At 59.3% G+C, this 55510-nt stretch carries 60 protein-coding genes and 2 pseudogenes (2 of these 62 running past the window's edge); 59 read left to right on the forward strand and 3 right to left on the reverse strand.

Annotation, left to right across the window (positions count from 1 at the left end):
- From fabZ to ispD, 12 genes are all read left to right on the forward strand, one after another.
- Positions 1-178 carry the 3' end of a 3-hydroxyacyl-ACP dehydratase FabZ gene (gene fabZ, locus JFT91_RS25805; RefSeq protein ID WP_016771469.1) on the forward strand. It extends 263 nt beyond the left edge of the window, so the window shows 178 of its 441 coding nt (coding positions 264-441); its start codon lies off the left edge, out of view; the stop codon is at positions 176-178.
- Positions 175-951, forward strand: a complete 777-nt coding sequence (gene lpxA / locus JFT91_RS25810; RefSeq protein WP_201234259.1) for an acyl-ACP--UDP-N-acetylglucosamine O-acyltransferase — start codon at positions 175-177, stop codon at positions 949-951. The genes fabZ and lpxA overlap by 4 nt, the downstream gene beginning before the upstream one ends.
- A 2-nt stretch (positions 952-953) precedes the next feature.
- On the forward strand, positions 954-2084 hold the full coding sequence (gene lpxB, locus JFT91_RS25815) for a lipid-A-disaccharide synthase (RefSeq protein ID WP_201234260.1): 1131 nt from the start codon (positions 954-956) through the stop codon (positions 2082-2084).
- An 11-nt stretch (positions 2085-2095) separates the two neighbouring features.
- Positions 2096-2722, forward strand: coding sequence for a ribonuclease HII (rnhB, locus tag JFT91_RS25820; protein WP_007908845.1), 627 nt, complete (start codon positions 2096-2098; stop codon positions 2720-2722).
- 76 nt (positions 2723-2798) lie between these two features.
- Positions 2799-6320, forward strand: coding sequence for a DNA polymerase III subunit alpha (gene dnaE / locus JFT91_RS25825; protein WP_201227758.1), 3522 nt, complete (start codon positions 2799-2801; stop codon positions 6318-6320).
- A gap of 139 nt (positions 6321-6459) precedes the next feature.
- Positions 6460-7407, forward strand: a complete 948-nt coding sequence (locus JFT91_RS25830) for an acetyl-CoA carboxylase carboxyltransferase subunit alpha (protein ID WP_016985086.1) — start codon at positions 6460-6462, stop codon at positions 7405-7407.
- Positions 7408-7531: 124 nt separating this feature from the next.
- On the forward strand, positions 7532-8860 hold the full coding sequence (gene tilS / locus JFT91_RS25835) for a tRNA lysidine(34) synthetase TilS (RefSeq protein WP_201234261.1): 1329 nt from the start codon (positions 7532-7534) through the stop codon (positions 8858-8860).
- Between the two features lie 274 nt (positions 8861-9134).
- Complete coding sequence (pyrG, locus tag JFT91_RS25840) at positions 9135-10766, forward strand: CTP synthase (protein ID WP_187679145.1); 1632 nt, start codon at positions 9135-9137, stop codon at positions 10764-10766.
- 5 nt (positions 10767-10771) lie between these two features.
- Positions 10772-11617, forward strand: coding sequence for a 3-deoxy-8-phosphooctulonate synthase (kdsA, locus tag JFT91_RS25845; protein ID WP_201146715.1), 846 nt, complete (start codon positions 10772-10774; stop codon positions 11615-11617).
- Positions 11618-11773: 156 nt separating this feature from the next.
- Complete coding sequence (eno, locus tag JFT91_RS25850) at positions 11774-13063, forward strand: phosphopyruvate hydratase (protein WP_201227756.1); 1290 nt, start codon at positions 11774-11776, stop codon at positions 13061-13063.
- A 172-nt stretch (positions 13064-13235) separates the two neighbouring features.
- Positions 13236-13514 carry a cell division protein FtsB gene (ftsB, locus tag JFT91_RS25855; RefSeq protein WP_007908838.1) on the forward strand — a complete coding sequence of 93 codons (279 nt, stop codon included), beginning with the start codon at positions 13236-13238 and terminating at the stop codon, positions 13512-13514.
- A complete protein-coding gene (gene ispD / locus JFT91_RS25860; RefSeq protein ID WP_201227755.1) occupies positions 13511-14218 on the forward strand; it encodes a 2-C-methyl-D-erythritol 4-phosphate cytidylyltransferase in 708 nt (235 codons plus the stop codon). The genes ftsB and ispD overlap by 4 nt, the downstream gene beginning before the upstream one ends.
- Positions 14219-14296: 78 nt before the next feature.
- On the opposite strand, the gene JFT91_RS25865 is transcribed toward ispD, so the two are convergent.
- On the reverse strand, positions 14297-15193 hold the full coding sequence (locus JFT91_RS25865; RefSeq protein WP_201234262.1) for a LysR family transcriptional regulator: 897 nt from the start codon (positions 15191-15193) through the stop codon (positions 14297-14299).
- 116 nt (positions 15194-15309) lie between these two features.
- Between JFT91_RS25865 and JFT91_RS25870 the strand changes: the two genes are divergently transcribed.
- The 8 genes from JFT91_RS25870 (at position 15310) to rpoS (ending at position 22559) form a co-directional block, all read left to right on the forward strand.
- On the forward strand, positions 15310-16422 hold the full coding sequence (locus JFT91_RS25870) for an S-(hydroxymethyl)glutathione dehydrogenase/class III alcohol dehydrogenase (RefSeq protein WP_007908835.1): 1113 nt from the start codon (positions 15310-15312) through the stop codon (positions 16420-16422).
- 96 nt (positions 16423-16518) lie between these two features.
- Entirely contained in the window at positions 16519-17364 is an 846-nt protein-coding gene (gene fghA, locus JFT91_RS25875) for an S-formylglutathione hydrolase (RefSeq protein ID WP_201234263.1), read from the forward strand.
- Between the two features lie 44 nt (positions 17365-17408).
- Entirely contained in the window at positions 17409-17882 is a 474-nt protein-coding gene (ispF, locus tag JFT91_RS25880; RefSeq protein WP_201234264.1) for a 2-C-methyl-D-erythritol 2,4-cyclodiphosphate synthase, read from the forward strand.
- Entirely contained in the window at positions 17879-18937 is a 1059-nt protein-coding gene (truD, locus tag JFT91_RS25885; protein WP_201146721.1) for a tRNA pseudouridine(13) synthase TruD, read from the forward strand. The genes ispF and truD overlap by 4 nt, the downstream gene beginning before the upstream one ends.
- A complete protein-coding gene (gene surE / locus JFT91_RS25890) occupies positions 18925-19674 on the forward strand; it encodes a 5'/3'-nucleotidase SurE (RefSeq protein ID WP_201227752.1) in 750 nt (249 codons plus the stop codon). Before truD ends, surE begins: the two co-directional genes overlap by 13 nt.
- 41 nt (positions 19675-19715) lie before the next feature.
- Entirely contained in the window at positions 19716-20351 is a 636-nt protein-coding gene (locus JFT91_RS25895) for a protein-L-isoaspartate(D-aspartate) O-methyltransferase (protein ID WP_177323314.1), read from the forward strand.
- 212 nt (positions 20352-20563) lie between these two features.
- Positions 20564-21442 (forward strand): peptidoglycan DD-metalloendopeptidase family protein, encoded by an 879-nt coding sequence (locus JFT91_RS25900; protein WP_201234265.1) that lies wholly within the window; start codon positions 20564-20566, stop codon positions 21440-21442.
- A gap of 106 nt (positions 21443-21548) precedes the next feature.
- Positions 21549-22559: an RNA polymerase sigma factor RpoS gene (rpoS, locus tag JFT91_RS25905; RefSeq protein WP_047299921.1), complete on the forward strand. Its 1011-nt coding sequence runs from the start codon at positions 21549-21551 to the stop codon at positions 22557-22559.
- A 648-nt stretch (positions 22560-23207) separates the two neighbouring features.
- Here rpoS and fdxA read toward each other — a convergent pair.
- Positions 23208-23531, reverse strand: a complete 324-nt coding sequence (fdxA, locus tag JFT91_RS25910; protein ID WP_064393166.1) for a ferredoxin FdxA — start codon at positions 23529-23531, stop codon at positions 23208-23210.
- Between the two features lie 163 nt (positions 23532-23694).
- Entirely contained in the window at positions 23695-26277 is a 2583-nt protein-coding gene (mutS, locus tag JFT91_RS25915; RefSeq protein WP_201234266.1) for a DNA mismatch repair protein MutS, read from the reverse strand.
- Between the two features lie 208 nt (positions 26278-26485).
- Here mutS and JFT91_RS25920 point away from each other — a divergent pair, with 208 nt between their 5' ends.
- From JFT91_RS25920 to JFT91_RS26110, 39 genes and pseudogenes are all read left to right on the forward strand, one after another.
- Entirely contained in the window at positions 26486-27220 is a 735-nt protein-coding gene (locus JFT91_RS25920) for a LexA family transcriptional regulator (protein ID WP_201227749.1), read from the forward strand.
- A 146-nt stretch (positions 27221-27366) separates the two neighbouring features.
- Positions 27367-27555, forward strand: coding sequence for a hypothetical protein (locus tag JFT91_RS25925; RefSeq protein WP_201234267.1), 189 nt, complete (start codon positions 27367-27369; stop codon positions 27553-27555).
- A gap of 302 nt (positions 27556-27857) precedes the next feature.
- A complete protein-coding gene (locus JFT91_RS25930; RefSeq protein WP_201234268.1) occupies positions 27858-28211 on the forward strand; it encodes a tail fiber assembly protein in 354 nt (117 codons plus the stop codon).
- A gap of 97 nt (positions 28212-28308) precedes the next feature.
- The gene (locus JFT91_RS25935; protein WP_201234269.1) at positions 28309-28710 is read left to right on the forward strand and encodes a tail fiber assembly protein; all 402 of its coding nucleotides are present in this window, start codon (positions 28309-28311) and stop codon (positions 28708-28710) included.
- A 151-nt stretch (positions 28711-28861) separates the two neighbouring features.
- A complete protein-coding gene (locus JFT91_RS25940; protein WP_201234270.1) occupies positions 28862-29293 on the forward strand; it encodes a tail fiber assembly protein in 432 nt (143 codons plus the stop codon).
- A 195-nt stretch (positions 29294-29488) separates the two neighbouring features.
- A complete protein-coding gene (locus tag JFT91_RS25945; RefSeq protein WP_201234271.1) occupies positions 29489-29827 on the forward strand; it encodes a phage holin family protein in 339 nt (112 codons plus the stop codon).
- A gap of 70 nt (positions 29828-29897) precedes the next feature.
- Positions 29898-30410 (forward strand): hypothetical protein, encoded by a 513-nt coding sequence (locus tag JFT91_RS25950; protein WP_201201124.1) that lies wholly within the window; start codon positions 29898-29900, stop codon positions 30408-30410.
- 3 nt (positions 30411-30413) lie between these two features.
- Positions 30414-31022 carry a phage baseplate assembly protein V gene (locus tag JFT91_RS25955; protein WP_201201125.1) on the forward strand — a complete coding sequence of 203 codons (609 nt, stop codon included), beginning with the start codon at positions 30414-30416 and terminating at the stop codon, positions 31020-31022.
- A 14-nt stretch (positions 31023-31036) separates the two neighbouring features.
- On the forward strand, positions 31037-31369 hold the full coding sequence (locus tag JFT91_RS25960; protein ID WP_016985063.1) for a phage baseplate protein: 333 nt from the start codon (positions 31037-31039) through the stop codon (positions 31367-31369).
- Positions 31366-32361 carry a baseplate J/gp47 family protein gene (locus tag JFT91_RS25965; protein ID WP_201201126.1) on the forward strand — a complete coding sequence of 332 codons (996 nt, stop codon included), beginning with the start codon at positions 31366-31368 and terminating at the stop codon, positions 32359-32361. Before JFT91_RS25960 ends, JFT91_RS25965 begins: the two co-directional genes overlap by 4 nt.
- Positions 32358-32993 (forward strand): phage tail protein I, encoded by a 636-nt coding sequence (locus JFT91_RS25970; protein WP_201201127.1) that lies wholly within the window; start codon positions 32358-32360, stop codon positions 32991-32993. The genes JFT91_RS25965 and JFT91_RS25970 overlap by 4 nt, the downstream gene beginning before the upstream one ends.
- On the forward strand, positions 32994-34607 hold the full coding sequence (locus JFT91_RS29785; protein ID WP_242489363.1) for a phage tail protein: 1614 nt from the start codon (positions 32994-32996) through the stop codon (positions 34605-34607).
- Between the two features lie 9 nt (positions 34608-34616).
- Positions 34617-35195, forward strand: coding sequence for a phage tail protein (locus JFT91_RS25980; protein ID WP_242489364.1), 579 nt, complete (start codon positions 34617-34619; stop codon positions 35193-35195).
- Between the two features lie 234 nt (positions 35196-35429).
- Positions 35430-35615, forward strand: a complete 186-nt coding sequence (locus JFT91_RS25985) for a hypothetical protein (protein ID WP_201201129.1) — start codon at positions 35430-35432, stop codon at positions 35613-35615.
- A 2-nt stretch (positions 35616-35617) separates the two neighbouring features.
- On the forward strand, positions 35618-36784 hold the full coding sequence (locus JFT91_RS25990) for a phage tail sheath protein (RefSeq protein ID WP_150604687.1): 1167 nt from the start codon (positions 35618-35620) through the stop codon (positions 36782-36784).
- A complete protein-coding gene (locus JFT91_RS25995; RefSeq protein WP_085697357.1) occupies positions 36784-37290 on the forward strand; it encodes a phage major tail tube protein in 507 nt (168 codons plus the stop codon). Before JFT91_RS25990 ends, JFT91_RS25995 begins: the two co-directional genes overlap by 1 nt.
- Positions 37291-37503: 213 nt before the next feature.
- Complete coding sequence (locus JFT91_RS26000) at positions 37504-38085, forward strand: phage tail assembly protein (RefSeq protein WP_201201130.1); 582 nt, start codon at positions 37504-37506, stop codon at positions 38083-38085.
- Between the two features lie 128 nt (positions 38086-38213).
- Positions 38214-38963 carry a hypothetical protein gene (locus tag JFT91_RS26005; protein WP_201234272.1) on the forward strand — a complete coding sequence of 250 codons (750 nt, stop codon included), beginning with the start codon at positions 38214-38216 and terminating at the stop codon, positions 38961-38963.
- Positions 38875-39921 carry a phage tail tape measure protein gene (locus tag JFT91_RS26010; RefSeq protein ID WP_201234273.1) on the forward strand — a complete coding sequence of 349 codons (1047 nt, stop codon included), beginning with the start codon at positions 38875-38877 and terminating at the stop codon, positions 39919-39921. Before JFT91_RS26005 ends, JFT91_RS26010 begins: the two co-directional genes overlap by 89 nt.
- Positions 39922-40184: 263 nt before the next feature.
- Positions 40185-40568: a phage tail protein gene (locus JFT91_RS26015; RefSeq protein ID WP_201201134.1), complete on the forward strand. Its 384-nt coding sequence runs from the start codon at positions 40185-40187 to the stop codon at positions 40566-40568.
- Positions 40561-40773: a tail protein X gene (locus JFT91_RS26020; protein WP_201201136.1), complete on the forward strand. Its 213-nt coding sequence runs from the start codon at positions 40561-40563 to the stop codon at positions 40771-40773. The genes JFT91_RS26015 and JFT91_RS26020 overlap by 8 nt, the downstream gene beginning before the upstream one ends.
- Positions 40774-40782: 9 nt before the next feature.
- Complete coding sequence (locus JFT91_RS26025; protein ID WP_201234274.1) at positions 40783-41811, forward strand: phage late control D family tail protein; 1029 nt, start codon at positions 40783-40785, stop codon at positions 41809-41811.
- Positions 41812-41973: 162 nt separating this feature from the next.
- Positions 41974-42558, forward strand: coding sequence for a phage tail terminator protein (locus JFT91_RS26030; protein WP_201234275.1), 585 nt, complete (start codon positions 41974-41976; stop codon positions 42556-42558).
- Positions 42555-42737, forward strand: a complete 183-nt coding sequence (locus JFT91_RS26035) for a DUF2635 domain-containing protein (RefSeq protein ID WP_201234276.1) — start codon at positions 42555-42557, stop codon at positions 42735-42737. Before JFT91_RS26030 ends, JFT91_RS26035 begins: the two co-directional genes overlap by 4 nt.
- Positions 42737-44233 carry a phage tail sheath subtilisin-like domain-containing protein gene (locus tag JFT91_RS26040; protein ID WP_201227734.1) on the forward strand — a complete coding sequence of 499 codons (1497 nt, stop codon included), beginning with the start codon at positions 42737-42739 and terminating at the stop codon, positions 44231-44233. The genes JFT91_RS26035 and JFT91_RS26040 overlap by 1 nt, the downstream gene beginning before the upstream one ends.
- 67 nt (positions 44234-44300) lie before the next feature.
- Positions 44301-44648, forward strand: a complete 348-nt coding sequence (locus JFT91_RS26045; protein ID WP_007908779.1) for a phage tail tube protein — start codon at positions 44301-44303, stop codon at positions 44646-44648.
- On the forward strand, positions 44645-44941 hold the full coding sequence (locus JFT91_RS26050; protein ID WP_201234277.1) for a phage tail assembly protein: 297 nt from the start codon (positions 44645-44647) through the stop codon (positions 44939-44941). The genes JFT91_RS26045 and JFT91_RS26050 overlap by 4 nt, the downstream gene beginning before the upstream one ends.
- Positions 44942-45071: 130 nt before the next feature.
- The gene (locus JFT91_RS26055) at positions 45072-46847 is read left to right on the forward strand and encodes a phage tail tape measure protein (protein ID WP_201234278.1); all 1776 of its coding nucleotides are present in this window, start codon (positions 45072-45074) and stop codon (positions 46845-46847) included.
- A complete protein-coding gene (locus JFT91_RS26060; RefSeq protein ID WP_201234279.1) occupies positions 46834-48069 on the forward strand; it encodes a DNA circularization protein in 1236 nt (411 codons plus the stop codon). The genes JFT91_RS26055 and JFT91_RS26060 overlap by 14 nt, the downstream gene beginning before the upstream one ends.
- 3 nt (positions 48070-48072) lie before the next feature.
- Positions 48073-49122, forward strand: a complete 1050-nt coding sequence (locus JFT91_RS26065; protein WP_201201150.1) for a phage baseplate assembly protein — start codon at positions 48073-48075, stop codon at positions 49120-49122.
- A gap of 135 nt (positions 49123-49257) precedes the next feature.
- Positions 49258-49767: a phage baseplate assembly protein V gene (locus tag JFT91_RS26070; protein WP_201234280.1), complete on the forward strand. Its 510-nt coding sequence runs from the start codon at positions 49258-49260 to the stop codon at positions 49765-49767.
- The gene (locus JFT91_RS26075) at positions 49767-50165 is read left to right on the forward strand and encodes a phage GP46 family protein (RefSeq protein WP_201227729.1); all 399 of its coding nucleotides are present in this window, start codon (positions 49767-49769) and stop codon (positions 50163-50165) included. The genes JFT91_RS26070 and JFT91_RS26075 overlap by 1 nt, the downstream gene beginning before the upstream one ends.
- Positions 50155-51201, forward strand: a complete 1047-nt coding sequence (locus tag JFT91_RS26080; RefSeq protein WP_201234281.1) for a baseplate J/gp47 family protein — start codon at positions 50155-50157, stop codon at positions 51199-51201. Before JFT91_RS26075 ends, JFT91_RS26080 begins: the two co-directional genes overlap by 11 nt.
- The gene (locus JFT91_RS26085) at positions 51189-51788 is read left to right on the forward strand and encodes a YmfQ family protein (protein ID WP_201227727.1); all 600 of its coding nucleotides are present in this window, start codon (positions 51189-51191) and stop codon (positions 51786-51788) included. The genes JFT91_RS26080 and JFT91_RS26085 overlap by 13 nt, the downstream gene beginning before the upstream one ends.
- 14 nt (positions 51789-51802) lie before the next feature.
- Positions 51803-52000 (forward strand): annotated as a pseudogene (locus JFT91_RS29790) (hypothetical protein); the annotation flags it as partial.
- 535 nt (positions 52001-52535) lie between these two features.
- Entirely contained in the window at positions 52536-52961 is a 426-nt protein-coding gene (locus JFT91_RS26095) for a phage tail assembly chaperone (protein WP_201234283.1), read from the forward strand.
- A gap of 59 nt (positions 52962-53020) precedes the next feature.
- Complete coding sequence (locus JFT91_RS26100) at positions 53021-54112, forward strand: phage tail protein (RefSeq protein WP_201234284.1); 1092 nt, start codon at positions 53021-53023, stop codon at positions 54110-54112.
- A gap of 8 nt (positions 54113-54120) precedes the next feature.
- A pseudogene (locus tag JFT91_RS26105) lies at positions 54121-54686 on the forward strand (tail fiber assembly protein).
- A gap of 22 nt (positions 54687-54708) precedes the next feature.
- On the forward strand, positions 54709-55510 hold the 5' portion of the coding sequence (locus tag JFT91_RS26110; protein ID WP_201234285.1) for a glycine-rich domain-containing protein. The gene runs 125 nt beyond the window's last position; the window shows 802 of its 927 coding nt (coding positions 1-802); its start codon is at positions 54709-54711; its stop codon lies beyond the right edge, outside the window.

The raw sequence follows: 55510 nt of genomic DNA on the forward strand, positions 1-55510 counted from the left end.
CTTCGTCGGTTCCGACAAGCTGCGCTTCCGCCAGCCAGTCAAACCGGGCGACCAGTTGATTCTTGAAGCTACGTTCATCAGTTGCAAGCGCAAGATCTGGAAGTTCGAGTGCCAGGCTTCGGTTGACGGCAAACCGGTCTGCTCCGCCGAAATCATCTGTGCGGAACAAAAAGTATGAGTTTGATTGACCCTCGCGCAATCATCGATCCGTCGGCCATTCTGGCTGACGGCGTCGAGGTCGGCCCATGGTCGATCATCGGCGCAGGTGTGGAAATCGGCGAGGGTACCGTGATCGGGCCGCATGTAATCCTCAAAGGCCCGACCCGCATCGGCAAGCACAATCGCATCTACCAGTTTTCCTCGGTAGGCGAAGACACGCCCGATCTGAAGTACAAAGGTGAAGAAACCCGCCTGGTCATCGGTGACCATAATGTCATCCGCGAAGGCGTCACCATTCACCGTGGCACCGTTCAGGATCGCTCGGAAACCACGCTGGGCGATCACAACCTGATCATGGCCTATGCCCACATCGGTCACGACAGCGTCATCGGCAACAACTGCATTCTGGTCAACAACACTGCGTTGGCCGGGCATGTGCACGTTGATGACTGGGCAATCCTCTCCGGTTTCACCCTGGTTCACCAGTACTGCCACATCGGCGCCCACAGCTTCTCCGGCATGGGCACCGCCATTGGCAAGGACGTTCCCGCATTCGTCACGGTGTTCGGCAATCCGGCGGAAGCGCGCAGCATGAACTTCGAAGGCATGCGCCGTCGCGGTTTCAGCGAAGACGCGATTCACACCCTGCGTCGCGCCTACAAAACCGTCTATCGCCAAGGACTGACGGTCGAGCAAGCACTGGCCGAACTGGCCGAACCTGCGGCTCAGTTCCCGGAAGTCGCGATATTCCGTGACTCCATTCAGTCGTCGACTCGCGGCATCACCCGCTGATCATGGCCAATCTGCGTATTGCGCTGGTGGCGGGTGAGGCTTCCGGTGACATTCTCGGCGCCGGTCTCATGCGCGCGCTCAAGACTCAGCATCCGGCGGTCGAGTTCATCGGTGTCGGCGGTCCGTTGATGCAGGCCGAGGGCCTGACTTCGTACTTTCCCATGGAGCGCTTGTCGGTCATGGGCCTGGTGGAAGTGCTCGGGCGCCTGCGCGAGCTGCTCAAGCGCCGCAAAGACCTGATCGCCACGCTGATCGCTGAAAAACCCGATGTATTCATCGGCATCGATGCCCCGGATTTCAACCTCAATATCGAACTCAAGCTGCGTCAGGCCGGGATCAAAACCGTGCATTACGTCAGTCCTTCGGTGTGGGCGTGGCGGCAGAAGCGCGTACTGAAGATCCGCGAAGGCTGCGATCTGATGCTTACGCTGTTGCCGTTTGAAGCCAAATTCTACGAAGAGAAAGGCGTTCCGGTGCGGTTTGTCGGCCACACGCTGGCCGATACCATCCCGCTGGAAGCTGATCGGGCTGCTGCGCGTGCTGAGTTGGGCTTACCCGATGGGCCGCTGGTGGCGTTGATGCCGGGCAGCCGTGGCGGCGAAGTCGGTCGGCTGGGGGCACTTTTTCTCGATACCGCCGAGCGCCTGCGTGCCATGCGTCCGGGTTTGCGCTTCGTCATTCCGTGCGCCAATGCCGAGCGTCGCGCTCAGCTTGAAGAGCTGCTTGTCGGTCGCGATCTGCCGGTGACCTTGCTCGACGGCAAGTCGCATCTGGCCCTGGCTGCCTGCAATGCCGTGCTGATCGCCTCCGGCACAGCCACCCTTGAGGCGCTGTTGTACAAGCGCCCGATGGTGGTGGCTTATCGTTTGGCGCCGCTGACGTTCTGGATCCTCAAGCGCATGGTCAAGAGCCCGTACGTGTCCTTGCCGAATCTGCTGGCCCAGCGTTTACTGGTCCCGGAATTGTTGCAGGATGATGCGACGGTTGAAGCCCTGGCGCAGACGCTGTTGCCCCTTATCGAAGGTGGTGAAGAACAGACGCGCGGCTTCGACGAAATCCATCGCACGCTGCGGCTGGACGCTTCCAATCAGGCGGCGGACGCCGTCCTTAACCTGATCGGTCAATCACGATGAGCAAGACAAGCATGCAAATGGGCCTGGATTTCACCTTGGTCGCCGAAGTCGAAGAGTTGGTGGCCGGCGTCGATGAAGTCGGTCGTGGCCCGTTGTGCGGTGCCGTGGTGACAGCGGCGGTTATCCTCGATCCGAATCGGCCGATTCTCGGTCTGAATGATTCCAAGAAACTCACCGAAGCCAAGCGCGAAAAGCTCTACGACGAGATTATCGAGAAATCCCTGAGTTGGTGCATCGCCCGCGCCGAAGTCGAAGAAATCGATGAGCTGAACATTTTGCACGCGACCATGCTCGCCATGCAGCGCGCGGTGGCCGGCCTGCACATCCAGCCGAAACTGGCGATGATCGACGGCAACCGCTGCCCGCAATTGCCGATGCGCGCCGAAGCGGTGGTGCAGGGCGACGGCAAGGTGCCGGCGATTGCTGCCGCGTCGATTCTGGCCAAAGTCAGCCGTGACCGTGAAATGGCCGCGTTTGAACTGATCTACCCGGGTTACGGCATCGGTGGTCACAAAGGCTACCCGACGCCCGTTCATCTGGAAGCGTTGGTGCGACTCGGCCCGACGCCGATTCACCGCCGCTCGTTTGCCCCGGTACGTCAGGCTTACGAGGCATTGGAAGGCCTGACGCAGGTTTAGTCGCAAGGCTGATGTTTTGTTCGAGGCCCGGTACAATCCGGGCCTTGTTGTCTCTATGTAACTGGACAGGATCACTATGCCGGCTTCATTCGTTCATCTACGCCTGCACACTGAATACTCGCTGGTCGACGGGCTGGTGCGGATCAAGCCGCTGGTTAAAGCGCTGACCGCCATGAACATGCCGGCGGTCGCGGTCACCGACCAGAACAACATGTGTTCGCTGGTCAAATTTTATAAAAACACCATGGGCGCAGGCATCAAGCCGATCTGCGGCGCCGACCTGTGGCTGTCGAACAAGGACCCGGACGCACCGCTGAGCCGGCTCAGCCTGCTGGTGATGAACGCCAAGGGTTATCGCAACCTGACTGAGTTGATCTCGCGCGGCTTCATCGAAGGCCAACGCAACGGCATGATCATTGTCGAGCGCCAGTGGGTCGCCGAAGCCAATGAAGGCCTGATCATGCTGTCCGCCGCCAAAGAAGGCGAGATCGGTATGGCCCTTATCGGTGGCAACCCGGCGGAAGCCGAAGCCTTGGCGCGCGAGTGGATGACGGTGTTCCCGGATCGTTTCTATCTGGAAATCCAGCGCACCAATCGGCCCAACGATGAAGAGCAACTGCACGGCGCCGTGGCACTGGCCGACAAACTCGGCGCGCCGCTGGTGGCGAGTAACGATGTGCGCTTCATCAAGCAGGAAGATTTTGCCGCCCACGAAACCCGCGTGTGCATCGGTGAGGGCCGCGCCCTCGACGATCCGCGGCGTTCGAAAAATTACAGCGATCAGCAATACCTGAAAAGCGCCGAGGAAATGATCGAGCTGTTCAGCGATATTCCCGACGCGATTGAAAACACCGTCGAGATCGCCAAACGCTGCAACATCGACGTGAAACTGGGCACGCACTTCCTGCCCAACTTCCCGATCCCCGATGGCATGACCATCGACGAATATTTCCGCAAAGTGTCGTTCGACGGTCTCGAAGAACGACTGGCGGTACTGCTGCCCAAAGACACCACCGAAGACTACGAAGCCAAGCGTCAGGTCTATGTCGACCGCTTGAATTTCGAGCTGGATATCATCATCCAGATGGGCTTCCCCGGTTACTTCCTCATCGTTATGGACTTTATCCAGTGGGCCAAGAGTAACGGCGTACCGGTAGGTCCGGGCCGTGGTTCGGGTGCCGGATCGCTGGTGGCCTACGTGCAGAAGATCACCGACCTCGACCCGCTGGAATACGACCTGCTGTTCGAACGTTTCCTTAACCCGGAACGGGTATCGATGCCCGACTTCGACGTCGACTTCTGCATGGACGGCCGTGACCGAGTCATCGATTACGTGGCCGAAAAGTACGGCCGCAACGCGGTAAGCCAGATCATCACGTTCGGTTCCATGGCCGCCAAGGCTGTGGTGCGGGACGTGGCGCGGGTGCAGGGCAAGTCCTACGGCTTGGCCGATCGTCTGTCGAAGATGATTCCGTTCGAAGTCGGCATGACCCTGGAAAAAGCCTACGAGCAGGAAGAAATTCTGCGTGACTTCATCAAGGTCGATGAAGAAGCGGCGGAAATCTGGGAGATGGCGCGCAAGCTTGAAGGCGTTGTGCGTAACGTCGGTAAACACGCCGGTGGCGTGGTGATCGCGCCGACCAAGCTGACCGACTTCTCGCCGATCTATTGCGACGAGGCCGGTGACGGCCTGGTAACCCAGTTCGACAAGGACGACGTTGAAGCCGCCGGTCTGGTGAAGTTCGACTTCCTCGGTCTGCGTACTCTGACGGTAATCGACTGGGCGCTGAAGACCATCAACCGCGACCGCGCCAAGGTCGACGAGCCGCCGCTGGACATCGCGTTCATCCCGCTCGACGACAAACCGACGTACACGCTGCTGCAAAAAGCAGAAACCACGGCGGTATTCCAGCTTGAGTCGCGAGGCATGAAAGAGCTGATCAAAAAGCTCAAGCCCGACTGCCTTGAAGACTTGATCGCACTCGTGGCCCTGTTCCGTCCGGGCCCGCTGCAATCGGGCATGGTTGATGACTTTATCAACCGTAAGCACGGTCGCGCCGAACTGGCGTACCCGCACTCCGACTATCAGTACGAAGGCCTCAAGCCAGTATTGGCGCCAACGTACGGCATCATCCTGTATCAGGAACAGGTGATGCAGATTGCCCAGGTCATGGCCGGTTACACCCTCGGCGGTGCGGACATGCTGCGGCGGGCGATGGGTAAGAAAAAACCCGAAGAGATGGCCAAGCAGCGCGGCGGTTTCATTGAGGGTTGCAAGACCAACAATATCGACGCCGACCTCGCCGGTAACATTTTCGACCTGGTGGAAAAATTCGCCGGTTACGGCTTCAACAAGTCTCACTCCGCCGCTTACGGTCTGGTGTCGTACCAGACTGCCTGGCTGAAAACCCATTACCCGGCGCCGTTCATGGCCGCGGTACTGTCGGCGGACATGCACAACACCGACAAGGTCGTGACCTTGATCGAAGAAATTCGCACGATGAAGCTGCGTCTCGACGCGCCGGATGTGAATACTTCGGAGTTCAAGTTCACGGTGAACGACGATGGCCGCATTGTTTACGGCCTCGGCGCGATCAAAGGCGTTGGTGAAGGCCCGGTCGAGGCGATCACCGAAGCGCGTCAGGCCGGTCCGTTCAAGGATCTGTTCGACTTCTGCGCGCGGGTCGACCTCAAACGCATCAACAAGCGCACCCTCGACGGTCTGATCCGCAGCGGTGCACTGGATCGTCTCGGCCCGTTCTTCCACGATGAGCAAAAGGCTTACCAGGCCAACATCGACCGTAACCGTGCTGTGTTGCTGGCGGCGATGGAAGAAGCGATCAAGTCGGCTGAACAGACCGCGCGCACTCACGACAGTGGTCACAGCGATCTGTTTGGCGGGTTGTTTGTCGAGGAAGACGCCGACGTTTACGCCGTCCATCGCAAGGCCAAGGAGATGACCCTCAAGGAGCGCCTCAAAGGTGAGAAAGACACCTTGGGCCTGTACCTGACCGGTCACCCGATCGATGAATACGAAGGCGAGATTCGCCGCTTCGCCCGTCAGCGCATCATCGACCTGAAGCCTGCGCGCGATACCCAGACCGTGGCGGGGATGATCATTGCCCTGCGCGTGATGAAGAACAAAAAGGGCGACAAGATGGGCTTCATCACCCTCGACGACCGCTCCGGGCGAATCGAGGCGTCGCTGTTTGCCGAAGCTTTCCATTCCGCGCAGTCGCTGTTACAGACCGACGCGATGGTGGTGGTCGAAGGCGAAGTCAGTAACGACGACTTCTCCGGTGGCCTGCGTCTGCGGGTCAAGCGCGTGATGAGCATGGAAGATGCGCGCACCAACCTCGCCGAAAGCCTGCGCCTGAAGTTGCAAACCCAGGACCTGAAAGGCGATCAGCTACGCTGGCTGGGGGATTTGCTCAAGCGCCATCGCGGCGCATGCCCGATCACCATGGAGTACACCAGCCCGGATGCGAAGACCTTGCTGCAGTTCGGCGAGACCTGGCGAATCGACCCGGCAGATGCCTTGATTCAGGCTCTGCGTGACCAGTTCGGGCGAGACAACGTCTTCCTCCAATACCGTTGACCGGCGAGCGCCATCATGGCGCCCGCCCGCAACCTGAATTTTTAATCTCGACCTCAGCGCGCCTCTCCCTTAAGGTAGGGCGCGAATAGACAACCGGCCGGCCCAAGCTCATTTGGGACACGACCCAAGACGGACGCCTATGAACCCGAATTTTCTAGATTTCGAACAGCCGATCGCCGACCTGCAAGCCAAGATCGAAGAGTTGCGCTTGGTCGGTAATGACAATTCGCTGAATATCGGCGATGAGATCTCCCGCCTGCAGGACAAGAGCAAAACGCTGACCGAAGACATCTTTGGCAAGCTGACCAGCTGGCAGATCGCTCGCCTGGCGCGTCACCCGAAACGCCCGTACACCCTGGACTACATCGAGCACATCTTCACCGAGTTCGACGAACTGCACGGCGACCGTCACTTCTCCGACGACGCTGCAATCGTTGGTGGTATCGCTCGTCTGGACGACCAGCCGGTGATGATCATCGGTCACCAGAAAGGCCGCGAAGTGCGCGAGAAGGTACGCCGCAACTTCGGTATGCCGCGTCCGGAAGGCTACCGCAAGGCCTGCCGCCTGATGGAAATGGCCGAGCGCTTCAAAATGCCGATCCTGACCTTCATCGACACTCCGGGTGCTTACCCAGGTATCGACGCTGAAGAGCGCAACCAGAGCGAAGCCATCGCCTGGAACCTGCGTGTGATGTCGCGTCTGAAGACCCCGATCATCGCCACCGTCATCGGTGAAGGTGGTTCCGGCGGTGCTCTGGCGATTGGCGTCTGCGATCAGCTGAACATGCTGCAGTACTCGACCTACGCGGTGATCTCGCCGGAAGGTTGCGCATCGATTCTGTGGAAAACCGCCGAAAAAGCGCCGGATGCTGCCGAAGCGATGGGCATCACCGCCGAGCGCCTGAAAGGCCTGGGTATCGTCGACAAGGTGATCGGCGAGCCTCTGGGCGGTGCGCACCGTGATCCGGCGACTGCTGCCGCATCGATCCGTGCGGAGCTGAGCTCGCAACTGGCAATGCTGAAGAAGTTCGATAACGAAGCACTCCTGAAGCGCCGTTATGATCGACTGATGAGCTACGGCCTCTAAGTCGAAGCGCGATACCCATGTGGGAGCTGCCGCAGGCTGCGATCTTTTGATCTTGAAAAAGCAAAATCAAAAGATCGCAGCCTGCGGCAGCTCCTACAGAGCTTTTGAGAAGCGATCAATCTCTATGAATCCTTCGAAGAGTGATTTGCCTTCACGGCTTTTGCGCAACCTGGAGCCTTGGCGCAACGCCGCGCATTGGCGCATCGCTTTCTCGGGTGGGCTCGATTCCACCGTCCTGCTGCATCTGCTTGCCTCTCTGGCAAAAACCGAATCTCTCCCTCCGTTAAGCGCTGTTCATATCCATCACGGCCTCCAGGCTGCGGCTGATGCGTGGCCGCAGCATTGTCAGTCCGTCTGTGCTGCGCTGGGTGTAGCGTTGCTGGTCGAGCGCGTGACGGTGCAGCCGGGTGCCAGTCTGGAACGGGCGGCGCGGGATGCGCGATATGCGGTGTTCAGTGCGTTGACGCAAGCTGATGATGTATTGCTGACCGGTCAGCATCGCGATGATCAAGCGGAAACGCTGTTGTTCCGGTTATTGCGTGGCGCCGGTGTGCGCGGGTTGTCAGGGATGCCGAAGCAACGACCGGTGGGGCAGGGCACGTTGATTCGTCCGTTGCTGGATGTCTCGCGGGCCGAGCTGGAAGCTTACGCGCAGGCTCAGCAATTGCACTGGATAGAAGACCCGTCGAATCAGGATCGGCAATTTTCGCGCAACTACCTGCGTCATCAAGTCATGCCGCTGCTGACCGGGCGCTGGCCGCAAGCGCAGGCGAGCATGGCCCGCAGCGCCGCGCATCTGCGTGAGGCGCAAGGCTTGCTTGATGAGTTGGCAAAAATCGATCTGGCGCAGGCCGCGACGGCTCATGATTTCCAATGGCTGGGATTGCCGTCGCTTGAGCTGGCGCCGCTCGCAGCGCTCTCCGCAGCCCGCCAGCGAAATGCTCTCGGTCATTGGCTCGAGCCGTTGACTCGACTGCCTGAGACTGACCATTGGTCGGGTTGGTCGAGTCTGTGCGAAGCCGCTGGCGATGCTTCACCCCTCTGGCGTCTGGCCGATGGCCAGTTGCATCGCAGCGCCGGTCGTGTGTGGTGGCTCAGTGGCGACTGGCTGCGCGCGCCAGTGATCGGCGCTGAGTGGCAGGCGCCATCTTCAGCGCTACGCTTGCCCGATAACGGGTGTGTCATGTTCAGCGGGCAGACTCCTTGCGGGCCATTGCACATCGCTTATCGTCAGGGCGGTGAAGTGCTGCATCTGGCTGATCGCGGCCACCGCGACCTCAAGCGCCTGCTCAACGAGCGTGCCGTGCCGAGCTTCCTGCGTGGCAGATTGCCGCTGCTGTTTCGCGGTGCAGAATTGCTCGCGGTGGCGAACCTGCCGGGTCTTGATGGCAATGTGCGGGAAGGCTGGAAATTGCATTGGCAGCCAACAGACGAAGATCAAGGTTTGAGATGAAAGGGGCATTCCGGTAGACTACGCTCCCTTCTTGATACAACTTCTGTGGATTCGCCTGAATTGCAGGAGTTGCCGATTACCAAGCAGTCTTTGCTGGGCGATTCCAAAAAATGTGTAGCGAGCAACGTACCGGTGTTTCCACTGCCGGTCTGTCCCAACGCGGCGGTTTTTTTGAAAGGTGCACTGTGATTAATGCAGGTGATCGGGGGCTTCGGCCTTCCTTCGCTTTCCCCGGCGGCTCGGACCGCTTTAACGCAGACTTCTAGGGTTTTTCATGACGCGCTACATATTCGTCACGGGCGGTGTTGTTTCTTCTTTGGGGAAAGGCATTGCATCGGCTTCATTGGCAGCCATCCTGGAGGCGCGGGGACTTAAGGTCACCATGCTGAAGCTGGATCCGTACATCAACGTTGACCCGGGCACCATGAGCCCGTTCCAGCACGGTGAAGTGTTCGTCACCCACGACGGCGCCGAGACCGACCTGGACCTGGGCCACTACGAGCGGTTCATCCGCACGACCATGACCCAGAACAACAACTTCACCACGGGCCGTGTCTACGAGCACGTGCTGCGCAAAGAGCGCCGTGGTGACTACCTGGGTGCAACCATCCAGGTGATTCCGCACATCACCGACGAAATCAAGCGCCGCATCATCAAGGGTGCCGGTGACGCTGACGTGGCGATGGTTGAAATCGGTGGCACGGTCGGTGACATCGAGTCGCAACCGTTCCTCGAAGCCATCCGTCAACTGCGTTTCGAAGTCGGCGCCAAGCGCGCGATGCTGATGCACCTGACGCTGGTGCCGTACATCGCCACCGCTGGCGAGACCAAGACCAAGCCAACTCAGCACTCGGTAAAAGAGCTGCGTTCGATCGGCCTGCAGCCAGACGTGCTGGTGTGCCGTTCCGATCACCCGATCGACATCTCGTCGCGTCGCAAGATCGCTCAGTTCACCAACGTTGAAGAACGTGCGGTGATTGCGCTGGAAGACGCCGACACCATCTACAAGATCCCGGGCATTCTGCACTCGCAGGGTCTGGACGATTTCGTCGTTGAGCGTTTCGGTCTGCAATGCGGCAGCGCTGATCTGTCCGAGTGGGAAGCGGTGGTTGACGCCAAGCTGAACCCGGAGCACGAAGTGACCATCGCGATGGTCGGCAAGTACATGGAACTGCTGGACGCCTACAAGTCGCTGATCGAAGCGATGAGTCACGCCGGCATCAGCAACCGCACCAAGGTCAACCTGCGTTACATCGATTCCGAAGACATCGAAAATCAGGGCACTGCGCTGCTCGAAGGTGTCGACGCGATCCTCGTACCGGGCGGCTTCGGTCTGCGTGGCGTGGAAGGCAAGATCACTGCCGTTCAATACGCTCGCGAAAACAAGGTTCCGTACCTGGGCATCTGCCTCGGCATGCAAGTGGCGGTCATCGAATTTGCCCGTAACGTGATGGGCTGGAAAGACGCCAACTCCACCGAGTTCGACCGCGCCAGCGGCCACCCGGTTGTGGGTCTGATCACCGAGTGGGAAGACGCGACCGGCGCCGTTGAAGTGCGTACCGAAACGTCCGATCTGGGCGGCACCATGCGCCTTGGCGCTCAGGATTGCCTGCTCGAAGCCGGCTCCAAGGTGCACGATTGCTACGGCAAGGACGTGATCGTCGAGCGTCACCGTCACCGTTACGAAGTGAACAACAACCTGCTGCCACAAATCATCGAAGCCGGCCTGAAAATCTCCGGTCGTTCCGCTGATGCAGCCTTGGTTGAAGTGGTTGAAGCACCGGATCATCCATGGTTCGTCGCCTGCCAGTTCCACCCTGAGTTCACTTCGACACCACGCGATGGCCATCCGCTGTTCAGCGGTTTCGTCAAAGCAGCGTTGGCTCAACACCAGAAGAAGGCGTAAACCCGATGGCACAGAAGATCATCCGCGTCGGCGACATCGAGATTGCCAACGACAAACCCATGGTGCTGTTCGGCGGCATGAACGTGCTGGAAAGCCGCGACATGGCCATGCAGGTTTGCGAAGAGTACGTGAAGGTCACCGAGAAACTCGGTATCCCTTACGTGTTCAAGGCCAGTTTCGACAAGGCCAACCGGTCTTCTGTGACCTCGTATCGTGGTCCTGGCCTGGAAGAGGGCATGCGCATCTTCCAGGACATCAAACAAGCCTTCGGCGTGCCGATCATCACCGACGTTCACGAGCCTGAGCAGGCCGCGGTCGTCGCTGAAATCTGCGACATCATTCAACTGCCGGCCTTCCTGTCGCGCCAGACCGATCTGGTCGTTGCGATGGCCAAGACCAATGCAGTCATCAACATCAAGAAAGCCCAGTTCCTCGCCCCTCAGGAAATGAAACACATCCTGAACAAGTGCGTGGAAGCGGGTAACGATCAATTGATCCTCTGCGAGCGTGGTTCGAGCTTCGGCTACAACAACCTCGTGGTCGACATGCTCGGCTTCGGCATCATGAAGCAGTTCGAGTATCCGGTATTCTTCGACGTGACCCACGCGCTGCAAATGCCTGGCGGTCGTTCCGACTCCGCTGGCGGTCGCCGTGCACAGGTTCTGGATCTGGCCAAGGCCGGCATGAGCCAGGCGCTGGCCGGTCTGTTCCTCGAAGCTCACCCGGATCCGGACAATGCCAAATGCGACGGCCCTTGCGCCTTGCGTCTGGACAAACTGGAGCCATTCCTGGCCCAGCTCAAAGCGTTGGACGAACTGGTGAAGAGTTTTCCGACGGTAGAAACCGCGTAACACTCAATTCTCCGGTAAAGTACCGCACGATTTGTCGCACATGCCCTCGGGCATGTGCGTTGTCGTCTGCAAGCTGCCCGCTGCACACCACTTGCCGACGGTAAAAAGATTTCCTCTAGCTGCGTCGTTTTCGTCAACTTTGGAGTGTTTACAACAATGGCAAAAATCGTCGACATCAAAGGTCGTGAAGTTCTCGACTCCCGTGGCAATCCCACCGTGGAAGCGGACGTGCTTCTCGACAACGGCATCATCGGCAGCGCTTGCGCGCCGTCCGGTGCATCCACTGGCTCGCGTGAAGCGCTCGAGCTGCGTGATGGCGACAAGAGCCGTTACCTGGGCAAGGGCGTGCTCAAAGCGGTAGCCAACATCAACGGTCCGATCCGCGATCTGCTGCTGGGCACCGACCCAAGCGACCAGAAAGCACTGGATCACGCGATGATCAAGCTCGACGGTACTGAAAACAAAGGTTCCCTGGGCGCCAACGCGATCCTCGCCGTTTCCCTGGCTGCGGCCAAGGCTGCTGCACAGGACCAGGACCTGCCACTGTACGCTCACATCGCCAACCTGAACGGCACCCCTGGCGTGTACTCGATGCCGGTTCCGATGATGAACATCATCAACGGTGGCGAGCACGCCGATAACAACGTCGACATCCAGGAATTCATGGTTCAGCCAGTTGGCGCCAAGTCTTTCTCGGAAGGTCTGCGTATGGGCACCGAGATTTTCCATCACTTGAAAGCTGTGCTGAAGGCCCGTGGCCTGAACACTGCCGTTGGCGACGAAGGGGGTTTCGCACCCAACCTGGCGTCCAACGAAGACGCTTTGAAAGTGATCTCGGAAGCTGTGGCCAACGCCGGTTACACGCTGGGCACCGACGTGACCCTGGCACTCGACTGCGCGGCCAGCGAATTCTACGAAGACGGCAAATACAACCTGGCCGGTGAAGGGCATGTGTTCACCTCCGAAGGTTTTGCTGATTACCTGAAAGGCCTGACCGAGCGCTATCCGATCATCTCCATCGAAGATGGCCTGGATGAATCCGACTGGGCTGGCTGGAAAGTCCTCACCGACAAGATCGGCGAGAAAATCCAACTGGTCGGCGACGATCTGTTCGTGACCAACACCAAGATCCTGAAAGAAGGCATCGATAAAAAGATCGCCAACTCGATCCTGATCAAGTTCAACCAGATCGGCACCCTGACCGAAACCCTGGAAGCCATCCAGATGGCCAAGGCTGCCGGTTACACCGCGGTGATCTCGCACCGTTCGGGCGAAACCGAAGATTCGACCATCGCCGACCTGGCTGTGGGCACCTCGGCTGGCCAGATCAAGACCGGTTCGCTGTGCCGTTCCGACCGCGTTTCCAAGTACAACCAACTGCTGCGTATCGAAGAGCAGTTGAATGGCAAAGCCAAGTACAACGGTCGTAGCGAATTCCGCGGTTAAGCGGAAACTGATAAAAGGACACCGGATTGTGTCGAAAAAGTCGTGACAGCGATGGATTTGCCACTAATCTGATGCCTTAACAGCACAAGCCTGGATCTTTCCAGGCTTCGTGCTATCAGATGCTTCAAAGTTTTAGCGTGGCTGTCTTTTTTCACTGGATACCTGATATTCGATGCGCAGTCCTTACTGGTTGTTTCTCGTTTTGCTCTTGCTGCTGGCCGGTCTGCAGTACCGCCTGTGGGTGGGCAATGGCAGTCTGGCGCAGGTCGCCGAGCTGAATCAGCAGATTGCTGATCAACATGCCGAGAACGAGGGTTTGCTGGAGCGCAACCGAGTGATGGACGCTGAAGTCAGTGAGCTGAAAAAAGGCATGGAGACCGTTGAAGAACGGGCTCGTCACGAGTTGGGCATGGTCAAGGACGGCGAAACCCTTTACCAGTTGGCCCAATGATCAATTCTCTGCCGGCCTTCTGGGCCGTGATTCCTGCCGCGGGCGTTGGTGCCCGTATGGCCGCGGACCGTCCCAAGCAGTACTTGCAACTGGGCGGGCGCACAATTCTCGAACACAGCCTCGGCTGTTTCCTCGATCACCCGAGCCTCCGAGGCCTGGTGGTCAGTCTTGCTGTCGATGATCCTTATTGGCCGAACCTGGCGAGCGCCAGCGATCCGCGTATTCAGCGGGTTGAGGGCGGTGCCGAGCGTTCAGGCTCGGTGCTCAATGCCTTGCTGCACCTACATGCGCAGGGTGCCGACGATGAAGATTGGGTGCTGGTACACGATGCGGCGCGGCCGAACCTCAGTCGTGAGGATCTGGACAAATTGCTGGATGAACTGGCGGATGACCCGGTGGGCGGTTTGCTGGCGGTGCCTGCGCGTGACACGCTGAAGCGCGTCGACAAAAATGGTCGCGTGCTTGAGACCGTGGATCGTAGCGTGATCTGGCAGGCGTACACGCCGCAGATGTTTCGACTGGGTGCTTTGCATCGGGCGTTGGCGGACAGTCTGGTTGCTGATGCGGTGATTACCGATGAGGCTTCAGCGATGGAGTGGGCGGGGCTGGCGCCGCGACTGATTGAAGGGCGGGCGGATAATCTCAAGGTGACCCGGCCGGAAGATCTCGAATGGTTGCGCCAGCGTTGGGCGAATCGCCGCTAAAGGATCGCAGCCTGCGGCAGCTCCTACAACGGAATGCAACCCCCTGTAGGAGCTGCCGAAGGCTGCGATCTTTTGATCTCAAACCCGATACTCCGGCTGTTCAGCCAACCCTTCCTTAAGAAAATCCACCAACTTGCGCACCTTCGGCGACAGATGCCGCTGCTGCGGATACAACGCCCACACCGCCGTATTCGGCGGCTGATGCGCCTCCAGCAACGAAATCAGCGCACCACTGTGCAGATGCTCCAGCACGTAATAGTCCGGCAACTGACACAACCCCACACCCTGTAACGCCGCATCCAGCACTGCTTGCCCACTGTTGCAGCGCCAGTTGCCCTGCACTCGTTGGGAAAACTCCCGCCCGTTTTGCTCAAGCTGCCAGATGTCCGTGCTGCCGATCAGGCAATTGTGCCGGCTCAATTCCGACAAGCTGTGTGGGCGACCGTACCGTTCCAGGTAGGACGGCGATGCACACAGGTACATGCGCCGAGGCGCCAGCCGAGTAGCGACCAACCGCGAATCCTGCAGTCGGCCCAGTCGAATCGCCAGATCCAGCCCTTCATGCACCAGATCGAGTTGGCGGTTGCTCAATTCGATATCGATGCGCAACTGCGGATACAGCCCCATGAACCTTGTCACCAGCGGCACGATAAATCGCTCGCCGTAAGCCACCGCGCAGGTCATGCGCAACATGCCTTTCGGTTCGCTGGTCAGGTCGCCGACGGCGCGCAATGCTTCCTCGCGACCATCCTGCAAGCGCTGGCAATGCTGCAGGAACGTCTGGCCGGCCTCGGTCAGCGTCACTCGACGGGTACTGCGATACAGCAGGCGCGTTTGTAAACGTTCTTCCAGTCGTACGATTTGTCGACTGATGTGCGAGGAAGAAACCCCGAGGCGTTCGGCCGCGGCGGTGAACTGGCTGCATTCGGCGACGGCGACGAACTCGTCAATGCCTTCCCAGCGATTTTCGGACATCGGGATTATCCCTGTATGGCAATAATGTTTTGCTTTTGGCCGGATTATTCATCGTCTGGCCATGTATTACACTCTTGTCTGGTTTTTTTATTCAATGGATTCACTGGAGAGTCAGCATGATCAAGTCGCGCGCCGCCGTTGCCTTCGAGGCCAAAAAGCCGCTGGAAATCGTAGAAGTCGATGTCGCCATGCCCAAGGCCGGTGAAGTGTTGCTGCGCGTGGTGGCTTCCGGGGTTTGCCACACCGACGCCTACACCTTGTCCGGCGCTGACCCGGAAGGCATCTTCCCGTCGATCCTCGGCCACGAAGGTGGCGCCATCGTTGAGGCTATCGGCGAGGGCGTGACCTCGGTTGCGGTCGGCGATCACGTCATTCCGCTGTACACCCCGGAATGCGGCCAGTGCAAATTCTGCAAGTCGGGCAAGACCAACCTGTGTCAGGCCATTCGTGCAACCCAGGGCAAAGGCCTGATGCCGGACGGTACTTCGCGTTTTTCCTACAAGGGCGAGACGATTTTCCACTACATGGGTACTTCGACATTCTCGGAATACACCGTGCTGCCGGAAATTTCCGTGGCCAAGATCTCTAAAGACGCGCCGCTGGAAAAGGTCTGCCTGCTGGGCTGTGGCGTCACCACTGGTATCGGTGCGGTGCTCAACACCGCCAAGGTCAAGCCAGGTGACACCGTGGCTATCTTCGGTCTGGGCGGCATCGGTCTGTCTGCAGTGATCGGTGCAGTGAAAGCCAAGGCTGCGCGCATCATTGCTATCGACATCAACCCGGCCAAGTTCGAAATCGCCAAGCAACTCGGTGCAACCGACTGCGTGAACCCGAAAGATTTCGATCGTCCGATCCAGGAAGTGATCGTCGACATGACGGACGGCGGCGTCGACTTCTCGTTCGAGTGCATCGGCAATGTTCAACTGATGCGCGCGGCGCTTGAGTGCTGCCACAAAGGCTGGGGCGAGTCGGTGATCATCGGTGTGGCCGGTGCCGGTCAGGAAATTGCTACGCGTCCTTTCCAGTTGGTCACCGGTCGTGTCTGGCGCGGTTCGGCATTCGGCGGCGTGCGCGGTCGTACCGAGTTGCCAAGCTACGTCGACATGGCGCAAAGCGGCGAGATTCCTCTGGATACTTTCATTACCCACACCATGGGTCTGGAAGACATCAACAAGGCGTTCGACCTGATGCACGAAGGCAAGAGCATCCGTACCGTCATTCATTTCTAAAAAGCAGCCCCAAGCTACAAGTTTCAAGCGTCAAGCAAGGGCGATCAGGCCTTTTCTTGAAGCTCGAAGCTTGTGGCTTGCAGCTGGGAGAATCCTATGAGTCTGGAAAATATCTCCTGTCAGAAGAGTTTTGGCGGTTGGCACAAGCGTTATCGCCATCGTTCCGATGTGCTCGGTTGCGACATGGTGTTCGCTGTCTATCTGCCACCGCAGGCAGAGCAGGGCGGCAAGCTGCCGGTGCTGTACTGGTTGTCGGGCCTGACCTGCACTGATGAGAACTTCATGCACAAGGCCGGCGCCCTGCGCATGGCGGCCGAACTCGGTTTGATAATCGTCGCCCCGGACACCAGTCCACGCGGCGCGGATGTGCCGGGCGATCCGGATGGCGCATGGGATTTCGGCCTTGGCGCCGGGTTCTATCTGAATGCCACGCAGGAACCTTGGTCGCGACACTATCGGATGCATGACTATGTCGTGCAGGAATTGCCTTCACTGGTTGAAGCGCATTTCCCTGCGTCGGACCAACGCAGCATCAGCGGCCACTCCATGGGCGGCCATGGCGCGCTGGTCTGCGCATTGCGTAATCCGGGGCGTTATCAATCGGTGTCGGCATTTTCGCCCATCAACAATCCGATGGATTGCCCGTGGGGTCAGAAGGCATTTTCCCGTTACCTGGGCGAAGACCGTTCGAAGTGGAAGGAGTGGGATGCCTGCGCGCTGATCGCCGACGCGGATGAAAAGCTGCCGCTATTGGTCGATCAAGGTGATCGTGACGACTTCCTCGCCACCCAGCTCAAACCCGAGGCACTGCAACAAGCGGCAAAACAGGCGGGCCACCCGCTGACGTTGCGCCTGCAACCGGGCTACGACCACAGCTATTTCTTCATCTCAAGCTTCATAGACGACCACTTGCAGCATCACGCACGCGCCCTTCGGGCCTAATGCAGGTAGAATCACGCCCTGACAAAAATCGGGGCGTTTTTTTTATGCGTATTGGCCACGGCTATGATGTGCACCGTTTCGCTGAAGGCGATTTCATTACTCTGGGCGGCGTGCGCATCGCACACAGCTTCGGGCTGCTCGCTCACTCCGACGGTGACGTCCTGCTGCATGCCTTGAGTGATGCCTTGCTCGGCGCTGCTGCGCTGGGCGATATCGGCAAACACTTCCCGGACACCGACCCGCAATTCAAGGGCGCCGACAGCCGTGCGCTATTGCGTCATGTGGTCGCGATGATCCACGCCAAAGGCTGGAAAGTCGGCAACGTCGATAACACCATCGTCGCCCAGGCGCCAAAAATGGCCCCGCATATCGAATCGATGCGCGCGCTGATCGCTGCGGATCTACAAGTTGAGTTGGATCAAGTGAACGTGAAAGCTACCACCACCGAGAAGCTTGGCTTTGTCGGTCGCGAAGAAGGCATTGCCGTGCACTCCGTTGCCTTGTTGCTGCGCGCATGAATGAACTGCAATTGCTCGGCCCGCGGGCCTATGGCGAACCCCTCGGCAGCGCGGTACTGAAAGCCATTGCTGAAGATTTTCAGGTCGATGAAGTTCTCGACATCCCGTTCAGTGGTGACGGCGAACATTTGTGGATCTGGGTCGAGAAGCGTGGCCTGAACACCGAAGAGGCTGCGCGGCGTATCGCCAAGGCTGCCGGCGTGCCGTTGCGCACCGTCAGCTACGCCGGCCTCAAGGATCGTCAGGCGCTGACCCGTCAGTGGTTCAGCGTGCAGTTGCCGGGCAAGGCTGATCCCGATCTTTCGGCAGCGGAAAACGACACGCTGAAGATCCTCAAGACCACCCGACACAAGCGCAAGCTGCAACGCGGTGCGCATTCGGCCAACGGCTTCACGCTGCGCCTGACTCAATTCAATGGCGACAAAGCCGCCATCGAAGAGCGGTTGCAACTGATCGCCAAACAAGGCATTCCCAATTATTTCGGCGCCCAGCGTTTTGGCCATGATGGCGGCAACGTCGTTGATGCGCGTGCGTGGGCGGCGCGCAAGGCTTTGCCTGAGCAACGCAATGTGCGTTCGCGCCTGCTCTCGACAGCGCGCAGTTTTCTGTTCAATCAGGTGCTGGCGGCGCGGGTCGCCGATGGCACCTGGCAAAAGGCACAAGTCGGCGATCTGCTGGCATTCACCGACAGCCGCAGCTTTTTCCCGGCCGGTGAAGCTGAATGCAGCGACCCGCGTCTGGCCATTCTCGACCTGCATCCGACCGGCCCGCAGTGGGGCGAAGGTGACTCGCCGACCGCAGGCGCAGTCCATGATCTGGAGCAGGGGATCGCCGCCGAGCATGCAGAGCTGCGCGATTGGTTGATTCATGCCGGCATGAGCCATGAACGTCGCATCCTGCGGCTGCCCATTGGCGGATTGACGTGGCATTATCCCCAGCCTGACATTCTGCAACTGGAATTCGTCCTCCCGGCCGGATGCTTCGCCACCGTATTGGTGCGCGAACTCGTTGATCTGGTGCCGGTGGGGCAGACGGACAGCCCATGCGTATTCTGATTTCTAACGACGATGGGGTAACCGCACCCGGTCTCGCCGCGCTTTATGCTGCGCTGGCGGATTACACCGAATGCGTGGTTATCGCCCCGGAGCAGGACAAAAGCGGCGCCAGCAGTTCGCTGACGCTCGACCGTCCGCTGCACCCGCAATACCTGGCCAACGGCTTCATCAGCCTGAATGGCACACCGACCGACTGCGTGCACCTGGGCCTCAATGGCCTGCTGGAACGCGAAGCGGACATGGTGGTTTCCGGGATTAACCTCGGCGCCAACCTTGGCGATGATGTGTTGTATTCCGGGACCGTGGCGGCCGCCCTTGAAGGGCGCTTCCTGGAGCGTCCATCGTTCGCTTTCTCGCTGGTCTCGCGCCAGGTGGATAATCTGCCGACGGCGGCCTACTTTGCGCGCAAACTGGTCGAGGCCCATGCCGGGCTCGAACTGCCGCCGCGCACGGTACTCAACGTGAACATTCCGAATCTGCCGATCGACCATATTCGTGGCATTCAGTTAACCCGACTCGGCCATCGCGCCCGGGCGGCGGCGCCGATGAAAGTCGTCGATCCGCGCGGCAAGGCCGGTTACTGGATTGCGGCTGCCGGCGACGCCGAAGATGGCGGGCCGGGCACCGATTTCCATGCAGTGATGCAGGGTTTTGTGTCCGTGACCCCGTTACAGCTTGATCGTACGTTCAACGATGCCTTCAGAAGTCTCGACGGCTGGCTGGAGGGACTGCGCTGATGGCTCGTGAACACGAAGACCGGCTGCGTAGCGGCATCGGCATGACCTCGCAGCGTACGCGCGAACGCCTGATTCAGCGGCTCTACGAAGAAGGTGTGTCCAACGCCAAGGTGCTGGAAGTGATCCGGCGTACGCCGCGTCATCTGTTCGTCGACGAAGCGCTGGCGCACCGCGCCTATGAAGACACGGCGCTGCCGATTGGCCACAACCAGACCATTTCCCAGCCTTACATGGTGGCGCGCATGAGCGAGCTGCTACTCGAGGCGGGTCCGCTGGATAAAGTAATGGAGATCGGCACCGGTTCCGGTTACCAGACCGCCGTGTTGTCGCAGCTGGTCGAGCGGGTGTTCTCGGTTGAGCGCATCAAGGTCCTGCAGGATCGCGCCAAGGAGCGTCTGGTCGAACTGAACCTGCGCAACGTGGTATTCCGTTGGGGTGATGGCTGGGAGGGCTGGCCGGCACTGGCGCCTTACAATGGCATCATCGTCACGGCCGTGGCCACCGATGTGCCGCAAGCCTTGCTCGATCAACTGGCACCAGGCGGACGTCTGGTGATCCCGGTTGGCTCTGGAGAAGTGCAACAACTGATGCTGATCGTGCGTGAAGAAAACGGCTTTTCCCGTCACGTTCTCGGCGCTGTTCGATTCGTACCTTTGCTCAATGGGCCACTCGCCTGAGCATTTATATAAAGGTGCTGAATTCCTTTCGTTCGCCCAGGTCTTACTCCGGCAGCGATTGTTTAAACGCAGCAGATTTTCAACTTGCAAACGTGTGCGCGAAGCGATTTCGCTTCATTAAAGGTAAAGCCGAATCGGCCCGTTATACTTGCGACACGTCATGCCGAAAACCGGCATTCCAAATTTTTCAGCCACCACAAAGGGAGCGGCGGGTGAGTCTCACAGTCATTGCGCAGCGTATGGGTAACACGAGCTTTCAGCGCCTGGTGACTGGCCTTGTCTTGAGCACCTTGCTGGTGGGTTGCTCCAGCACCAAATCGAGTAACGTTCGAGTGGTCGATCGCAACGCGGTCGCGCAGCGTCCTGCGGTAACGACCGGGCAATATGTAGTCCGTCCGGGCGATACGATGTTTTCGATCGCTTTTCGCTACGGCTGGGACTACAAAGCCCTCGCTGCCCGGAACAATATTCCTACGCCGTATACGATCCATCCGGGTCAGACAATTCGCTTTGATGGCCGCACCGGTTCAACGTCGACAGCAGTGGTGAGCGGCGCCAGTTCTGCACCTTCTTCGTCGAGCAAAACCACGGTAATCCGACGCCAGGCAAATGGCACCACGACCACTACCACCACGGGCTCTGCGGGCGGTTCTGCGGGCGCTGTACCGTCCGTCGCCAACAAGCAACCCCCCGCTCCACTGCCTCCGGCAGGGCCAGCCCCGACCGGCTGGGGATGGCCATCTAATGGCATTCTGATTGGAAAATTCTCTTCAAACGGTAGTTTGAATAAAGGAATTGATATCGCCGGAGATTTGGGACAGCCTGTTTTAGCTGCGTCTGATGGGACGGTGGTTTACGCCGGGAGTGGCTTAAGGGGCTACGGCGAATTAGTCATCATCAAACACAGCGAAACCTACGTCAGTGCCTACGGCCATAACCGCAGGCTGTTGGTTCGGGAGGGACAGCAGGTCAAGGTCGGACAGACAATTGCCGAAATGGGGTCAACGGGTACAGACCGGGTGAAACTGCATTTTGAGATTCGCCGCCAAGGTAAACCTGTGGATCCGTTGCAGTTCCTGCCAAGACGTTGATTTGTAAGCCAGCCTGTTCCGTCACGTAGAGGGGACAGGCTCCAGCGCTGCCAAGGATAGAGGCGTCGCTTGAGCTTGGGGTCGAACTCACCAAAGGACTATAACAATGGCTCTCAGTAAAGAAGTGCCGGAGTTTGACATCGACGATGAGGTTCTCCTTATGGAGGCCGGCATCGATTCGGAATCTTCGATGTCGAATGATGAAGGGGCTGCTCCACCTTCCGTTCGTTCCAAATCCAAACAATCCGCCTCACTTAAACAACACAAGTACATCGACTACACGCGTGCACTTGATGCCACGCAGTTGTATCTCAACGAGATCGGCTTTTCCCCATTGCTCTCCCCTGAGGAAGAAGTTCATTTTGCGCGCTTGTCGCAAAGTGGCGATCCGGCCGGGCGCAAACGCATGATTGAAAGTAACCTGCGCCTGGTGGTGAAAATCGCCCGGCGTTATGTCAATCGGGGGCTGTCGCTGCTGGATCTGATCGAAGAGGGCAACCTCGGGCTGATCCGCGCGGTGGAAAAGTTCGACCCTGAACGCGGTTTCCGCTTCTCGACCTACGCGACCTGGTGGATTCGTCAAACCATCGAGCGCGCGATCATGAATCAGACCCGGACCATCCGGTTGCCGATTCATGTGGTCAAGGAACTCAACGTGTACCTGCGCGCTGCACGAGAGCTGACGCAAAAGCTCGACCACGAACCTTCACCCGAAGAAATCGCCAACCTGCTGGAAAAACCGGTAGGCGAGGTCAAGCGCATGCTTGGTCTGAATGAACGGGTTTCTTCGGTCGACGTCTCGCTGGGTCCGGATTCGGATAAAACCCTGCTGGACACCCTTACAGATGATCGCCCAACCGATCCATGTGAACTGTTGCAGGATGACGACCTGTCGCAGAGCATCGATCAATGGCTGTCCGAACTGACCGACAAGCAGCGCGAGGTGGTCATCCGCCGCTTCGGCCTGCGCGGCCATGAAAGCAGCACGCTCGAAGATGTAGGCCTGGAGATCGGCCTGACCCGGGAACGGGTGCGGCAGATCCAGGTAGAGGGCCTCAAGCGCCTTCGTGAAATCCTTGAGAAGAATGGCCTGTCGAGCGAGTCGCTGTTCCAGTAAGCGCTTCAAACGACCGCCCGCAAAAAGCCCCGACTGGTTCGGGGCTTTTTGTTGCTCGCGATTGAATGGCTCAACGATACCTTGTGGTGAGGGAGCTTGCTCCCGCTGGGTTGTGCAGCAGCCCCAAGTACTGGTGAGCGCTGCGCACTCAAGCGGGAGCACGCTCCCTCGCCACAGGTCAGGTGCCCGCCTTTTTCGCGGTGTCCGTACCTTTGTAGTCTCGCGATGTAAGCCTTTGCTTACTCTTCCGTAAGTGTTCGTTATTTTTAGCCTGTGGCAGAAGTCCACTCTTCACGTTGGTCCTATCTAACCTATTGATTTAACTATTTATTTTTTAATGTGAAGTGCTTATGACAGCGCCTCCAGACGTATTCGGCCCGTTGCTCCTGACAGGGAACTCTTTAGTATCAGCGCTGTGTCGACGGACAGACACGCCCTTCAAGGATGAGGGGAATGGACATCGCAGGACGCGATTCATCAGGACGATGAAAAGGAATACAGGGAATAGGGAAAAAATGTGGGCGGGTCAAACCGCCCCTTTTTTTGTCCGCAGAAAAGTCAGCTCATACAGGAGCTACCGCAGGCTGCGATCTTCTATGGACAAAAAAAAGGCCCGCAAGGGACCTTTTGATTCGAGCGCGGGACAGATCAGCGTTCGAGGTCTTTGATCTTGCCTTTGACGCCATCCCACTCTTCGGCATCCGGCAGCGATTCTTTCTTCTCGGTGATGTTCGGCCAGATTTCAGCCAGATCAACGTTCAGTTGAATGAATTCCTGCATATCCTCTGGAACCTCATCCTCGGAGAAAATTGCCACGGCCGGGCATTCTGGTTCGCACAGGGCGCAGTCGATGCATTCATCCGGGTGAATCACCAGGAAGTTCGGGCCTTCGTAAAAGCAGTCCACCGGACACACTTCTACGCAGTCGGTGTACTTGCACTTGATGCAGTTGTCGGTGACGACGAAGGTCATTTCTAATTTTCTCCTCAGGCGGCGGCAGCGTTGCCCCTTCACGGTTGGGGTCGCCAGGTTCGGGAGTGATGTCTGCCAGCCAGGCTATTAGCCAGCAGCATCCCAAACCGCGCGAGATTCTAACAGCTTGAAGCCGTTTGCGTTATATCCGCTTCTTTAGTGCTTATATCCGATTCTTCAGTGCATAGAGCATTTCGAGCGCACGGCGTGGGGTCATGTCATCCAGATCCACTTTCGCCAGTTCGTCGAGCACCGGGTGCGGCAGGCTGGCGAACATGTCACTTTGCTGCGGCGCTGCTGGTTTGCCCTTGGCGGCGGGTTTAGGCGCCTCATGCGGCAACGCGGTGTCTTCCAGTCGGCTCAAGTGCTCACGCGCACGCACGATCACTTCACTGGGCACGCCCGCCAATTGCGCCACTGCCAGGCCATAGCTTTGGCTGGCGGGCCCCGGCAGTACGTGGTGCAGGAACACGATGCGTTCGTTGTGCTCGGTGGCGTTGAGGTGCACGTTGGCCACCAATGGCTCGGCTTCCGGCAACACGGTCAGTTCGAAATAGTGGGTAGCGAACAGAGTATAGGCGCGCAGATGCGCCAGGCGCTCGGCGGCAGCCCACGCCAGCGACAGACCGTCGAAGGTGCTGGTGCCGCGTCCGACTTCGTCCATCAGCACCAGACTGCGTTCAGTGGCGTTGTGCAGGATGTTCGCGGTTTCGCTCATTTCAACCATGAAGGTCGAACGGCCACCCGCCAAATCATCGCTGGAACCGATACGGGTGAAGATGCGGTCAACCAATGACAGTTCACAGGCGGCCGCCGGCACGAAGCTGCCAATGTGCGCTAGCAGCACAATCAATGCGGTTTGGCGCATGTAGGTGGATTTACCGCCCATGTTCGGACCTGTAATTACCAGCATGCGCGTGTTGTCATCCAGGCTCAGGTCGTTGGCCACAAACGGCGTGGTCAGCACTTGCTCGACTACCGGGTGGCGACCCTGGGTGATGCGCATGCACGGCTCGCTGACGAAGCGCGGGCAATTCAGGTCAAGGTTCAGCGCACGCTCGGCGAGGTTGCTCAGTACGTCCAGTTCGGCCAGAGCGCCGGCAGTGTCCTGTAAGGGCGGCAACTGGCTGATCAAATCTTCCAGCAGTGCTTCGTAAAGCATTTTCTCGCGCGCCAGAGCGCGGCTCTTGGCCGACAGCGCCTTGTCTTCGAACTCTTTAAGCTCAGGGGTGATGAAACGCTCGGCGCCTTTCAGCGTCTGGCGACGGATGTAGTCGGCCGGCGCCGACTCGGCCTGCTTGCTCGGCAGTTCGATGAAGTAGCCGTGGATGCGGTTGTAGCCGACTTTCAAGTGGGACAAGCCGGTACGGGCCTTCTCGCGGGCTTCCAGATCGATGAGGAATTGACCGGCGTTCTCGCTCAGCGATTGCAACTCGTCGAGTTCACTGTCGTAACCGGTTTTCAGCACACCGCCATCACGGATCACCGCCGGCGGGTTGTCGATGATGGCTTTTTCCAGCAGCGCCGCCAATTCCGGGTAAGTGCTGGTGGTGGTTGCCAAACGTTGCAGGTGCGGCGCTTCCAGGTCGGTCATCGCCACTTGCAGTTCAGGCAGCGCGCCTAGGGCGTCACGCAGACGTGCGAGGTCACGAGGGCGCGCATTGCGCAGGCCGATTCGCGCGAGAATTCGCTCGATGTCGCCGATTTCCTTGAGCTGCGGTTGCAGCTTCTCGAAGCGATAGCCGTCGAGCAGGCAAGTGATCGAGGTCTGGCGCGCCAGCAATACGGTCAGGTCACGCAGCGGACGGTTCAGCCAACGAGTCAGCAAACGACTGCCCATGGCGGTCTGGCAACGATCGACCACCGATTGCAGGGTGTTGTCGCGGCCGCCGGCCAGGTTGGTGTCGAGTTCCAGGTTGCGTCGGCTGGCACCGTCGAGCACGACAGTATCATCGAGACGTTCGTGGCGCAGGCTGCGCAAGTGGGGCAGGGCGGTACGCTGGGTTTCCTTGGCATAAGCCAGCAGGCAACCGGCGGCGCCGATGGCCAGGGTCAGGTTCTCGCAGCCGAAGCCTTTCAGGTCCTGGGTGGAAAACTGTTGGCAGAGACTTTTCAGCGCCGAGTCGCGCTCGAAATCCCACGGAGCGCGACGACTGACGCCACGGCGCTTTTCCGCCGGCAAGTCCCTTGGCCAGTCATCCGGGATCAGCAACTCAACCGGGTTGATCCGCTCCAGTTCCGCCAGCAGATTCTCCCAACCCTTGATTTCCGACACGCTGAAGCTGCCGCTGGTGATGTCCAGCACGGCCAGGCCGAACAGACGCTCATCACCCAACAACGCTGCGATCAGGTTGTCGCGGCGCTCATCCAGCAGCGCCTCATCACTGACCGTCCCCGGCGTGAGGATCCGCACCACCTGACGCTCAACCGGGCCTTTGCTGGTCGCCGGGTCGCCGACCTGCTCGCAAATCACCACGGACTCGCCGAGCTTGACCAGTTTCGCCAGATAACCTTCCGCCGCGTGATAAGGAATCCCGCACATCGGAATCGCCTGTCCCGCCGACTGCCCGCGCGCGGTCAGGGTGATGTCTAGCAGCTTGGCGGCCTTCTTCGCGTCCTCGTAGAAGATCTCGTAGAAGTCGCCCATGCGGTAGAACATCAGCTGATCCGGGTGCTGATTTTTCAGGCGCCAGTACTGCTGCATCATCGGGGTGTGGGAGGACAGGTCGGAGACGGCTTTATTCATCGGATTGTCAGGCAACTCGTTAAAAAATGTAGGGCAAAAGCGGGGCAACCGCCGGGCTTTTCCGCGATGGGCGCAAGGTTACCATGGGCGGTCTCCCCAACGCAGGCATGGCGGCTCGCTGACACTTTTCTGCATAAAACGAGACTTATGCACGATTTATGCAAATCAGCATTTGTCTTCGATAAAAACTTCAAGCACTATGCGCGTTATGCAAAAACGCAACGTATCCTCCGTTTTAAGAGCACTGCTCGACCAGCACGGGATCTCCCCTACGGAGCTCCACCGTCGCACCGGCGTGCCTCAATCCACTCTCTCGCGGATTCTCAGCGGGAAGATCGTCGATCCTTCGGATAAACATATTTCGAAGATCGCCGAATACTTCAATGTGAGTACCGATCAATTGCGTGGGCGCGCGGATGTCGCACAGACGTCCGGCGGCGCGCGCGATGATGTGCATGCAGAACTCAAGGACATAATGCTGTGGGACGACGATACCCCTGTCGATGATGACGAGGTGTCCGTGCCGTTTCTTCGCGAGGTTGAATTGGCAGCAGGATCAGGAAGATTCGTCATCGAAGAGAGCGAGCGCTCCAGCCTGCGTTTCGGCAAGCGCAGCCTGCGCCATAACGGTGTGCAGTTCGACCAGGCCAAATGCGTGACCGTGCGCGGCAACAGTATGCTGCCGGTGCTGCGCGACGGCGCTACCGTCGGTGTGAATGCGGGCAAGTGCGGCATCGGCGACATCATTGATGGCGACCTTTATGCGATCAATCACAACGGCCAGTTGCGCGTGAAGCAGCTCTATCGCCTGCCCACCGGCATTCGCTTGCGCAGCTTCAATCGTGACGAGCATCCGGACGAGGACTACAGCTTCCAGGAGATCCAGGAAGAGCAGATCGTCATCCTCGGTCACGTCTTCTGGTGGGGCATGTACGCCCGCTAACCGAACTGTCTTCAGATAAACCCGCCCATCGGCGGGTTTTTTTTCGCCCGCAAGAAACCAGCAACCCTTGAACGGCGGGGCTTCCATGCGTTCGCGCATTTTAATGCATAAATAAATGCATTTGCGCATTGACTGGATATGCATACATGCATATTATTACCACCAAGCCGCTCGACAAAGCGGCTGGAAACGAAAGCTCTTTAGTTCCACAAGAACAGGCAGCGATGAACCGGCCTCAACGGTTCAGAGGGTTGGCAACTGACCCGGGTGTGCAGCGTAAAGCACCAGAAGCAGTTATCCGGCGGGCAGGGACCGCGGTCGGAAAAACAATTTGAATGGACTCGTACCGCGCCAGTAGCGCCGAAAAGTCAGCTTCCTTCTGGGTTACAGGATTTGAAGGAAGGCGAAGGAGCGCATTACTGAAAAGCCCGGCCCAGCGCCGGGCTTTTTGGAATGCCGACCTGGGGAGGTTAACAGTAGGCCAATAATTTCAGGCCCGCAGCTGTTGTGCAGAATAGAAACGTCCATTCGATAAAAATGACTCAAGAGAAAGCCTATGAAACGCTATGCATCTGTTCCAACCTTTTATAAAACTCCTTATTTGACTGTCACGAAAGTGCTGTAAACCAACGAAGGCATGCCAACGGCCGGCCCGGATGGGGTTCAAGGCAATTGGCACGATGTAACAAGTAATACCGCTATTCAAGTTGGATGGAAGGTTGAGTGTTTCTTCGACAGAGGCTGGGTCTTCTCGGCGCCGACTTATGATGATCAGTTGAGCCTGGCCACTAATTACATGCAGGAGCGCTTCAATGAGGTCGTGCGCCGACTGACGTTCAACCCATTGCAATACAAAGTAGATCTCGGCACCGCTACTGCAGCTGACGAGGCGACATTGATTTCTTGCAAACAATACGCCATCGCTGTCAGCGAAATCGTAAACCAATCCGGATATCCATCCTCGATCAATTGGCCCGCCGCTTCGTTCTGACTTTGTGAATGAAGCCTTTGCTGAAAGGTTCGGTGCATAACCGGAAAATCTGAAGATGAATGCGTCTTCTGGAAATACCAATTCAAGGAGTTATGGAATGCATCTATTTGCGCTCGTACAAGGATCGAAAGTTACCCGTTTGGTAGAGAGTGAAGAGATGCCGGGTACGGCGTCGCCCTTTGACACCTGGGTTGATGTAACCGGCAACACGGAAGTTGCAGTGAATGATCGCGCTTCCTTCAACGGCGGCTGGACATTCACAAAAACAACCAACGCGGAGCTGATCAGCGAGATCAACTATGAATCGCTGATGCGGTTAAGAGACATTGATAACCGCCTGCTTCTAAGTTCTGCGCAGTTCAAGGTCGATCTTGGCGTCGCCGATCTGGCCGATGTGACGTTGTTGCAGGATTGCAAGCTGTATGCCATTGCCATCAGCGATATCAACAAGCAAGCCGGTTATCCACAAATCGTAAACTGGCCGGTTGCTCCGTTCTAATTCAACTGGGCGCGGCAGTCCGAAGCCGGTTGTGCATTACTGAAAATCCCTGCCCGAGCGCCGGGCTTTTTGGAATGCTCGTTTGAGCAGACCCCCTGCAATGAACGTCGTACAGAGCAGGACTTAGTTATATAAACAAAAGGAAATTGGAATGAATCGTTATGCACTGATGGAGTTGATCAGCGGGTACAGCTTTTATCTGGTCAGCCAAATCGTGGAGGCTGAAAGTAATCCGCCACTTCCTGGACAATCAGGCGGAATGGACTACTGGATGGATGTCACCGCAAACCCAGCGGCTCAAGTTGGCTTGATATACAAATACCTCGGTTCGGAACCGGTCTTTGTACAACCCGTCTATGGGGACTACGTTGCCATTGCCGTTTCCCGCAAGAAACAACGTTTTGAAACTGCGGCCAGTTGGCTGACGTATAACCCCATGCAGTACCGGGTAGAGCTTGGTGCTGCAAGCCAGGCAGAGGTAGCGCAGTGGCAAGCCTACAAACAGTACATCGTTGACTTGAGTGAGATTAACGATCAACCGGGTTATCCAACGGCGCTCAATTGGCCAACTGCTCCGTTCTGATGCAAATCGATATCTGCACGGGTCTTTGAATGCATGCGGAAAAACCGGGTTTATTGCCGGGTTTTTCTGCATGACTTGCACTATCGGATCGTGCGTTATCACTGGACAAGGCACAACTTGCGGGCATTCCTGGAATACCCGCTTTCAGAGACATCGTTTGAATCAACACTCATCCAACACACCAGGAGGCGTGACATGACAAACGAGCAACAAGCGTTGGCGGACATGCCGATCTGGCTGGTCATCCTGCTCGCCCTGGTGGGCGGCGTGTCCGGCGAAATGTGGCGCGCTGACAAGGAGGGCGCCCGCGGCTGGGCGTTGATGCGGCGCCTGGCGCTGCGCTCCGGCGCCTGCGTCATCTGTGGCGTATCGGCGATCATGCTGCTGTATGCCGCCGGCATGTCGATCTGGGCCGCCTGCGCGATTGGCTGCCTGACGGCGATGGCCGGCGCCGACGTGGCCATCGGTCTGTACGAACGCTGGGCCGCCAAGCGCATCGGCGTCTGCGAAGTTCCACCCCGCGACCAGCCTTAACCTTGAATATTCTTCGTGCCGCCCTTTGGGCGGCAGGACTGCGCGTGGACGATTGAGAAGGAGGTCATGTATGCCCACACCGATCCAGCAGCCGTCGCAACTGTTCACAGCCATCGCGACGACGCTGCGCAACACCCCGGGGCTCAACATCTTTGTTGGCAAGCACGACGATTTCACTGCTCCTGGCGATCAGGCCTGGGTGCTGATCGATTTCGACCGAAATGCATCTGGATTGCGCCCCGCTGATGGGCGTATTGCTCATGTCATGACGTTGTCATTGCAAGTCATCCCGGCGCTTGCTGCGACCGCGTTTGCAGCGTGCGATCTGGTCGCCGTACTGAAAAATCTGATCACCGACAACCGTTGGGGTCTGCCCGGTGAACAATGTGATCTGCCGATGAATATCGATGGTTTGCCGTCATTGTTGGGCCAGCAATACAAGGCCTGGACTTTGACGTTCGATCAGACGCTTTACCTCGGTCCGACCTTGCTCGACGACCCGTTGGGCACGCCGAAATTTGCCCGAACCTGGGAAGTCAGCAACATCGACGATCCCGATCAATACACTGCGCTGGAGGGCTGACCGATGTTCGACGCAATGCTGCGCATGCAACTCGGCCCGATCATCGAGCGGCTTGCCGAGATGGAGGCGGAGATCGATGACTTGCACCGACGCGCCGAGAGTTTTTGTCGCATCGGCATTTGCCAGTCAGTCGATGCCGCCAGCAATACCTGCCAGGTCAGTCACGGTGGCTTGTTGACGCCCGCTATCAAATTCTTCAACCCGAGTGCCGGCGCGCAAAGCGAGTCGCGGATTCCAACGGTGGGCGAGCAGTGCCTGCTGTTCAACTACGGCAGTGGCGAAAGCGGTGCGCAATCGGTGGCGTTGTTCGGCTTGAACAGCGACCGGTTTCCACCCGCCGCGACGGTGCCGACGCTGACCCGTCGAGTGCATCAGGACGGCAGCGAAAGCGGCTACGACGACGCCACTCATATCCTGCACTGGCAGAACGGCCCGGCAGCTTTCAGCGGTTCTCGCGAGTCGCTTGCAATGAATATCGGCCCGGCGCAACTGACGATGACGCCGCAGCTGATCACCCTGCAATTGGGTGTCGTCGGCCTCACCATTGACGCTTCGGGCGTGCACTTCAGCGGCCCATTGGTCGATCACCAGGGCCGCGTCATCAGCCCCTGATTCAAGAGCCTTCCATGATCGGAATCGATAGAGACAGCGGGGCCACGGTCGACGACTGGCTGCAGTTTGTGCAGCGCGCGACCCGGGCCCTGACCACGCCGCTGGGCACCCGGCAAAAACGGCCTTTGTACGGATCGCTGATCCCCACGCTGTTGGGGCAGAACCTCGGCGATGACGTCCTGCTTTTGGCGCAGAGCCATGCGGCGCAAGCGTTCTATAACAAGCAAAACGGCATCGATGATTTTCAGCCGCAAGTGATCGTCGCCAGCCGTCAGGGCGCCGGTCTGCTGCTGCGTTTCGCCGGCACCTGGAAAAATCGCCAACAGACTTTCGAGGTTGTGACATGAGCATGTTGATTCCCGGCCAGAACCAATTGGCCGAACCCTCGCTGATCACCGTTGAGGCTTTCGAAGAACTGCTCGCCGAGTTCAAGACGTTCGTCATCGAATACGTCGGTGCGCGAGCGCCGGACAGCGCAGCGAAACTCAAGACCAGCCTGGAAAACGAAAGCGAGTTGCTGACAATGGCGCTCGAGGCCTTCTGTGTTCGGCTGCAAACCCACGAACGCAAATACAACGCTCGCATCAAGCAGATGCTGGCGTGGTGGGCGACCGGCAGCAACCTCGATGCGCGCTTGGCGGACATGGGCCTGGAGCGACAGTTGCTCGATCCGGGCGACCCGGCGGCCTTCCCGCCGGTGCCAGCGATTTATGAAAGTGATGACGACGCTCGTCTGCGTTATTACCTGGCGCCGCACGCCCCGGCAGCGGGCTCGCGGATGCAGTATCGCCGCGAAGTCTTCACCCTTGGCGAACGGCCGACGGTCAAAGTCGAATCCACCGATGCCGGTGTAGTCAACGTCACTTACACCTTCAACCCGGACGGCCTCGCTGCGCAGGTCAAGGACGGCAATGGCCGCCGCACCGCGCCCGGCGAAGTGCAGGTCACGGTACTGTCGCGCGACGGCGATGGCACGCCTTCCGAGGCGTTGCTTGAAGGTGTCCGCCAACACTTCGCCCGGCCGGATGTGCGCCCTGAAACCGACCTCGTCACCGTGCAGGCCGCCGACATTCAGCGCTATAAAATCCGCGTCGTCGCCAAGATCAATTCCGGCCCTGATTCGGGCCTGACCAAGGTCGCTGCGCAACACCAGTTGCAGGCCTATGCCGACAGTTGTCATCGCCTCGAAGGCCGGGTCGATCCGAGCTGGATCGACTACACGCTGCACAGCGCCGGCGCCGTGCAATTGCAGATTGTTGAACCGCTGACGCCGGTTGTGTGCAGCGCTTTTCAAGCGCCGTACTGCACATCAGTTGAAGTCGAGGTGCTGACCCTATGAGTGAGCAAATTCAGCGCCCGACGCTGCTGCCGGCCAACAGCTCAGCCCTCGAACGAGGACTGGATCTGGGCTTCGGCGCTTTGCTGGATCGCATCGCGCCGCCGTTTCCCGAGCTTATGAATCCGAGTGAAACGCCTGTCGCGTTTTTGCCGTATCTGGCAGCGGATCGCGGCGTCGCCGAATGGAGCACCGCCGCACCGGAAGCGGAAAAACGCCTCACCGTCGAACTCGCCTGGCCCACCGCGCGCCAGGCCGGCACTCGCAAGGCACTGGAAAACGCCGCCAAGGGTTTGCAACTGCGCCCGGAGATCCGCGCCTGGTACGAGCAAACGCCACTAGGCACGCCCTACAGCTTTTCCGTGCGTGCCTTCAGCGACCAACCCTACAGCGAAGAAATCGACGCCCGTCTCGACCGACGCCTGGCTGATGCCAAAAGCGAACGCGATGTGCTGTCGGTCTCGGTCGGGCTGAGCGCATTCGGCAGTCATTACATCGGCGCAGCGACATTTTGCGGCGAACTGACCACGGTTTATCCGGTGTTCATCGAAGGGCTCGAAACCTCGGGAGAGGCGTTCCTGGCTGCTGGCATGTACACCGTCGAAACATCCACTATTTATCCTCAGGGGGCCTGAATGGCTGACTATTACACCCTGCTCACCAACGCAGGGATTGCCTACGAAACGGCGTGCAAGGCCGCGGGCACGCCGATCAAGTTGACGCAGATTTCTGTCGGCGATGGCGGCGGCTCGGTCTACAACCCGGCCGCGACCGCCACGGCGCTGAAACGCGAAGTCTGGCGCGGGCCGCTCAATGCACTCTTCCAGGACGAGAAGAACCCGAGTTGGCTGCTCGCCGAAGTGACCATCCCTCCTGACGTTGGCGGCTGGTACGTGCGTGAGGCCGGGTTGTGGACCGACACTGGCGTTCTCTACGCCATCGTTAAATATCCGGAGTCGTTCAAACCGGTGTTGGCTACATCAGGCTCGGGGAAAGAGTTTTACATTCGCTCGATCTTCGAGACTAGCAATGCATCGCTGGTGACGTTGTTGATTGATGACACGGTGGTTAAAGCCACACGTGCCTGGGTCATGAGTTACCTCGCGGAAGAGCTTGGCAAACTGGATGGCAAGCAATCGGTGCGCGTCGCGGCCTCTACCAACATCGTATTGAACGGTGCGCAACAGATTGACGGTGTGGCTGTGATTGCTGGCGACCGCGTGTTGCTGCCGAATCAGACGCTGGCCAAGGACAACGGCCTGTGGATCGTTGCCAACGGCGACTGGGTGCGGGCGACCGATGCCAACAGCAGCGCCAAGGTTACGCCGGGCCTGACGGTCATGGTGGAGGAGGGCACGGCCAACGGTGATTCGCTGTGGCACCTGACCACCAATGCGCCGATCACCCTCGGCACTACCGCGCTGACCTTCAAGATGCTGGCAGGGCGCACCGGGATTGCTGCCGGTACTTACAAGAGTCTGACTGTTGACGAATATGGCCGGGCGACTGCCGGGGCGAATCCCGAGACGCTGGCCGGGTTTGGCATCACTGATGCCCTCGGGATCAACGGAACAGCGGTTGCCGCTCGTAAGCTTGAAACGGCGCGCAGTATTGCCATTTCCGGCGCAGCGAGCGGTAGCACTACGTTTGACGGCTCGGCAAACGCCAACATTTCCCTAGCGTTGGCCGACTCGGGCGTTTCTGCCGGCACTTACACAAAAATTGCCGTCAATGCCAAAGGGTTGGCTACCAGCGGCGGGAACCTGATTGCATCGGATATCCCCGCTCTGGACTGGAGCAAGATCAGCTCAGGAAAACCCAATACATTGGCGGGCTACGGAATTGTCGATAGCTATACCCAAGGCCAGACCAACAGCGTTGTCAGCACTGCGTTCGCCAACTTCTCTGCGGCTAACCTCCAGGTTCCAGCATTTATCAACGGCTTCACCGACAACCATTCCTCCCGATACTGGAGAGCCAATGGCAACGTCTATGTGAGCGTCGATGCCGCGCGCTGGGTCAGTAACGGTGCCGATGCGTTGGTCATGTTCACGCTTCCACCGGGCTTTCGTCCCCTCAGCAGAGTGAGCGGTCCAGGCGGTTGGGCGACCAGTGGTCAGCTTGGGTTCGGTTTGTTGTCGTGGCGCGCGGAAACCACGGGCGAAGTTGTCCTGGACTACTCGATTGGATCGACGTCGGGCGTGAGTGGTTATCGCTGCCAGTTCTGTTTCTGTGTTCAAGCGATTTAAGGGGGCAATATGATTTTTGTCATTGATCAAACCGGGCGATTTCTCTATGCCACCGATGCCCCGGACGGGTCCGTAAACTGGACGGCTGTCCAACTGCCTCAACCTTGCTGGAATCCGCGATTCAAAGGTGAGCGAATCAGTGATGCCGGCGAATGGAAAGGCCAATGGGAGCATGACGGCGAGCCGGTGCCTACCGTCGCTGACCTGTGCGCGAGGATTGATAACTACGCCGACCAGGCGCGGCGGAATTTTGCAGTCGATCCACTCCGGGCGATCGAATACGAACGCGTCGCGGCCGAGGCGCAAGCTTTCAAAGACGCCGGCTACCCCGAAAATGCGGTACCACGCAGTGTTGCTGCCTGGGCAATCTCGGGCCGAACGTCTCAGGAAGCGGCCGACGATATCCTGATCGAGGCCACAAGGTACGCGGAGGTCCTTTACCTGATCCGCGAAAGACGTCTGGAGGCGAAAGAGCTGATCAAGGCGAGGATTGCAATTGGTGCAATCGATGAAGCCCGACAGATCGTCGACAAAGCAGTCAAGGCTATTCAAGCGGCCACTGCTGGCGTTGAACGTGCGCAGGGTTAAAGGTGCGCGTCGTACGTCTTTAGTTCCGCAGAGCGAATAGTCCAAGGAGTGCACGGACCCCTGAGCTCATCACCCAGACGGATCCTGGTACTGCCGGTACCAGCCGGATTCAGCCTGAACCGGCACCTCATAAAACGTCCCGTTTATCGGGGCGTTTTATTTGACGGCCAATACATTCAACACCCGCCAAGCCCCTCCCCACGAGGGGCTTTCCCGTTTATGGAGAAACGAAAAATGGCAACCCGCCAAACCTACACCGTGCTCGTTCCATTCCCCACCGGCGGTGGGCACTGGTCGAGCGTCGGTCAAGACCTTGATCTGCTCGACGTCGAGGCCAGTGCCTTGCAGTTCGCCGGTCGACTGGAACTGAAAACTCCCTCCACTCAGGCCAAAAAGGCCGCTGCCAAGAAGGCTGACTAACCATGGCTGAGGTTTTGAACTTCGAGCACAACGGCATTACCGTCAATGCCACTGAATCCCCCGAGGCCATGGGTGGTCTGGGTGACAACGTCATCGGTCTGGTCGGCACCGCGCCGAAGGCCGATCCGCTGATTCCGCGTAACGCGCCGTTCCGTATCAACAGCTTCACCACCCACGCGTTGCTCGATCCGACCGGTTCGGAAGAGGGCACCCTGTACCACGCGGTTTACCAGATTCTCAAAGTGGTCAAGGTGCCGGTGTACGTGGTGATCGTCGAAGCGGGCGCGACCCCGGCCGACACCGTTAACGCAGTGATCGGCGGCGTCGAGCCGGCGACCGGCCGCAAGCTCGGTCTGGCCGCGCTGGGCAGTGTCCCGGAAGACCTGACCATCATCGGCGCGCCGGGCTTCACCGGCACCAAAGCGGTGGCCAGCGAGTTCGCCTCGTTCGGCAAGCGCATCAAGGCCCGTGTGGTGCTGGACGGCAAGGACGCTTCGGTCGCTGATCAAGTGCTGTACAGCCAGGAGCTGGGCGGCGCCGACCTCGGTTTCGACCGTTGCCTGGTGGTGCATAACATGCCGGCCGTGTATTCGAAAGCGGCGAAGAAAAACGTCTTTCTGTCGCCTTCCAGCCTGGCGATTGCCGCGCTGGCCAAGGTCAAGCAATGGGAGAGCCCGGGCAACCAGGTGACCTATGCCGAAGACGTGTCGCGGGTCGTCGAGTACAACATTCTCGACACCTCCACCGAAGGCGATCTGCTTAACCGCTACGGCGTCAGCTACTACGCCCGCACCGTGCTCGGCGGCTTCTCTTTGCTGGGTAACCGCTCGATCACCGGCAAGTTCATCAGCTACGTCGGTCTGGAAGATGCGATCAGCCGCAAGCTGGTCAAGGCCGGCCAGAAAGCCATGGCCAAGAACCTCACCAAGTCGTTCATGGATCAAGAGGTCAAGCGCATCAACGACTGGCTGCAGACCCTGGTCGCCGACGAAACCATTCCTGGCGGCAGCGTCTATCTGCACCCGGAACTCAACAGCGTCGAGAAGTACAAGAACGGCACCTGGTACGTGGTCATCGACTACGGCCGCTACGCGCCGAACGAACACATGGTTTATCAACTCAACGCCCGCGATGAAATCATCGAGCAGTTCCTGGAGGACGTTCTCTAATGTTTACCAACCGCGTAAGACAGGCCATCGCGGCCACCCTGCAAGGCCTGCCGTTGTCGGCGACCGTTGAGGAATTCACTCCGCCGAAGATCGAATTCGACGTGGAAGAAATGCGTGGCGGCCGCTTCATCGTCGAAGAAATGGCCAAGGGCGGCAAAGCCCTTAACGCCAAGCTGACCCTGCAAGGCATGGGCACAGAAGTCATGCTCGCACTGGGTGTGAAGCTGGGCGACGACATCCTGCTGAACGTGCGTGAAGCCGGTCAGGATCAGGACGGCAACACCTGGTTCACCTACCACACCGTCGGCGGCAAGCTGAAATCCCTTGAGGAGACCGCGGTGAAGATGGGTGAGAAACCCAAGACCAACCTCGAACTGTCCTGCCGCACCTACAACCGCCTGGAAAACGGCGTGCCGGTGATCGACATCGACGTGCGCACCCAGAAGTTCGTGCTCAACGGCGTCGACATCCTCGGTGATGCCCGCCGTGCGGTGCTGATGCCGTAACGCTGTAAGCGCGCCCGGCACTTGACCCTGTGGGAGCGGGCCCTGTGGTGAGGGGATTTATCCCCGATGGCTGCGTAGCAGCCCAAAGTCTGATTTTTCATACCAGTCTGGGGCCGCTTCGCGACCCATCGGGGATAAATCCCCTCGCCACAACAGCTCACTCCTGCAAGGGAATTGCAACACCCCTCTCAAGAATCACCAAGGAATTCATTCATGTCGTGGATGCCACCCAAGCATGATTTGCTGTCGCCGATCACTGGCGATGACGGCTCGCAGATCGAACAGATCCAGCTCAAACCGCTGTTCTACGCCGCGCAAAAAGAAGCGCTGGAACGTGCCGGTGATGACGAAGACGATCAGTTCTTCGAACTGGCGCTGCTCGCCACCGGCCTGTCGGTCAAGGAACTCGACCAGCTCAAGCGCCCGGACTATGTGAGCATCGCCCAGTACGTGCACGAGATGTCGACCCGTCCGACGGCGTACTTCCTCGATCAGGTCGAAGACGCGGAAAAATCCGCCGATCCCGATCAGATCCAGCTGCTGCAACCGCTTGCTGTCACCGGCCGCACCGTCACCTCGCTGAGCCTGGAAATGCCCGTGCTGCGCGCCACCAAAGTGATGAAAAAACTGAAAACGGCCAAGGAACGCGCCGAGTTCATCACTGCTCATTGCGCTGGCCTGATGATCCCCGATCTGGCCCAACTGACCGTCCCGGACTGGACGCAATTGCAGGTGCGCATAGACGATTTTTTAAACCAGCCGGCGGCCTACTTTCGGAACGCGACATCGAAGTAATCCTCGATATCGTCCCGCTCATTTACCCGGTAAGTGAGGCGGAGATTCTGGAATGGGACGCCGAAAAGGCGTTGCGCCGCTACGACATAGCGATCACTCGCCTTGGCGTGAAACAGGAGTAGAGCGGCATGGCAGATGATAACTATGCGCCGATGAATGCCGATGAGCGCAGTGCTGCTGCGCCCGGCAACAGCCGTTTGAATGTGGCGGCGGCGAGCGCCGGTACAGGAGCAATTGCCCGCGAGCAGGTTTCCAGCCTGAGTCAGGCGCTCAACACGGCGAGCAGCAAGATCGGCTCGCTGACGGCGGCGATCGACGCGTTGCGGCTGGTGTTGTCCAACCTGCGTTCGATCCCGCTCAATACCGCTGCGAAGGGCGAGGCCGCCCACGAAGCGACGCCGCCGGGTGAGGCAAGTGAGCGGGCCAAGGCGCCTGAGAGTCTCAAACCCGCAATTGACTTGTACTCGGCTGCGGCCGAGTTGGTCAGCGCCGCGCAACTGCCGCCAAAGCAGACTAATGAAATGGCGGTGTCGAGCTTGATCATGGCCAGTGCGCCACTGGTGGCGGCGGGCGGCACCAGCGGTCAAGAGTTGCTCAAAGTTGCGACGCTGGCGGCTGACGCATGGTTCGGCAATGAGCTGACCAATGCATCGGACAAGCCGTTTGAATTGCTCAACTTCGCCGGTGATGCTGCGGTCGTTGCGTCAGCCTTCAAAGTCCCGGCCATGGAAGTCGCCGAAATGATGGCGGTGTGGCGCACTTCGATGAAGCTCACTCGAGATCAGGCGTTTGACCTTGCGGATGCGACAAACCAGCTCGGCAAAATGCCGGGGGGCCAAGCCGGCAGACATCGGTGCCGTCCTCAAGCAGTCGGGTGATGCGGCGATCACGGCGGGCCTGCAACCTGAGCAAGCCGCCGCGCTTTCGGCAGCTTTGCTCAACAGCGGGACGAAGAAGGACGATGCCGGCGAGGTATTGAAGAGCATTTCCATCGCGCTGGACAAAGGGGGCAACGTGTCCGCCACCGAGCGTGGCGCGTGGAAGCAACTGGGGCTTGATCCGGTGGCCGTGACCGCGGCGATGCATGATCCCGACAAGCAAAATGCACAAGGTGCGGTGCTCTCGGTACTTGCTGCGCTCAACGCCAAACCGGCCGAGCAACGCGCCATGTTGGCGCAGACGTTATTTGCCGATAGCGGTAATGCCGTGCAGTTGCTGTCGCAGAACCTTGGTGACGTCAACGAGGCCTTCTCGCAAGTGAAGGACAAAGACCAATACGCCACTTCGAAGGTCGGTGATCAGAGTTCGGTGCGCCAGTCTGCCCTGGCGCTTTCCAATACCCCGCAAGGACAGTGGAACGCTCAGAGTGCACGAAGCGAGCGTTTGGCCATCGCCAGCGCCAATGCAGTGTCACCTTCTCCACAGGCGCTGAGCGTTGCCGGTGCCAGCATCGACAGCATGAGCGAATTCGCCGAGGAGCATCCGACGACTTCTGCCGTGATCATCACGGTGGGAACAGCGCTGAAAAAGATCTTCGATGTGATTTTGGACGCCGCTGTCGATGAGGGGAAAGACCGGTTGCGCAAACGGATACCCGGCGGCGCGTCCGCCACCCCCGGACCTTTCGTCTACCGCCGATTCTGCAACGCAGCTTCCAACGGATCCGCCGGTGACGGAGATCGCCAGTCTGGCGCCCGCGACCGCCAGGGAAGTGGAAATCGGCGAGCAATCATTATTGCTCAATACACCCCGCCTGGGGCCATCGAGCGTTGCCATGGGGACGATTTCCCAGGTTGTTCCAGCCTCGGACGGGGACCCGGGAGCGGCCATGAGTGAAAGGCTAGTTGTCATCGCCTCTGACACACTCTCCGCACCCGGCCAGGTCAGCAAGGATCTGGCGAGCGCCCAGGCTTCCAACCAACATGTCACCTTCGCCCCTTCGGTGCAGGTGTACTGCAGTGATCCCGGCAGTTCGGAAAACATCGGATTGCTGGTCACACAGCATCTGCAAAGTCAGTTCGATAACCAATTCACACCGCTGATGTCCAGCAACCCCTCGCCACCCGCCGTGACGCAGCCCTCACCGATGGAGTCGCCTGATGAAACAACAAATGGCACTTGGCAGTTTCATCTTCGGCCTGTCCCGCGAATTTGCCTACAGCACGCTGGCGCGAAAATCCGATGGTGGCTGGACTGAATTGCCGATCCTTACTAGCAAACCCAAGTCTCATCAGACCGGGCAGAAGCCCGAAACCCTGACCATTGGCGGCACCTCGATGTACGCCGTGGCCATGGAACGGCTCGATGAACTGCGTGCGCTGCAAGCCTTGAGAATACCGCTGCCGTTGATCGACGGCATCGGTCGCAACTGGGGTTTGTGGCGGATCACCAGCGTTCAGGAAAACCAGAGCGAGGTCATCGATGACGGCACCGCGATGGTGATCAAGTGGGTACTCGAATTAGCGGAGTTCAACAATGCGTAAGGTCCGAAGCGTGGCCGGTGATTCGGTCAATCTGTTGCTCTACCGCGAGGCCGGTCGCTCAGACGATCAGGCCGAAGCAGCGTTGTGGAAGCTCAATTCGAACTTGGCCGAATACGGCCCGGTTTTGCCGGCGGGCGTCTGGGTAACGCTGCCCGAACTCGACAGCAGACCCGCTGCGATCAAACCGGTTTTGGCCTGGGACTAAGGAGGTTGCATGGCACAGGGATTTACACCGGCGATCGAAATCTACGGGGCCAACCATGCGCTGCTGAACCAGCGCCTGATCAGTTGGGAACACATTGATGCTGCCGGGATGGAGTCCGATCAGCTGACACTGGTGATCGACCTGGAAGGCCTCGAAGGCTTGCCGACCCTGGGCGGAACCATCGGCCTGCGGGTTGGCTATCTGGAGTCCGGGCTGGTCGAAAAGGGCCAGTTCAAGGTGACTCGATTGACCCCGACGCTGTTCCCGTTACGCCTGACGCTGGTCGCCACGGCCGCGCCTTTCAGTGGCAAGGACGAGAGCGGATTCAAGGAGCGGCGCACGGCCAGTCATGGCCCGACAACCCTTGGCGGACTGTTTCGCGAGCTGGTCTTGCGGCACGGATTTTCACCGCGCGTCGATCCCGAACTGGCGCTGATCAGGATTGCCCATGTCGACCAGTCGAACGAAACCGACATGGGCTTTATCACACGCCTGGCGAGCAAATACGACGCGGTGGCCAAACCCTACAACGACCTCTACGTACTGGCGAAACCGGCGCAGCTCAAATCATTGTCGGGTCAGGTGATACCGGACGTCAGGTTGTCGGTGACCAGCAACAATCGACCGGGTGATCACGCTTTCATCAGCGCCACACTGGAAGAGACCGCTCGCACCCAGAACCAGGGTTGCAAGACCTGCTTCTGGGACGGTGCTGTCGGCAAGCTGCAGGAGGTGATCACCGGTTCCGCACCCTACAAGGTCATTCGCCAGAAACAGGCGAGTGAAGAAGAAGCCAAAGCCATCGGCGAAGCCGAAGTGCGCAAGATGCTGCGCGAGAAATACACGCTGAAGGTCACCTGCCCGGGCGATCCGCTGCTGGCCGCCGAAGGCCTGTTGGTGCTGGATGACACCTGGCCAGACTTCATGCGCGGTCGCTGGTCGATCAAAAAAGTCACCGCCAGTGGCAAGCGCGAGGAAAGCTATCGCTGCCTGATCGAAGCAACCGGCCTCGACCCCAAGGCGGACGCCAAGGCCTGATCCTGCGCGACCTCGCAGCGACAGATATCCCAGTAGGAGTGAGCCTGCTCGCGATTGCGCTGTGTCAGTCAGCATCGATTCTGAATGTAAGCCCGCCATCGCGAGCAGGCTCGCTCCCACATTGGGTTCTGCGTTAACTCCTCTAATTTCTGGAACACCACCATGAAGATCACCCCGATCCTCACGCAGTTGCGTGCGCAATGCCCTGGTCTGGCCAATCACATTTCGGTAGGCGTCGATCTGGCGTTGCTGCAAGGCGACCCGAATCTGCCGACACCTTCGGCCCACGTCACACCACTGGCCGATCTCGCCAGCAACAGCACCGCACAAAACCTCACCACCCAACCGATCCGCGAGCGCTTTGAAATCGTCCTCGCGCTTGACGCCTCCGACGCTACAAAAGCGCTGGATCTGTTGCATGACCTGCGCGCCGAGATCTGGCGCGCATTGGTGGGTTTCAAACCCGATTCCGACTACAGCGCCATCGTCTACGACGGCGGCGAAATGGTCTCGATCAACAGCAGCCGGGTTTTCTACCGGCTGCGCTTTTTTGCTGAGTTCCAGCTCGGCCGCAATCTGCCAAGTCAGCCTGCGGAGAGTTGGCACGAACGCGAACTGGACGGTTTGTCGTCCTTTACCGGGGCCACCGTGCGGGTCGATGCGATCGACCCGGCCGACCCCAACCTGAAACGCCCGGGCCCCGATGGGCGCGTGGAAATGACTTTCTCTGGAGACGTAACCCCATGAGCAATCGCATCACCGTACTGCCGGCCGCCGGCCGTGTCGTACCTGACCCGGAGGCGCGCGATCTGCTGCCGCTGGAAGGCCGTGAAGTGCTGGACAGCGCCTGGTGGCGCCGGCGTCTGGCCGACGGCGATATCACACTCAAAACCGCAAAAGCGGCTAAACCACAGGGAGCCAAATAATGGCGATCGGATTCAGCAACATCCCCGCGGACATTCGTGTACCGCTGTTCTATGCCGAAATGGACAACTCGGCCGCCAATAGCGCGAGCTCGACCTTGCGTCGTTTGATCGTCGCCCAGGTCAACGACAACATCGCCCCGACTGAAGTCGGCAAACTGGTTTTGGTCTCCAGCGTTGCGCTGGCCAAAAGCATCGGCGGCCAAGGCTCGATGCTCGCCTCGATGTACGAGACCTTCCGCAAGGCCGACCCGATTGGCGAGATCTGGTGCCTGCCGCTGCACAACACTGAAGGCGCTGTCGCCAAAGGCGTCCTGACCCTGACCGGCACCGCGACTCAGGCCGGTCTGCTCAACCTTTATGTCGGCGGCGTGCGTGTGCAAGCCACCGTCGTCAACGGCGCGACCGCTGCCCAGGCCGCCACCGCGCTGGCGCAGAAAATCAACGCCACCGCCGACCTGCCGGTCAGCGCTGTCGCTGCCGAAGGTGTGGTCACCCTGAACGCCAAATGGACTGGCGACAGCGGCAACGACATCAGCCTGCAATTCAATCGTCTGGGCAAGAGCAACGGCGAAGAAACCCCGGCCGGCCTGACCTCGGCGATCACCGCCATGACCGGCGGCGCTGGCGTACCGGATCAGGTTGAAGCCATCGCGGCACTGGGTGACGAACCGTTCGAATTCATCGCACTGCCATGGTCCGATCTGTCGACGCTCAACACCTGGCAAGCCGTCATGGATGACAGCACAGGTCGCTGGTCGTGGGCCAAACAACTGTTTGGTCACGTCTACAGCGCCAAGCGCGGCACCGTAGGCACTCTGGTTGCTGCCGGCCAGGCACGCAACGATCAGCACATGACCATTCAGGCGCTGGAGCCGGGCGTTCCGCAACCGTTCTGGGTACAAGCCGCGGCACTGGCTGCGCGCACGGCGGTGTTCATCTCCGCCGACGCCAGCCGCCCGACGCAAAGCGGCAGCCTGCCGGGTGTCGACCCTGCCCCGGCGAGCGAGCGTTTCACCCTGACCGAGCGTCAGTCGCTGCTCAACTACGGCATCGCCACCGCGTACTACGAGGGCGGTTACGTGCGCATCCAGCGTTCGATCACCACCTATCAGAAGAACGCCTACGGCCAGGCCGACAACTCCTACCTGGACAGCGAAACCATGCACCAGTCGGCGTTTATCGTGCGTCGTCTGCAAAGCGTGATCACCAGCAAATACGGCCGGCACAAACTGGCCTCCGACGGCACCCGTTTCGGCGCCGGCCAGCCAATCGTCACCCCGGCGACCATTCGCGGCGAGCTGATCGCGCAGTACGCCAAGCTCGAACTGGAAGGCCACGTGGAAAATGCTGAGCTGTTCGCCGAGCACCTGATCGTCGAGCGCGACGTGCAGGACCCGAGCCGCGTGAACGTGCTGTTCCCGCCGGATTACATCAACGGTCTGCGCGTGTTCGCATTGCTCAACCAATTCCGTCTGCAGTACGACGACGCGGCTTGATCGGCGCGTTTGACGTCAAGCTTTCAGCCCACCTCGCGTGGGCTTTTTTATTCAAGGGAGTAACACCATGGGTCAACTGATTGCAGGCACCTGCTACGTCAAAGTCGACGGCGCACAACTGACCATCAATGGCGGCTGCGAAGCCCCGCTGATGGCGGTCAAACGCGAAACCGTCGTACCCGGCTTCTACAAGGAAACCGATATCGCACCGTCGTTCAAAGTGACCGCGCTGCACACCGCCGACTTCCCGCTGAAGAAGCTGATCGAAGGCACCGATATCACCGTCACCTGCGAATTCAGCAACGGTAAAGTCTACGTGCTGGCCGGCGCGTATCTGGTCGAAGAACCCGTCTCCAAAGGCGATGACGCCACCATCGAACTGAAATTCGAAGGCATCAAGGGGACCTGGCAATGAGCGGCGCCGTGAAGCTTCAAGTTGCGATCGAAGCTCACGGCGAGCCCCTGACCGAACTCGTCCTGCGCCGTCCGACGGTGCAGGAAGTGCGAGCGATCAAGGCGCTGCCGTACAAGATCGACAAGAGCGAAGAGGTCAGCCTCGACATGGATGTCGCGGCCAAATACATCGCCGTGTGCGCCGGCATTCCGCCGTCGTCCGTCAACCAGTTGGATCTGGCTGACCTCAACTCGTTGAGCTGGGCCGTTGCGAGTTTTTTCATGAGTGCGGCGTCGGCGCCATCACCGACCTGATCGCCGTCGCCTATGACCTGGCCTGGTTCTGGAAGGTTGACCCCGAACAGATGATGGCCAGGCCACTGGATGTGCTCCGCGAATCGCTGGAGCACGCTCAACGGATCAATGCGATGCAGCAGGTGCAGTGATGGCAGACGAAGAAAACAAAGCGAAAACCCCGGTGCTGCTCACGGGCATCGATGAACTGTCGCCCAAACTCGGCGCCCTGCGAGTAAAGGTCGAGAGCTTCAAGAAAAACCTCGAACAGACCGGCCTCGGCAAACTCGACATCAGTGGTCTGTTCAAGGGCGGCAGCGTGATTACGCCGTTCGTCGACGGCATCAAATCGGCAGCGGCGTTTCAGGGCAAGTTGACTGAAGTCAGCGAGACGGCAAAAACCGTCGAACTGCCCGCCGCACCGAAAGTCGCCGCGCAAAACATGAACGTGTTCAGTGCGTCGATGGAGAAGGTTTCGGGCGCTATCGATGCCGCGCTGGCGCCAGCGGTTGCGGCATTGGTCGTCGGGCTTGAGCCGATGCTGACTCAGGTTGGCAGCCTGCTTGCCGACAACCCGAAACTGGTCGAAGGCCTGGCGGCAGGGGCGATTGCCTTCTCCGCCATGCAAACCGCTGTCACCGGGGCAACTCAGGTGTTCGACGTGATGAGCATGGTGCTCAAGACCAATCCGATCATGCTGATCGCCATGGGCATCGCGGTGGCAGCGGGATTGATTTATGCCAACTGGACGCCGATCAGCGCGTTCTTCACCGGGATGTGGGAAGGCGTGAAGAGCGCCGGGGCGAGTGCGATGGCGACGTTGCGCTCGGTACTCGACTGGCAACCACTGGACGCACTGGCGGCATTGTGGGAGCCGGTCACGGGATTCTTTTCGGGGATCTGGAACAAGGTCAAAGCGGTTACCGTACCGGTGTTCGACTTCTTCAAGTCGGTGTTCTCGTGGTCACCGGCCGGCATGATCATGGACAACTGGGCGCCGCTGACCGGTCTGTTCTCGGCGATCTGGGAATTGCTCAAAGCCTTGAGTGTGCCGGTGATGGCGTTTCTCAAAGGGCTGTTCGACTGGACGCCATTGGGCATGATCATCAACAACTGGAGTGCAATTACCGGGTTCTTCGCGTCTATCTGGATCGCGCTACAACCGGCGGCGCAAGTCATCAAGGACTTCTTCCGAACGCTGTTCGACTTCTCCCCGTTGGGGCTGATCGTCAACAATTGGGGAAGCATCGTCACGTTCTTCGAACCGATTTGGGCCGCGCTGCAAACGTCGGCGCAGCAGATCAAAAGCTTTTTCCAGGGCTTGTTCGAATGGTCGCCGCTGGAACAGATCGCGATGTACTGGCAGCCGATCAGTGAAGTGTTTTCGGCGCTGTGGGGCGTGGTGCAAGCCATGGCCGCACCGGTACTGGAGTTTCTGCACAACATGTTCGAATGGACACCGTTGGGACAGATCATCAAGAACTGGGGGCCGATCACCGAGTGGTTCGGCGAGTTGTGGCAAAAACTGCAAACCGTTATCGCGCCGATCAAGGAACTGTTCGACGGTGGTTTCGCCGGGTTGATCGCCAAGGTCACCGGCAAGGTCGAAACGCTGACCGAAGCGCAGCGCCAGACCAATGCCGAAGGCAAAGGTGAATTGGCTCCAGCGTTTTTCAGCGCAAACCCTCAAGCGTCATCTACCGGTGCGTTGCAGGGCGGCTCCTTGCCGCAATCCTCCAGCGCACTCGTCCAGCAAAGCGCTGCCAACAACCGTACGCAACTCGAAGGCGGCCTGACCGTGCGCTTCGAAAATGCGCCGGCCGGGCTGCGCACCGATCAACCGCAAACCAATCAGCCGGGCCTGGCGTTGTCGTCGCGCATCGGCTATCGCTCGCTGTCGGCAGGAGGTTCCAATGAACTGGCGTGACCGTTTGTTGCCGGCATCCTTTCGCGGTGTCGGGTTCTGGATCGATCAGGCGAAAACCCCGGTCGGTCGCAAGGGTCAGCTGCACGAGTATCCGCAGCGTGACCTGCCGTTTTTCGAGGACCTCGGCCAGCAGGCCAAGACACACGATCTGACGGCGTTCATTATCGGCCCTGATTGCCTGGAGCAGCGCGACAAGCTGCTCAAGGCACTTGAGGCGGGCAGTGGCGAGCTGGTGCATCCGTGGCTCGGGCGCCTGCAAGTCAAGGTCGGCGAGTGCGACATGACCCACACCCGCCAGGATGGCGGGTTGGTGACTTTTGCGCTGAAGTTCTATCCAGATAAGCCGTTGCAGTTTCCGACCGCGTCCGTCAGTACCCAGAAAGTCTTGCTGGCCAAGGCCGACACGTTGCTGGGTTCGGCGGTGGCGCGGTTCGAGCAGGCGATGACGATGATCAAAGCGGCGCGGATCGGCATTGCCAATTTGCGTAACAGTCTCGCCGGGGTCTACGAGATCATCAAAGAGCAGCTCCAGCCGCTGATCGAGTACTACAAAGACGTCACTGACTTGGTCAAAGCGGTCAAGGAGTTGCCCAAGGAACTGGCGGCGGAGTTCAACGGCTTGCTCGGCGATATCAAGGAGCTGAAGACATTTGCGAAGGAAGGCTACCGTGGCGTGATTGCCGACGTGTCGCAACAACTCGAAGCTATCCGCAAGGCCGATGCGCCGAAGCTCACCACCGGCACGGACACCAATGCGGCGGCGCAAGCCATGGCTGATCTGGTGCAGGACACGCTGATCGTGAAAGCGGCGCAGTGGATCGCGTCCATGCCGGTGGCGACCCCTGCGGTGAAACTGTCGTCGACACCTTCGGTGGCTCATCAGGCGGATCAACCGGTGACCCGTCAGGAAGTGCCGGTGACCGATGAGATGAAAGCTCTGCAGAAAGCTGTCGGGGTGGCAATTGATCCGATGCTGGACAAGGCCGACCCTAAACACCACCAGGCAATCAACGATGTGAAGGAAGCGCTGATTGCGCACCTCAAGGCCGTGGCGTCATCCGGTGTGCGACAGGTCAGTAAATCTTTCCAGGAAAGCCTGCCGGCGCTGGTCGTGGCTTACAAGCAATTTGCCGATGCCACACGGGTGACTGAAGTGACTCAGCGCAACCCGACGAATCATCCCGGGTTCTCACCCAACCAAGTGAAAGTCCCCGGGGAGTGAACCATGAGCGAGATGGATAACCGCGTCACGCTGACGGTCAACAATCTGGAATATGGCGGCTGGAAAAGCGTGGAAGTCACGGCTGATCTGGAGCGCCAGTTCCGTACCTTCAAACTCGACATCACCTGGCAATGGCCAGGGCAAACGGTGGATAAACCGATCAAGCCCGGCGACCCGTGCGAGGTGAAGATCGGCAACGATCTGGTGCTCACCGGCTACGTTTTCAAGGCGCCGATCCGCTATGACGGGCGGCAGATCAGTCTGACCATCGAAGGCAGTTCGAAGACCCAGGATCTGGTCGATTGCGCGGCCATCAATCGCCCGGGTCAATGGCAGGAGCAACCGCTGCTGAGCATTGTCGAGGCGCTGGCGATGGGCTATTCGCAGTCGGTGGTCAACGAGATACCCGAGACAGCACGACTGGCCAAACACACCATCGTGCCGGGTGAAACGGTGTTTCAGTCAATCGACCGTTTGCTCTCGCTGCTGCGGGTGTTTTCCACCGATGACGAGCAGGGCCGGCTGGTGCTGGCCAAGCCCGGCAGCGGCGGTCGGGCCAGTGATGTGCTGGAGTTGGGCAAGAATATTCTCTCGGCCAACGCACCGATGGATCACAGCCAGGTGTTCTCCGAATACCGGGTGATCGGCCAGCAAAAAGGCTCGGACAAGAAGAGCGGGGCGGCGGTCAGCGAAGTCGAATCGATTGCTGCCGACCTGACCTTCAAACGTCGCCGCACCACGGTGATCAACGAAGGCACGCAACTGACCTTTGAGTTGGCGCAGCAGCGTGCCCAATGGGAAAGCGCCACCCGCATGGGCCGTGCACAGACCACCACCTATCAGGTGCAGGGCTGGCGTCAGGCCAACGGCGATCTGTGGCGCCACAACACGCTGGTGCGGGTGAAAGATCCAGTGCTCGGCTTTGATGGCGACATGCTGATTTCCAAAGTCACGTATTCGCTGTCGGCGCAGGGCTCGGTGACAACGCTGCAAGTGGCACCGCCGCATACCTTCGATCCCGATCCCACTCCAGCGAAGAAAACCTCAGCCTGACACCGAACCCTGTGGGAGCGAGCCTGCTCGCGAAAGCGTCGGCAGCCTCAACATCACCGCGCCTGACCCGCCGCCTTCGCGAGCAGGCTCGCTCCCACATTGATCCCATTCGGGCCACTTTTGGAAGGACAACTCATGAGCCTACTGACACGCCTGCTGGCGCGCGGCACTGTCGTGCTCGCCAATTCGGCATCCAAACTGCAATCGCTGCAAATGCGCCTCACCGCCGGGGAAGTGAACGATGACCTCGAGCATTTCGAACCTTATGGCTTCACCAGCAATCCGCTGGCTGGCGCCGAAGGGATCGTCACGTTCCTGGGTGGTGATCGTTCCCATGCCATCGCGCTGGTGGTCGCCGACCGCCGTTATCGCCTGCAATCACTGGCTGCCGGCGAAGTGGCGATCTACACCGACGAAGGCGACAAGATCCACTTCAAGCGCGGCCGCATCATCGACATCGAAACTGCCACGCTGAACATCAAGGCCAGCACCGCGGTGAACATCGATACGCCGGTGATCAACCAGACCGGCAAGATCGTCTCCACTGGCGATCAACTCGCCGGCGGCATCAGCCAGATCAAACACGTGCACGTAGGCGTACAGGCCGGCAGTGGCCAGACCGGCGCCCCGGCGGGAGGCAAATGATGCTTATCAGCCCGAACCTTCACGCCGCGCTGACCCGTGCCGTGCTCATCAGCCTGTTTACCTGGCGCCGCGCCGCCGATGACGACGCCCTCGATGACGACGAGCGCTTTGGCTGGTGGGGCGACAGTTTCCCCACCGTCGCCGACGATCGCATCGGCTCGCGTCTGTGGCTTTTGCGTCGGGTCAAGCTGACTCGACAGACCCAGATGGACGCCGAATTCTATGCCCGCGAAGCCTTGCAATGGCTGCTCGACGACGGCCACTGCAGCGCCATCGACATCATCAGCGAACGCCTCGACGCCCAGCGCCTGAACCTGCGCACGGTCCTCACCCTGGCCGATGGCGAACGCCTGGACATCAACCCCGATAACAGTTGGCAGGTGATCTATGCCGTTTGAAACCCCTTCGCTGCCGGTGCTGATCAAGCGCACCCAAAGCGACCTGGCCGGCGATTCGCTGCGCCAGTCCGATGCGCAAGTGCTGGCCCGAACGCTCAGCGGCGCCGCGTATGGCTTGTACGGTTACCTCGACTGGATTGCCGAGCAGATTCTGCCGGACAAGGCCGACGAATCGACCCTGGAACGCATCGCAGCACTGCGTCTGAACCAGCCGCGCAAACCGGCGCAAGCGGCCACGGGCACGGTGAGTTTTACCGCCACCGCCGGTGCGGTGCTCGACGCCGATACGTTGCTGCAGACCAACGACGGCCGCACGTACAAAGTCACCGCCGCGCGCACCACCAGCAATGGCAGCAACAGCACCACGATCGCTGCGCTCGACGCTGGCAGTCTCGGCAACGCCGACGCGGGTCTGACGCTGACGCCGGTGCAGCCTATTGCTGGCGTCGTCGGCAACAGTTTCATCGTTCTGGCCCCGGGGCTCAGCGGTGGTGTGGCGCGGGAAAGTCTGGAGTCGTTGCGCTCGCGAGTGATTCGCTCCTATCGCGTCATCCCCCACGGCGGCTCGTCCAGCGACTATGAAACCTGGGCGCTGGAAGTGCCGGGCGTGACCCGCGCCTGGTGCCGTGGTGGCTTGCTCGGCCCGGGCACGGTGACGGTGTTCATCATGCGCGACGACGATCCGCAACCCGTGCCGAACGATGAGCAACTGGCCGAGGTTCAGGACTACATCGAACCGCTGCGCCCGGTGACTGCCGAGGTGCATGTGCAGCGACCGATTCAGGTGCCGGTGGTCTACCGCTTCAAAAGCGTCAACCCCGACACCAGCGCCGTGCGTGCGGCGGTCGAAGCGCAGTTGCGCGATCTGCACAACCGCGAGGCCGATCTCGGCGTACCGCTGCTGATCAGCCATATCCGCGAAGCCATCAGCAGCGCCGGCGGCGAGTACGACCACACGCTCACCTCACCGGCGGCTGACGTGCCTGCCGGCAAGAGCGAACTGCTGACTTTCGGAGGTTGCGTATGGGGGGCATAAGAACCGCCGCGCAATACCAGGCGCAACTGCGCGCCTTGCTTCCCGCGGGTCCCGCTTGGGACCCGGAGCAAGTCCCGGAACTCGAAGAAGTCCTGCAAGGCGTCGCCGTAGAACTGGCACGCCTCGACGCCCGCGCCGCCGATTTGCTCAACGAAATGGACCCCGCCGGCGTCAGCGAACTGGTGCCGGACTGGGAGCGGGTGATGGAATTGCCCGACCCCTGCCTGGGCGCCACACCACTGTTCGACGACCGCCGCCTCGCCGTGCGCCGCCGCTTGCTCGCGGTCGGTAGTCAGGCAGTCGGTTATTACCTCGAAATCGCCAAAAGCCAGGGCTACCCCAACGCCAGCATCACCGAACTCGAAGCCCCGCGCATGGGCCGGGCACGTTTTGGCGCGGCGCATTTCGGCACATGGGAAGCGCAATTCATGTGGACGCTCAACACCGGCGGCCGCTTGCTGCTCGGCCGGCGTTTCGGCGCGAGCTACTGGGGCGAGCGCTTCGGCGTCAACCCGGGCTCGGCGCTGGAGTGCCTGATCCATCGAAGTGCGCCGGCGCATACCAAGGTGCACATCAATTATGACTAGGGAGGAGTGACGGGATGGATTATCCGAAAAGTGTGCCCAGCGCCGGCTTGGTGAATGGGAAGTTTGTTGATGAAAATCCGATGACCGGAACCCCGGGCTCGCTGATTCCGGCGGATTGGGGGAACAGTGTTACCGATGAAATAGTCAACGCGATTACTGCTGCCGGACTTGTGCCTGATGAGGGTGATAGCACGCAGCTCAAAGCGGCTATTTCTGCGATTGTCGAGAAGAACAAAACTGATTCTTTCGCAAGCAAGGATGAAGCCGAAGCCGGTACCAGCAATAGCCGTCTGATGACGCCGCAGCGCGTATTTCAAGCGATCGAAAAGAAAGTGCTTCAAGCCACGGAAACGGTTTTTGGCTGGGCACGAGTTGCTACTCAAGCCCAAGTCAATGCGGGGACGGATGACACCACTATTGTCACCCCGAAAAAGCTCTGGTTTGGTGTTTCATACAGCATCGGCCCGAATGGCTATATCGCTTTTCCGAGCTGGTTGGGGGGATTCATGATCCAGTGGGTCCTGATCACCATCGCTGCCGATAAAACCTATGCTGCAAAACCTTGGCCGGTGGCTTTCAGGAGCCAATGTGTCGCTACGTGGGCGAGTTACTCACACAGCGGGAACGCACCTTATTTCGACATCATCACCCCACCACTGGTTACCTACTTTGATCCGAGCCAGGTTCAAGTCTTGAGTAATTCTGGTGGCACCGGTTTTGTCACTGTCCTGGGGGTGGGGAACTGAAATGAAACGTTTCTATAGCCGCACCACCGGCAACACCTACTTATCGGGTTATCACACGAGCATTCCGGACGATGCCGTTGAAATTGACGAGGCACGTTATGAGTCGGTGATCGCCAATCCGGCCGCCGGTACCGAGAGAGGCCATGATGATCTTGGTCTGCCGATTCTGATTGAACCCGCAGCACGCACTGAAGAGCACGCCTCGGCAGAAGCCAAGGCGTGGCGCGATAAAGAATTTGATCGCGTGGTCTGGCTGCGTGATCGCCATCGGGACGAAGTGGAACTGATGAAAGCCACCACACTTTCCGACACTGACTACCTGGCGCTTTTGAGCTATCTGCAGGCGCTGCGCAAGTGGCCCCAGGCAAAGAAATTCCCCTCCAAACGCTCCCGTCCGAAAAAGCCTGCCTGGATGGCTGCCGAGTGAGCGGATGCCGCGTCGTCGACATCGCCCCCGTCAATGTTCCAGGTAAAGGAAATTAAACAATGGATTATCCAAAAAGCGTTCCCAGCGTCGGCTTGGTCGATGGTCGCTTCGTCGATGAAAACCCGGTGGCAGGTACGCCGGGGTCGTTGATTCCGGCGGTGTGGGGCAACAGCGTTACTCAAGAGATTCTGAGTGTAATTACTGGCGGTGGACTGGTGGCTTCGGAATCCGATACCGGCCAGTTGTACAAGGCGATTCAGTCGATCATCGCGAGTGCGAGTCCTATGCGTTCGATCATCACTCGACTGGCGGCGTCCAAGACGCTTACCGAGGCGGAACTTGGTCTTGTGCTGGTCGATGGTAGCCCGGGGCCTGTGACCTTGTTGCTGCCACCGGCCAACGCCGCACTTGGTGTACGTGACGTGATTTTGCGTCGGGTCGACAACAGTGGTAATCGCATGGTCATTCAGACGTCCGGCACTGATCGCATCCGCTTTCACACGCATCTTTCCGCCAGCGGTTACCCGTTTTTCGTATTGATGGGAGGTGGGGATTGGTGGCATTTGCGCAGTGATGGGGCGGGGAGTTGGTGGCCGGTCGGTCGCTTTGACAACACCCCGTTGGGACGTCCGTTTTTCGAGACAACGGTGCTGCTGAGTCCGGGCGGTTATGGCGCGCTCAACGGTACGCTGATGAACCGTGCCGAATGGCCCTGGTTGTGGGATCACGCTCAGCGTTCTGGAATGCTCAATACCGAAGCGACACGGGCGGGCAATGAAGGTAACTGGACTCCGGGTGATGGCGCGTTGACGTTCCGTGGACCCGAACTGCGCGGTGAATTTTTGCGGATTCTGGACGAAGGTCGCAATGTCGATATCGGCCGGGTCATGGGTGCCAATCAAGCGGGGACGGTGCATTCCTATGCGATGGGCGCGAACGGTGCCGGTGCTGTGGGATCGAGATGGTCCGATAGCTTGAGCGCTGTCGGGGCTCAGACACATGAAGCGAAAACCGTGATCACGCCGAGCAATGGTGGCCCGATTTTCCCAGCTGGAACTGTCTACCAACAGGACGCGGCCAACACGCTTCTGTACAGCTTCACCTCCCGTCCCCGTAACGTCGCCTATCCCGGCCGCATCAAAGTTATCTGAGGCTCAGCATGTTCAACTATTTAATGGATGACGACGGTGCCTTGGTGGGACCGGTGGAGTTTTTTGTCACGCCCGGCATCGGTGTCCAACTGCCTGCTAACGCGGTGCAACTGGCTTATGAGTTACCGTCCGCTGAGCCGGGACGCACTTGGGCAATCGCCAACGGCGTCCCCCGTGAGCTGATTGATTGTCGCGGCACCGTGTACCGCAAGGACAACGGTGCGCAACAAACCTGGAGCGAACTGGGCGCCCTGCCAGGTGCATTCACCGCCGAGCCTTGCCCCGACGAGTTTCATGTCTGGCAGGACAATGCCTGGGTGCCAGATTCGACTCGGCAACTGGCGAACATCACTGCGAACGTTCTTGTCCAGCGCGATGCACTGCTACGCGACGCCGTCCTGCGCATTGCCCCCTGCAATACGCCGAAGACATCGGCGATGCCAGCCATGACGAACAACTGTTGCTGATCGAATGGAAGCTCTACAGCGTAGAACTCAACCGCATCGAAAAGCAGGCCGGTTTCCCAGATGAAATTATCTGGCCGGTGACACCCGGCGCAGCCGAAGTTAACTGATTTCAGCACAGGGAGCAGTGCAATGGACTATCCAAAAAGCATCCCCGGTATAGGGTTGGTCAACGGCGGTTTCGTCGATGAAAACCCGATCGCCGGTTCACCGGGATCATTGATCCCCGCTGCTTGGGGCAACAGCGTCACGCAAGAAATTCTCAACGCAATCAAGGCTGCCGGATTGGCGCCCGATGAAGCCAAAACCGATCAGTTGGCCACCGCGATAGGCGCGCTGGTCGACTTCACCAAACTGAAAAACACTCCGACCACTTTGGCGGGTTACGGCATTACTGATGCGGTGGGACGGCTGTTAGCCGTCAGGCAGATCGAGACCGTCGGGATCACGGTTTACAAGCCCAACCCCAAGGCCAAACGCATTCGTGTGCGATTGGTGGGGGCGGGTGGATCTGGCGGTGGCTGCGAGCCTGTCGCCGCGAATAACCATCGTATCGGTGGTGGCGGTGGTTCCGGGGCCTATGCAGAAAGCCTGTATTTCGTGACCGCGGAAATGTTGGCAGGCGTGCCTGTTTCGCTGGGCGCCGGCGGCGCGCCGAGCAATGTACTGGGTCAGGCGGGTGGCGGCGCGTCCTTCGGTAGCTATATGAGCGCGGCTGGCGGTGCGGGCGGGCAAATCCTGTCATTCACAGTGACAGCAACGGCAGTGGGATTTGTCATGGGCGGGACCGGTGGACAACTCGTTACGGGCGGTGGTCTTGCCAATGCGCGTGGCACACATGGCGAGTTCGCGATGTACAACGCCAACTGGGGAGTGGTCTCCGGCGCCGGAGCTGCCAGTCCGTTCGACGGCGGTGGCGTACGCGTGGGTGTCA

Source organism: Pseudomonas sp. TH08 (assembly GCF_016651275.1).
Lineage (GTDB): Bacteria > Pseudomonadota > Gammaproteobacteria > Pseudomonadales > Pseudomonadaceae > Aquipseudomonas.

Excerpts from the sequence above, each read along its gene's own strand:
- lpxA (WP_201234259.1), top strand. The coding sequence starts at position 175 with ATGAGTTTGATTGACCCTCGCGCAATCATCGATCCGTCGGCCATTCTG.
- lpxB (WP_201234260.1), top strand. The coding sequence starts at position 954 with ATGGCCAATCTGCGTATTGCGCTGGTGGCGGGTGAGGCTTCCGGTGAC.
- rnhB (WP_007908845.1), top strand. The coding sequence starts at position 2,096 with ATGCAAATGGGCCTGGATTTCACCTTGGTCGCCGAAGTCGAAGAGTTG.
- dnaE (WP_201227758.1), top strand. The coding sequence starts at position 2,799 with ATGCCGGCTTCATTCGTTCATCTACGCCTGCACACTGAATACTCGCTG.
- JFT91_RS25830 (WP_016985086.1), top strand. The coding sequence starts at position 6,460 with ATGAACCCGAATTTTCTAGATTTCGAACAGCCGATCGCCGACCTGCAA.
- tilS (WP_201234261.1), top strand. The coding sequence starts at position 7,532 with ATGAATCCTTCGAAGAGTGATTTGCCTTCACGGCTTTTGCGCAACCTG.
- pyrG (WP_187679145.1), top strand. The coding sequence starts at position 9,135 with ATGACGCGCTACATATTCGTCACGGGCGGTGTTGTTTCTTCTTTGGGG.
- kdsA (WP_201146715.1), top strand. The coding sequence starts at position 10,772 with ATGGCACAGAAGATCATCCGCGTCGGCGACATCGAGATTGCCAACGAC.
- eno (WP_201227756.1), top strand. The coding sequence starts at position 11,774 with ATGGCAAAAATCGTCGACATCAAAGGTCGTGAAGTTCTCGACTCCCGT.
- ftsB (WP_007908838.1), top strand. The coding sequence starts at position 13,236 with ATGCGCAGTCCTTACTGGTTGTTTCTCGTTTTGCTCTTGCTGCTGGCC.
- ispD (WP_201227755.1), top strand. The coding sequence starts at position 13,511 with ATGATCAATTCTCTGCCGGCCTTCTGGGCCGTGATTCCTGCCGCGGGC.
- JFT91_RS25865 (WP_201234262.1), bottom strand. The coding sequence starts at position 15,193 with ATGTCCGAAAATCGCTGGGAAGGCATTGACGAGTTCGTCGCCGTCGCC.
- JFT91_RS25870 (WP_007908835.1), top strand. The coding sequence starts at position 15,310 with ATGATCAAGTCGCGCGCCGCCGTTGCCTTCGAGGCCAAAAAGCCGCTG.
- fghA (WP_201234263.1), top strand. The coding sequence starts at position 16,519 with ATGAGTCTGGAAAATATCTCCTGTCAGAAGAGTTTTGGCGGTTGGCAC.
- ispF (WP_201234264.1), top strand. The coding sequence starts at position 17,409 with ATGCGTATTGGCCACGGCTATGATGTGCACCGTTTCGCTGAAGGCGAT.
- truD (WP_201146721.1), top strand. The coding sequence starts at position 17,879 with ATGAATGAACTGCAATTGCTCGGCCCGCGGGCCTATGGCGAACCCCTC.
- surE (WP_201227752.1), top strand. The coding sequence starts at position 18,925 with ATGCGTATTCTGATTTCTAACGACGATGGGGTAACCGCACCCGGTCTC.
- JFT91_RS25895 (WP_177323314.1), top strand. The coding sequence starts at position 19,716 with ATGACCTCGCAGCGTACGCGCGAACGCCTGATTCAGCGGCTCTACGAA.
- rpoS (WP_047299921.1), top strand. The coding sequence starts at position 21,549 with ATGGCTCTCAGTAAAGAAGTGCCGGAGTTTGACATCGACGATGAGGTT.
- fdxA (WP_064393166.1), bottom strand. The coding sequence starts at position 23,531 with ATGACCTTCGTCGTCACCGACAACTGCATCAAGTGCAAGTACACCGAC.
- mutS (WP_201234266.1), bottom strand. The coding sequence starts at position 26,277 with ATGAATAAAGCCGTCTCCGACCTGTCCTCCCACACCCCGATGATGCAG.
- JFT91_RS25920 (WP_201227749.1), top strand. The coding sequence starts at position 26,486 with ATGCAAAAACGCAACGTATCCTCCGTTTTAAGAGCACTGCTCGACCAG.
- JFT91_RS25925 (WP_201234267.1), top strand. The coding sequence starts at position 27,367 with ATGCATATTATTACCACCAAGCCGCTCGACAAAGCGGCTGGAAACGAA.
- JFT91_RS25930 (WP_201234268.1), top strand. The coding sequence starts at position 27,858 with ATGCCAACGGCCGGCCCGGATGGGGTTCAAGGCAATTGGCACGATGTA.
- JFT91_RS25935 (WP_201234269.1), top strand. The coding sequence starts at position 28,309 with ATGCATCTATTTGCGCTCGTACAAGGATCGAAAGTTACCCGTTTGGTA.
- JFT91_RS25940 (WP_201234270.1), top strand. The coding sequence starts at position 28,862 with ATGAATCGTTATGCACTGATGGAGTTGATCAGCGGGTACAGCTTTTAT.
- JFT91_RS25945 (WP_201234271.1), top strand. The coding sequence starts at position 29,489 with ATGACAAACGAGCAACAAGCGTTGGCGGACATGCCGATCTGGCTGGTC.
- JFT91_RS25950 (WP_201201124.1), top strand. The coding sequence starts at position 29,898 with ATGCCCACACCGATCCAGCAGCCGTCGCAACTGTTCACAGCCATCGCG.
- JFT91_RS25955 (WP_201201125.1), top strand. The coding sequence starts at position 30,414 with ATGTTCGACGCAATGCTGCGCATGCAACTCGGCCCGATCATCGAGCGG.
- JFT91_RS25960 (WP_016985063.1), top strand. The coding sequence starts at position 31,037 with ATGATCGGAATCGATAGAGACAGCGGGGCCACGGTCGACGACTGGCTG.
- JFT91_RS25965 (WP_201201126.1), top strand. The coding sequence starts at position 31,366 with ATGAGCATGTTGATTCCCGGCCAGAACCAATTGGCCGAACCCTCGCTG.
- JFT91_RS25970 (WP_201201127.1), top strand. The coding sequence starts at position 32,358 with ATGAGTGAGCAAATTCAGCGCCCGACGCTGCTGCCGGCCAACAGCTCA.
- JFT91_RS29785 (WP_242489363.1), top strand. The coding sequence starts at position 32,994 with ATGGCTGACTATTACACCCTGCTCACCAACGCAGGGATTGCCTACGAA.
- JFT91_RS25980 (WP_242489364.1), top strand. The coding sequence starts at position 34,617 with ATGATTTTTGTCATTGATCAAACCGGGCGATTTCTCTATGCCACCGAT.
- JFT91_RS25985 (WP_201201129.1), top strand. The coding sequence starts at position 35,430 with ATGGCAACCCGCCAAACCTACACCGTGCTCGTTCCATTCCCCACCGGC.
- JFT91_RS25990 (WP_150604687.1), top strand. The coding sequence starts at position 35,618 with ATGGCTGAGGTTTTGAACTTCGAGCACAACGGCATTACCGTCAATGCC.
- JFT91_RS25995 (WP_085697357.1), top strand. The coding sequence starts at position 36,784 with ATGTTTACCAACCGCGTAAGACAGGCCATCGCGGCCACCCTGCAAGGC.
- JFT91_RS26000 (WP_201201130.1), top strand. The coding sequence starts at position 37,504 with ATGTCGTGGATGCCACCCAAGCATGATTTGCTGTCGCCGATCACTGGC.
- JFT91_RS26005 (WP_201234272.1), top strand. The coding sequence starts at position 38,214 with ATGGCAGATGATAACTATGCGCCGATGAATGCCGATGAGCGCAGTGCT.
- JFT91_RS26015 (WP_201201134.1), top strand. The coding sequence starts at position 40,185 with ATGAAACAACAAATGGCACTTGGCAGTTTCATCTTCGGCCTGTCCCGC.
- JFT91_RS26020 (WP_201201136.1), top strand. The coding sequence starts at position 40,561 with ATGCGTAAGGTCCGAAGCGTGGCCGGTGATTCGGTCAATCTGTTGCTC.
- JFT91_RS26025 (WP_201234274.1), top strand. The coding sequence starts at position 40,783 with ATGGCACAGGGATTTACACCGGCGATCGAAATCTACGGGGCCAACCAT.
- JFT91_RS26030 (WP_201234275.1), top strand. The coding sequence starts at position 41,974 with ATGAAGATCACCCCGATCCTCACGCAGTTGCGTGCGCAATGCCCTGGT.
- JFT91_RS26035 (WP_201234276.1), top strand. The coding sequence starts at position 42,555 with ATGAGCAATCGCATCACCGTACTGCCGGCCGCCGGCCGTGTCGTACCT.
- JFT91_RS26040 (WP_201227734.1), top strand. The coding sequence starts at position 42,737 with ATGGCGATCGGATTCAGCAACATCCCCGCGGACATTCGTGTACCGCTG.
- JFT91_RS26045 (WP_007908779.1), top strand. The coding sequence starts at position 44,301 with ATGGGTCAACTGATTGCAGGCACCTGCTACGTCAAAGTCGACGGCGCA.
- JFT91_RS26050 (WP_201234277.1), top strand. The coding sequence starts at position 44,645 with ATGAGCGGCGCCGTGAAGCTTCAAGTTGCGATCGAAGCTCACGGCGAG.
- JFT91_RS26055 (WP_201234278.1), top strand. The coding sequence starts at position 45,072 with ATGGCAGACGAAGAAAACAAAGCGAAAACCCCGGTGCTGCTCACGGGC.
- JFT91_RS26060 (WP_201234279.1), top strand. The coding sequence starts at position 46,834 with ATGAACTGGCGTGACCGTTTGTTGCCGGCATCCTTTCGCGGTGTCGGG.
- JFT91_RS26065 (WP_201201150.1), top strand. The coding sequence starts at position 48,073 with ATGAGCGAGATGGATAACCGCGTCACGCTGACGGTCAACAATCTGGAA.
- JFT91_RS26070 (WP_201234280.1), top strand. The coding sequence starts at position 49,258 with ATGAGCCTACTGACACGCCTGCTGGCGCGCGGCACTGTCGTGCTCGCC.
- JFT91_RS26075 (WP_201227729.1), top strand. The coding sequence starts at position 49,767 with ATGCTTATCAGCCCGAACCTTCACGCCGCGCTGACCCGTGCCGTGCTC.
- JFT91_RS26080 (WP_201234281.1), top strand. The coding sequence starts at position 50,155 with ATGCCGTTTGAAACCCCTTCGCTGCCGGTGCTGATCAAGCGCACCCAA.
- JFT91_RS26085 (WP_201227727.1), top strand. The coding sequence starts at position 51,189 with ATGGGGGGCATAAGAACCGCCGCGCAATACCAGGCGCAACTGCGCGCC.
- JFT91_RS26095 (WP_201234283.1), top strand. The coding sequence starts at position 52,536 with ATGAAACGTTTCTATAGCCGCACCACCGGCAACACCTACTTATCGGGT.
- JFT91_RS26100 (WP_201234284.1), top strand. The coding sequence starts at position 53,021 with ATGGATTATCCAAAAAGCGTTCCCAGCGTCGGCTTGGTCGATGGTCGC.